The organism is Paenibacillus maysiensis (genome assembly GCF_000520815.1).
Classification (GTDB): Bacteria; Bacillota; Bacilli; order Paenibacillales; family Paenibacillaceae; genus Paenibacillus; species Paenibacillus maysiensis.
Window position 1 is genome coordinate 1 of sequence record NZ_ASRY01000030.1, and the last position, 46420, is coordinate 46420.

A 46420-nucleotide genomic window follows, 5' to 3' on the forward strand; every position below is an offset into this window, starting at 1 on the left:
GCATCTACCGCAAGTCGCAAATTGGCAGCGGCCTTCACCCATTCATCCGGCGATGCTTGCACGGATTGTGTAGCTTGCTGTACCCCAAGAATACTGCCGGACAAAGCATGAATAGCCTCCACAGACAGCGCAGCCTGTACCTGACCCGTGCTGAACCATCGGCTTACCTCCGCAACATCGGCGTTCGCTTTTTCAATATTTCCATCCATTACATCCCGGTACAATACCGCAGCCGCACGATCCAGCTCCTCTATTTCCTTTGCATTACTGGTGGACTTGGGCTGATCCCGCGCTTCCGCAATGCCCGGAGGGAAACATACGGAAAGCAACAAAACCATAGCTAACACAACTCCCGAAACAACACGCAGGACACCACGAAACGCCTGACTCCAATCCATGGGACATCCCTCCTCACCTTACTGTATGCAAGGTTACAGGGACTAGAACTCGGCTTTAGCGTGCTGCTATCTGCTAGGGCAGGTTATGCCCGTGACAAAATAGGAAACATTAGTTTATGTTCTGTACATATACTTTCATTGTTAGATCTATAAAATAGTGTAGTATCTTCTTGATTCAGAAGAGAAATTTCGCAACCCTCCATTGGATCTGGCGTAAAGCCGAAAACAATTTTCTTCGTTTCTTTTTCCATGACTACAGATAAAATCAATTCTATAGAAATATCCCCCGTTCCAAAAATATCGTAACAATTCATGATATTTTCTTCGAAATCCATAATGACAATCGTGTCATACAGAGGGATATAGAACACCTTATCTTTAAAAAAAGAGGTGCAATAGAACAATATTAACCATTCACTGCTTTCCATAGAAAAATATGAATAAGGATTTAAAGAGGAACATTTTCTTTTCAATAGCTGTAAATCTGACGTCGCCTCCATGTTCAATTTTTTAACTGGAACGTCCATGCTTTTATCTGGTGCTTTCCGGATACATTGATATTCTTGTGCAGCAGCAAAACCAAATTTAGGATAAAACTCCTTCACATCATCATTAGCAAAAAGATACATTGCATCACAATTCCCATGCCAATCCTGTAGCACACGTTCTATCAAAAAGCGACTCAGCCCTTGATTCCTATAGTTAGGATCTGTCATTACGGTTCCGATTTGAATAAATTTCTTCTGTTCACCTGACAAACTAAAATCCATCAGACTCACAGATACATTAGCCACCACGCAATCCCCATCTAACAGTACATAAGGAATATATTTTTCATCCCAGAATCCTAATTGATCCCAAAATTGATCCCAAACTTCAAAATCCAGATCAAAACTTTGTTTTGCTAATTGGTTAAAGCTCTTTCTTATTTTAGGATCATCACGAATTCCCTTTCCAAATCTATATTCTTTTTTATTTATAACGATAACCATCAATAATTCTCCAATTCGTAAAAATTAAATCATAAAATTAATATTGGACCTATTCCAATGATTTGGCCTTATTAAATGAGGAAGTCATTCGATCACGCACGTACATGGCAAGCCATGAAGCTGCGATACTGAAAAGGGTCAGCATATAGGTAAAAGTACGCACTTGTGGTACAAAATCCGTTAGCGACCTCGGAAGATACGGATATATGCCAAATGTATAATCGACCGTATCATTTAACAGTGTCCACAAAGCTGCTACGCACAGAGCCGCCCATTTGCAGGTGAAAAAACGAACGAACAGCAAGGCTTCGACTGCCATTGCCGTGTGAGATGCTACCAGCATCCAATCCTGCCATATCATATGCCCTCCCTGCGCGACACCCCAAAAAATAATAGCTGAGGCCCAGATGCCGTATTTTACACTCGTAACCACAGCTAACGCCTCCGTCAGTTGGCGAATGACCTTCAAGCTCTTCAGGCGCGGAGGATAAAGCAGGAATAATACAGAAATCGTAAAAAACAGGCTGGCCGTCGGACTATCAGGCACAAATACAATCTGCCATATCGGGTGGTAGTTTAGCGTGTATTCCAATTGCCCTCCATACCATATGTACCCATACACGGTTCCAACCAGGTTACACCAGAACAGCAGCCACAAAAAAGGCCGGCTCGTCAAGAACGACCGGCTCCACAAATAAGACAACGACACGTCCTCATCCTCCGTTCATACGATAGATGCCCCGTAAAGGCTCCATCTACAAAGACTATATCATATAAAGGCGTATCAAAAAAACCTGGCCGCTGCTACGGTCAGGCTTGATGATTATGGTCTTGTACTGCCAATGGGTCTGTTACCCAGGATCAGATCTCCTGAAACGGCTCAATTGATCGCTTTCAGTTCATCCGTAAGATGACGAAAAGCTACTTCATCCCCGGAGGCCAGCGCCTCATCAATATCCTTGTAGAGCTTTTCACTCCGGTGTTTACGTAATGCCTCGTCCAAAACCATTTCAGCAGACAGGCCCAACATTACTTCATAAGTAACCTTCATTTTATCCATAGGATGCACCTCCAACATGAGTTTAAGAGATCCTATATTCTTTTCCTTTCGCCACATAGCTGAGTGCCGTCCGTGACATCCGCTGCAAATCTGCGTCTGTCAATTCTCGCACTACTTTGGCAGGTGTACCGAGAGAAAGAGTATAGGGTGGTATTTTGGTATTTTCCGTAACGACCGACCCTGCTCCTATTAAAGCATATTCACCAAGCTCAGCTCCGTTGAGTACAATGGCCCCCATACCGATTAAAGTGCCTTTGCCTACCATGCAGCCATGGATAATCGCAGCATGTCCCACCGAAATATCATCCGCCAGCACCAGGGGCTGGTCCGTGTTCACATGTCCCACGACTCCGTCCTGGATATTGCAGCGTTCACCGATGATGACAGGCGCCATATCCCCGCGCAGTACGGCATTGAACCAAACTGAGGAATCTTGGCCGATCGTTACCTTTCCGACAACTTTTGCTCCTTCTGCCACATAGACAGATGAATGGAGCTGTGGCATGTTCCCGTTATAGTGAATCAGCATCAACTTCACCCTCTCATTTTGGGTGAATTCTATCAACATGTATACTGCTTGTCAATGGAGCCGCATACCCGGGTCGTTCCTCCCAATGCGGTACTCCCCTGCCAGCTTCAGCCCCCAGGCGGTCATCTGTACAGATGGCCCCGTCGAATGCTCACCCAGACGAAGCATACCCAAGTGCAGCATCATTCGTATAATTCTCTGATCAAAAACCGAACGGGGCGTATCATAGTAGAACGGTCTGATCAGCGGGCCGATATGTACAAAAAGCGACTCCGAGGACGTCCAGGGCCTGGCACATTCTCCTATCCAGTAGACCAGAGAAAGTAGATTGGGAACGGCTCCCTTATACAATCTTAACCAAAACCTGAATAGCTGTATCATCTCATCCTCGATCGCGTACTCCCTGCGTGCCTCCCCCTTTGCCGTCAGCACAACTCGATCCCCCTTTTCCTCAATAAACCTGGAGTGACGTGCATAATCATACAGCAGTGCCATTCGGTCGGGATAAAACTTAAAGGAGGAACCATATCCGAAACGCCAGCCTCCTTTACCCAGAAGTGGCTCCGCAATGTGCAAATGCTCCATTAGTTGCTGCTGATTGCGACGATACCAAGCCCCCTCGGGGTTAAGCGGAACTTCATGCTGCTCCATATACTGAAGGAAAAGTCGTAAATCCTCCGCCAAAAGATGTCCTTCATCCCGGTACGACGTTGGCTCACTTACCCGGATCATTCCGTTTTGCAAGTCTTGCACCATGACACGACGGAAACGCTCCTTCATGTCCAACGGAATTTGATACAAATACCTCGTATTATGCGTCGAACCGTTGAACAGCCAGCCACTATTGCGTAAACGGGTCACGATGTCCCGCGGTCGCTCACCGGAATCCCCATCCTCCTCGGCAGATTGTTTGGCAACTGCAATCAATTCCTCCATACTGAAATAAGGCCGGTCATCGAATAGCAGTGTGTTCAAAAACCTTACCTCTGACAGCTTTAGCTCCCTGACTTGCATCTCAAAAAAACTGCTGCTGCCGAGCTTTGTCAAAATGCCCTGGATCAGCTCATGTTTGGAATTGGGCTTACAGTCACATTCGTAATACACCGCAATTCTGTTCAAATGCACAATATCCGCAAATGTCAGCATATCCGCCAGATTCATCGTTCCATCGCCTCGTCACTGGACTGTCATCCGGAATTGATTCTTACCTGTTGTACCCACAGCTTTGACGGAATGTTCAGACTCTAAACCTCTTTTTTACAAAGCTATAATTAAAAAATAAAAAGACCACGGCTTCTACGCTGAGTAGAAATTCGTGGTCTTTCGTCAACCTTTTGAGTTACAATCGCTTTTTTCCTGTAAATGTCTGGTGCAATTATACAACAGCGGCGTCCAATCCGTATCCTCACGCTGGAGAACACTCAGTGACAGATTACCAATTCGTTCCGTAAACTTTTCCTGATACAAAGCCTTATACAAATTAGCCAAAAAACCGCCATGAGAAACGACCAGCAGGTTCTTGTCCCGATTTTCCGACCAAATGGCCTCCATAAAAGCCAACCCTCGAAGTTGAAGAGCTTCATCGCTCTCCTGTCCCAGATCCAGCAGATGCCAGTCGCTCCCCCACTTCTTCTCACGCTCGACCTGCGTCATGCCCTCGACCTGACCATAAGCACGTTCTCTCAGCCGATCATCCGGCTCAAGTATAGGAAGGTGAAGAACAGAAGCAATAATCTCCCCCGTCTCCTTCGCTCTGGAAAGGCTGCTTGTAATAAGACCATCCCAATGATAGGGCTCATCCTTTAATCGTTCTGCCAGCAAGCGTGCCTGCCGGCGCCCTTCCTCATTCAACGGAATATCACTTTGGCCCTGGATTTTACCCACCGCATTCCAATCCGTTAATCCATGTCTGATCAAGCCAATAAGCATCGTGTTGTTTCCTCCGCTATTTAGTTATTCAGGCATTGTTATGAATCCGTAGTGGAGCCCAGCCGTGCTGCTAATTTCTAACCCGTCTCGCACGATGAATCCAGCCCAAAGAAAATAAGGCAAGCGCAAGTGCCAACACAGACAACAACATCCAATATTGCGGGTAAGTAGGAACAATGCTTGCAACCAGCGGGTCCATAATGCCACTATTCATATCTTTAATGTGGTATTGATATTGTGGAGATGTACTTGTAGTTTTCAGCAAGCCTGTCGGTAAAATACCTGTATCCATGACAAGTTCCGCTTGAGGAGGATTTTCTTGAGAGGAGCTTCCATTCCAGTTTAAAAACAAAAAGCTACACAAAAATACCGCCAAAAAGCCGGCGATCCATACGGACATATACTTACGGGCTGCCGGGTTCACACGCGCACGCCGATGCTCGCCGGGAACAAGCCACGGTGACTCTTCATAAATTCGATCCATGACCCTGCGATTCATAGCTTCCGCCTGCTCATCTGTTATCTCAAAGGAAATATCGCGAATAGCGGATCGACTTTCTTTTGACAAATTCCACTCATTTTCTTCCGAACCATGCTCCCATCCGGCAGACGAGCTTCTGGCCCGTCTGCGCTCCGAGTCTTGTTTCGATACATTTTTGCCTGTAGCGAACAAATCCTCAGCGTCCCTGGATTTCATTGGCTGCTCATCCCTTCGTTTTCCTCATAGAGAGGCTCAAAAAAATAAGGCTCCAACTGCGTCTTCACACTGGTTCTGGCCCGGAAAAGCAACGACTTCACCGCACTGACCGTCTGCCCCAAAATCGTAGCAATCTCCTGATAATCCAATTGCTCGTATTCGCGCAAAATCAGCGCAGACCGCTGCTTCTCTGGCAATCTGTTGATCGCTTCACGAACCATCTCTACCTTCTCGCCGCGAAGGACGGCCTGCTCTGGAATCACATCCAATGGAGCAACCGGCACATAACCGCTCTCTTCCAATGGAACCTGACCGCTACGATGCTTGCGAAGCTCGCTCAGCACCGTATTACGTGCAATCGTATATAACCATGTGGAGAACGATGCATCTACCTCGCGAAAAGAGTGCAGGCTCCGGTACGCTTTGTAAAACGTCTCCGAGCATAAGTCCTCAGCGATCATTTCCAGGTTCGAACTTTTCAGCATATGATAAACAAAAGCTAAAATTTTACGTTGGTGCCGCCTCATTAATTCTGAATAAACCTCAACATTACCTTGTTTGATTTCCTGAATCATCTGGGAATCTGTCATCATCCGAGTGAGACCCTCCTCGCCCATACATGTGCTGTTCTCCCATTCGATTCTGTCTATATATACCGAACAGGCCAAAAAAAGTTGCGCACTCTGCGCAAATGGATGAAACAGCATCATGGAACATTTGTTTTTTTCTTACCCTATGTAGTGCCAACAATAACGGTGCTATCCCCAACATTTCTCAACATCCAAAATGGACTTACCCATTGTACCACAAAATAGTCGTCAGTAAAAAAGTCCAAAATCCCCATGATTTCCATCATAGGCTACGTAACGCTAGCAGCTGTTTCCGATATACGGCATTTCCGACCAATTTTAAGTTTTTTCAAGATAAAGTGACATAACCTTGAGTCCGTCCCTTTTGAATACGCTGGTAAGAATAATTACCCACAAGAAAACGCTTTAAAAAAACATTGACAAAATGAAAACGTATACATATAATAAAAGTACAGTATGGTTTCTCTCCACTCCTATCCTACTCAGCTACTCCATAAGAGCAGCTACCACCCGGGGCTTTACCCGGGTGGTCTTTTTTTGAACCCATATACTAAGCTGAACTGGAAAGTTACGTAAGGTGCCAACTGCGCAGTCGGATGGTGCTTCCCATCGCTGTTGTCCAGCACCATCCCGCCTACTCCGTTTTTTATATAAAATTTTCGAATTTAGCTTATATAACAAAGAAAATGAACTTACCCATCTATATCACCTTAACTGGGCTCTCGGCCATAACACAACAAAAAAACGAGCGCAGAGAATCTCCGCTCGTTTTAAATCTTTTCCTACTACTTCACTCACAGAAAGTGTGATGCTTTTAAGGCGGTCTGTAGCGCAGAGGTTCATTTGAATCTGGAGAAGCGGAGCGTTCGCCTTTGCCGCCGGATTTTCCCATTAAAGCATCTGATCGAAAAAATCCGGCGGCAACAGCGATCGTAAGATCAAATGAATCGCGAAGCGGTGCTATCCGCCTTAACCAACAATCATACTTTCCTTTCTATACCACCACTTTATAGCTCATTGAATCGAGCAGTGCCTTGGCGCGCTCCCAGTCCCGTTCCTGGCGGAAGGAAAGTCGCATAATACCGGGAACATCCTCCCGGCTTTCGATGATTTGCATATTGCTCAGGTTAATGCTGTTGTCCCCCAGCTCTGTTGCAATTCGGCCGATAATCCCCGGGGTATCCGGTACATCAATATACAGATCAAACGTTGAGACGATGACACCCTTGCGGCGTTCCGGCAGCTCACTGCGGAAATGCCCCGCCATCAAAAACTCGTCAGCAATTCCCTCTCCGTCTTGTATTCTCAGTAAATGGGTAAAACGCTCAATCTGCCCGTTCCACTCTTCCAGCAGACCTAGTAAAACATCACGATTGCTCAGCAAAATATCCCGCCATACAATCGGATCACTGGAAGCAATTCGCGTAATATCGCGGAAGCCACCGGCAGCGAGCGTACGGTACAACGGATTTTCGTCATTGTGCTTGCGCACCTGATTCACCAGCGCCGCTGCAATAATATGCGGAAGATGGCTGATCGCCCCGACAATGTCATCGTGCATATCAGGCTGGACACGCACAACCTGAGCTCCTGTATATTTCAACAGACGCTCCAGCGAACTGTATGCTTCCTCAGGCACACCCTCTGCCGGGGAAAGTACATAGTAGGCATTCTCAAACAACAATGCGGAAGCAGCCTTCACACCGGAACGCTCCGAGCCGGCCATCGGATGGCCACCGATAAAATAAGCATGACGTAAAGAGATTTCTGACGCTTTTTTAGCAATCGACGATTTTGTGCTGCCTACATCAGTAATAATGCAACCCTCTTTAAGCGGCAGCCTGCTTAACAACTCCAAGTAATGCTCCAGTAAGCCGACAGGTACGCATAAAAAAATAAAATCGGCGTCCTCTGCCGCCTCTTCAACCGAAAGAGTCACGGTGTCCACGACACCACGGCTCAACATCGGCTCTATCAGTTTGGGAAGATGAGCATGACCGACAACGGTAATGCCCGGCTTCCCTTTAAAACAAAGCGCAAGGGACCCACCGATCAGTCCCACGCCGAAAATGGCAATCTTCATCAATTATCAAATCCCATCTGCGGAAATTATAGACGCGCTTTCGCCGTTTCCGCCCCCAGGACCTGTTCCAGCGCACGGATAAACCACTCATTTTGCGGCTGTGATCCAACCGACACCCTAATGTATGTCGGATATTTGTAATGACCAGCGCGAATAATTACGCCTTTTTGAAGCAACTCCTGAAATACCTCACCCGACGGGCGACGTACATTCAGCATAATAAAGTTTCCATGTGCTGGAAAAGATTCCAGTCCAAGGCGCTTCAGCTCATTTTGCAAATAGGCTCTGCCCTCTGCGTTGCGGTCACGGCATTCCTGCACAAAATCCTGATCCTCCAACGCCGCAATCGCTGCAGCCTGAGCTACCCGTGAAGTATTGAACGGCTCACGAACCTGATTAATCATGCGGATCGTTGCCGCAGTCCCCATTCCGTATCCGATGCGAAGCGATGCTAGGCCATAGATTTTGGAGAAGGTGCGTAATACAAGCAGATTTTCATAGGCCGGTAACAAACGAATACCGTCTGGATACGTGCTGTCTGTCACAAACTCGAAATACGCCTCATCCAGCACGACCAAAACATGCTTTGGCACTCGATCCAAAAATGCGATCAGCTCTGCTTCAGGTACAATTGTGCCTGTCGGGTTGTTTGGATTACAGATCCAGATTATTTTCGTACGGTCGTTAATCTGAGACAACATAGCCTCCAGATCATGCACCCCGTCACGCAAAGGCACCTCAACAGCAACCGCTCCCTCAATCTCCACATTGCTCTTGTACACAGAGAAGGTCTGATCGGCCATGATGCTTTCTTCCCCGGGAAGAAGAAAAGCACGCGTAATCAACGCAATAATCTCGTCAGAGCCACAGCCATAAATAAACTGATCCTCTTTCAAGCCCGTATGTTTAACCAGTGCCTGTGTTAAAGCTACCGCGCTGCCGTCAGGATATACACTAATGTTCGCAAATTCCTCCTGAATGGCTTTCAATACTTTGGGAGAGCTGCCGTACGGATTTTCATTCGAGGCGAGCTTAATCACTTCATCAAGTCCCAGCTCGCGCTTTACATCTTCAATCGGTTTACCAGGCTGATATACCGGCAAATGTACAATATGCGGTTTAGGTCGCATTCCCCTACCTCCTCTAATCCATTCAAAACTAAATTTGCTGCTTTCTATATTGATGCCAGTTACTGCTTTAATTGTGCCACAAAATTGCGAATTTGCAAAAGTCCTTCTTCTCTGCGCGCAGAATCGTCCAGCAGCGGGATTGCTTCCTCCACCTGACGCACAATGGCACTTCCCACGACAACTCCATCGCAAATGTCCGAAAAACGAATTACCTGCTCCCTAGTAGAGATACCGAACCCAACCGCTACCGGAATATCCGTATGTCGTTTAACCTGCGCGATAAAGCCCTCTATACCCTCAAAAAAGGAAGCTCTTTCCCCTGTTACCCCAAGAGAGGATACACAGTATACAAATCCGCGTGCTTGACGGACAATTCGTTCAATCCGCTGTTCAGAAGTTGGAGCCACCAACGGAATCAGATGCACACCAACCTCTGCCGCCCGTCCTCCCAGCTCTTCTGCTTCCTCAAGCGGAAGATCGGGAATAATCAGGCCACTAATACCATGCTTCTGCAAGCCTGCAAAGAAAGCATCCATGCCCATCTGCAACACAGGATTATAATACGTGAACAAAATAAAAGGCAGGCTTGATCCCGCCGCCCGGGCCAAAGAAGCCGTCTCCATACACGTGCGGATCGAGATTTGCCGTTTCAACGCACGCTCAGACGCACGCTGAATGACAGGTCCGTCAGCCAGTGGGTCCGAATATGGCACGCCCAGCTCCAATATATCGGCTCCGGCCGACTCCAGCTGTCGAATGATTTCTACCGTCGTGTCCACATCCGGATCGCCTACCGTCAGGAAAGGAATTAATGCCGTTTTGCCTTCATTTTTGAGGCGTCCAAACACCTGATCAATTAAATTCATGACGGATTTCCTCCCAAATGCTTAATAATGGAGTCCACATCTTTGTCACCGCGACCCGACAAACAGATAACAATAATATCATCCGCCGTCAAGGTAGGTGCCAGTTTAGCGACCTGCGCTACTGCATGTGCCGACTCCAATGCCGGAAGAATCCCTTCCGTGCGGCATAACAATTGGAGAGCATCCAGCGCTTCCTGATCGGTAATTGGAACATACTTGGCCCGCTTAATATCCTTCAAATACGAATGCTCCGGCCCAACCCCCGGATAGTCCAATCCCGCCGAGATGGAATGTGCAGGCTGTACCTGTCCGTATTCATCCTGAAGCAGATAGCTCATCGAGCCTTGGAAGACACCTTGCGTTCCCTTGCTCATCGTTGCTGCATGAAATTCCGTTTCCACGCCTTTTCCAGCCGCCTCCACGCCAAGCAAAGCAACCTCGTGATCCTCGATAAAAGGATAGAACATACCGATGGCATTACTTCCGCCACCGATCGGCGCTACCACGACATCTGGAAGTCTGCCTTCTTTTTCGAGAATTTGACGGCGGGTTTCGTCGCCAATGACACGCTGGAAGTTGCGCACCATCATTGGATACGGATGTGGTCCGACCGCCGAGCCCAAAATATAGAACGTATCATGGACATGGCTCACCCAATACCGCAAAGCTTCATTCCCGGCATCCTTGAGTGTACGTGTGCCCGATGTAACCGGAATGACCTCTGCACCCAATAGTTGCATACGGAATACATTTAGCTGCTGGCGTACGGTATCCTCTTCTCCCATGAACACCTTACACTCCAGTCCGAGCAATGCCGCGACAGTCGCCGTCGCAACACCATGCTGGCCTGCGCCTGTTTCAGCAATGACCTTCTGCTTGCCCATACGCTTCGCCAGCAGTCCCTGCGCCAGCGCATTATTAATTTTGTGGGCTCCGGTATGGTTCAGATCTTCGCGTTTCAAGTAAATTTTAGCCTTGCCCAAATGCTGACTCAGACGCTCCGCATAATAGAGCGGCGTTTCCCGGCCCGAATAATCCTTCAGCAGTCCATTCAGCTCAGCGTTAAAATCAGGATCATCCGCATACTTCCGGTAGGATTCCTCCAATTCAATCAGTGCGTTCATCAACGTTTCCGGTACAAAACGTCCGCCAAATGTTCCAAAACGTCCGTTGTTATCAGGTAATTGTGTCATGCCTGCTTCACCCTTTCTACGAATGCTGTGATTTTTGCAATGTCCTTGACTCCATCCGTCTCTACACCGCTGGACACATCCAGCCCTTCGGGATGATACTCGGTAACCAGCTTTTCCGCATTATCGGCAGTCAGCCCGCCGGCTACAAACATAGGAATTCCATGTTGTTGGGTCCAAGCCTGATAGGCAGGAATCCGATCCCACGCAAACGTTTTGCCGGAGCCGCCACCATACAAGGGATCATATGTATCCAGCAGTAAAGCGTCAATCGTCCCGACATAGGCATCCAATTCGTCCGTCGGGCGTTCTGTCTCGCCCTTCACCGTCTGCCCTTTACTATCCACAGACCATGCCTTGAATACCTGTACGCCAAAATGCTCCCTGATCTCCCGGCAGCGCTGCGGACTCTCCTGCCCGTGCAGTTGAATGACATCTAATGGTGCTTTCTCCATGACATCATTTAACAGTGCATCATCAGGGTTCACAAATACGCCCACGCTGCGCGGTCTGCTGCCTGGGGTCCATTCATCCAATACGCGAAGCAGCTCTCCAGCCTGTGCGCCGTCAATCCGGCGCTTGCTGTCGGCAAACACAAAACCTATATAATCGACCGGTAAGTTTACCATAGATTTTAGCACTTCAACGCTTTGAAGTCCACAAATTTTTACGCCCGTTTTGTTCATGCTTTAACCCCGTCCATCAAATCGGCTACAGCCTGTCCTACATCATCCTTGCGCATCAGATGCTCTCCAACCAGGATGCCGTGTGCGCCTACCGAATGTAAATACTTTACATTTTCGGGTCCGGCAATGCCGCTTTCGCTGATAAACGTAACTCCTTTAGGAATCAGTGCGATCAGCTCCTCTGTCGTCTGGAGGCGGGTCTCAAATGTCCGCAGATTTCGGTTGTTCACGCCAATCAAGGTTGCTGTCCCCAGATCCAGTACAGCTTTAAGCTCCTCACTGTCATGCACCTCTACCAATGCGTCCAGCCCCAGGTTCTTGGCAATCTGTAAAAATGACCCCAAAACACGTGGCTCCAGTATTGCCGCAATCAACAGCACCGCATCCGCTCCCAGCAGACGAGCTTCATAAATTTGCCGTTCATCAATGATAAAATCCTTGCGCAGCAACGGAATCTTTACCTGTTCACGAATTTGGTGCAAATATTCAGGGCTTCCCTGAAAATACGTCACATCTGTCAGGACAGAAATGCAATCAGCTCCAGCTTCCTCATATGCCCGTGCAATATCCAACGGATGAAAATCCGGGCGGATCAACCCTTTGGAGGGGGAAGCCTTCTTCACTTCGGCAATCAGTCCAAGTGGACGGTTGCGGCGCACAGCTATAGCATCCTCGAATCCTCTTGTCGCGGGTAAATCGGCAACCAATCGTTCGGCTTCACTGATTTGAAAATGCTCCTTAAGCTGCTCCACTTCTTGTCGCTTCGTCACTACAATTCGATCAAGATACATATTGATATTCCCCCGTTGCCTGTATTAATTGATCCAGCTTGGACAGGGCCAGCCCCGAGTCAATAGCTTCCGCCGCCCGTGCTACTCCGTCCGTCAAGGTAGCTGCTGCGCCCGATACATAGATGCACGCGCCGGCATTCGCTAACACGACATCCCGATAAGCTCCGCGTTCCCCGTTCAAAATCCGACCTATAATGTCGGCGTTAACCTGCGCGTCTCCACCCAGCACTTCATCGAGACGGTGCGTCCGCAAACCCAGATCCGATGGGTTAAGTTCAAACGTATGAACCTGACCGTCCTTCAGCTCAGATACCCGTGTCGGTGCCGAAATGCTGATTTCATCCAATCCGTCCAGACTGCTGACGACCATGGCCCGCTTGGAGCCGAGTCGATTCAGCACCTCAGCGATAACTTCCGTTTTTCCCGCGTCATAAATGCCCAACAACTGCCGATCCGCACCTGCCGGATTCGTCAAGGGCCCGAGCATGTTAAACACCGTTCGTACTCCAAGCTCCCGACGTGGAGCGGCAGCATACTTCATAGACGGATGGTACAGCTGCGCAAATAAAAAGCAGATGCCGATACGATCCAGACATGACCGCGCCTGATCACTCGTCAAATGGATATTAACCCCTAGGGCCTCCAGCACATCGGCGCTCCCGGCACGTCCGCTTGCAGAGCGATTGCCATGCTTCGCTACCCGTACAGATACCGAAGCCGCAATAATAGCGGATATCGTGGAAATATTAAACTTGTGAATACCCGAACCTCCGGTCCCACATGTGTCCAGCAAACGGGTATCACCTTCTCCGATTTGCACCGGGCTGGCATAGCTGCGCATAGCTTCGGCAAATCCGGTGATTTCATCTACCGTCTCCCCCTTGATGCGCAGAGCCGTCAGCAGCCCACCTATTTGCGCCTGCGTGGCACTCCCACTCATAATCTGTTCCATTACGCTGCGGGCCTCCGTACGTGAAAGATGCTGTCCCTCAATAACCCGGCTTAAACCCACTTGCATCATGTTATGTCCTTCCATCGCCGTCTCCTCCTCTAAATCAGATTTTTGTGTATTCCGTCTCCCGCAATGAAGTATTACCTGATCAATACTTGCTTAGGGAGTGTACAAATAATCCTGGTTGATGACGCTGTTGTAGGGCTGTGTCGTTGCCGGGAACATCGCCTCTGCCGTGCGGATTGCTTTCAGCAATGCCTTGGCCTTGTTCACCGTCTCCTGGTACTCGCTTTCCGGAACCGAGTCCCACACAATTCCTGCTCCTGCCTGGACATAGGCCCGGTTCTTTTTAAACACGATGGTGCGAATCGTAATGCAAGTATCCATATTGCCCGAGAAGCCCAAATATCCGATGGCTCCTGCATACGGACCACGCGCTTCCCGCTCCAGCTCGGCAATAATCTCCATTGCCCGCAGCTTCGGAGCCCCCGATACCGTCCCCGCTGGCAGGCAGGACAGGAACGCATCGAAGAAATCTTTATCTTCGCGCAGCTTACCCGATACATTGGATACAATGTGCATCACGTGGGAATAGCGTTCAATTTCCATAAACGTATCGCATTTGACCGTACCGAACTGAGATACACGTCCCAGATCATTTCTTCCCAAATCGACCAGCATCAGATGCTCGGCACGTTCTTTTTCATCCTTTAGCAGCTCTTCAGCGAGCGCTATATCTTCTGTCTCCGTCGCGCCACGCGGCCTCGTTCCGGCAATAGGACGGGTCTCCACCTGACCATTTTCCACCTTGACGAGCGCCTCCGGCGAAGTGCCCACGATGATCTCGTCATCCATTTTCAAATAATACATATACGGTGACGGGTTCATCGTGCGCAGCACGCGGTATACTTGTAAAGGAGAGGCATCTGTATCAATGTGAAAGCGCTGGGACAGCACGACCTGAAAAATATCACCGGAGCGAATATATTCCTTCGCCTGCTCCACGTTTGAAATAAACTGCTCCTTCGTCACATTCGATTGAATCTCACCCAGCTCCACATCATCAGGAATCGAGGCTGCTCCCAATGTCTCTGGCGGTGTCTGCTTACGCAGGTACTGCGCCGTTGCCTCCAGCTTGCGTTCCACCTCGGCATAAGCAGCGCGAATGTCCTCATCGCGGAAGCCTTCGCCTACATGAACATTGCCGACCAGCAAAATCTGCTGTTTTACATGATCAAAGACAATAACCTGATCGCAGAACATAAAACGAATATCATCCATATTCAAATCATCTACTGAATGCTCTGGCAGCTTTTCATAGTATTGCAGCAGATCATATCCAAAAAATCCGATGGCCCCGCCTGTAAATGGAGGCATTTCTTTCAGCTTCGGGCTACGATACTTGCGAAGCAACGCCTTGAGCGCTTCAAGCGGCTTGTCGTTTAATATTTGTCGCTTACCATGCTGTTCCAGAATCAAACGGCCTTTTTTGCCGGAAACCATCAGGAACGGGTCCGTACCGATGAATGAATGTCGCGCCCATTGCTCGCCTCCCTCTACACTCTCCAGCAGAAAGGCCCGGTCCCGCTCAGCATACCGACGGAAAATCCGAATCGGCGTCTCCATATCGGCCAGCACTTTTTTGTACACAGGAATCAGGTTAAATTCATTCGCCATCGTTATCACTTGCTCCACATGCGGCGTTAACATGAGATCACTTCCTTTCCAAATTGGCGCAGAACCCAAAGAAGAGAATATAAAAAAGCCTCCACCCGGAAGGTAGAGGCTGTCAGTTATTGAAATTATAAGAATGCTACCATATACAAAATGACTACAGCAAATATACAAAGTATACACTCATCCCTTTGTATAACCTGGGTTACCTCAAATAAGCACTTCCCCCAGAAACATTATCCGTGGACAAAAGCTTACCCGCTACCGCTGGTCTCTGTAATCTTTATATGGAATTGGCTCAACTGCACTCTTCTCATCTCAACTCTATCTCTGGCTAACTCTACTCAACTCTGCTACACACACTATATCTCATACGATGTTACTTTGGCAACCATCAACTTTAAAAATGGGCGATTACTTCTCTTGGGAAGCCAAATCCGGTCTTAGCGCCTGCGCTCCGTTCAAATATACATGTTTGATTTCCCGCTGTGTTTTAACGGTATTCACCTGTACCATCAAACGGATGCATTTTGGCAAGCTGCCCTCTACGGGAATTTCCAACGAACACATAAGCGGAACCATATCCCAGCCGTCTAGCTGGCGGATCGCCTTCGCCGGGAAAGTAGCATTCAGATCGTGGGTCACCGTAATCCATACGTTGCTAATATCCTCCGGCTGCACTTCATTGTGGGACACAATTTCCTCCAACAGTAGGAATGTGGCTTCCAAAATTTCATTTTCTTCATTGTTTGCTACGGTCGTCGCCCCACGAATTCCACGATTGTACATCGTTACGCCTCCTCTTTTAGCTGTTCAATTACTTGTCGGATGTAAGAGTCGGAAATATCCTTCACTACCTCCACGCGCCCGATGCTGCGTGGGACGACAAAAGTAATACTGCCTTCCTTAAACTTTTTGTCATGCATCATCGCATTCAGCAGACGATCCGTTTCGAGATGAGCGGGAAGAGAAGTCGGTAGACGAAGCGAAGCCAGCATATCCCTCGTTTCTGTTACCAAAGAAGGATCTGCCCCCAGCTTCACACCCAGAAGTGCAGAGCCGACCATACCAATAGAAATCGCTTCCCCATGTAAAAACTCACCATACCCCGCAATCGCCTCTATTGCATGACCAATGGTGTGACCGAGGTTTAGAATAGCACGTAAATCGTTTTCACGTTCATCGCGCGATACCACTTCGGCTTTCACGGAGCATCCCTTTTCCAGACCGTACTCCAGAGCTGCCGCATCCAAAGCCAGCAAGTCAGCCGCATGATCGCGGCACCAGTGGGCAAAATCAGCATCCCAGATCAAGCCATGCTTGATCATTTCAGCAAGCCCGGCGGATACCTCGCGCGGAGGTAATGTAGACAACGTATCCACGTCATACAATACCAATTCCGGCTGATGGAAGGCTCCAATCATATTTTTAGCCAAAGGATGATTGATGCCGACCTTGCCGCCCACGCTGCTGTCATGCGCAAGGATCGTAGTTGGAATCTGTACGAATTTGACACCTCTCATAAAAGAAGCCGCCACAAATCCGGCCAGATCACCCACTACGCCACCGCCAAGTGCGATAACGGCTGAATTGCGATCCAAACCGCCCTCGATAGCTGCTGTAATCACCTGCTCATACACAGCAAGCGATTTGGACTTTTCACCCGGCTTGACGACGATGGAAATCGTCTTGTACCCTGCTGCCTGAAGGTTGCTCTCGAATGTCGCCAAATAAAAAGCTGCTACATTTTCATCAGAGACAATCAACAATGGACTTTTTTGCGCAATTCCTCGTTCGCTCAACAACGCTCCTGCCCGATGTAACAGTCCACGTTCGATATGAATGGGATAGGAACGTTCTCCAAGTTGTACCGTCAGCGTACTCATCTTAGTACCGCTCCAGTTGTTCTTCGTAGGATGCAATATTCGCCCGGATCTCTTCAATGGAATCTCCACCGAACTTTTCAAGCAAAGCCTTCGCAATCTCCCAGGCTACAACATGCTCCATCACTACGCTTGCCGCGGGTACCGCACATGCATCCGAACGCTCAACCTGTGCGGTGAACGCTTCCTTCGTATCAATGTCGACGCTTTGCAAAGGCTTATACAGTGTCGGGATCGGCTTCATGACACCGCGAACCACAACGGGCATTCCATTGGTCATACCACCCTCAAAACCGCCCAAACGATTGGTACGGCGGTGATATCCACGCTCCTCATCGTACAGAATCTCATCATGCACCTGTGAGCCGCGCAGTTCCCCTGCTTCAAAGCCGATGCCGATTTCCACACCTTTAAAAGCATTAATGGACATGACACCTTGGGCAATACGTGCATCCAGCTTCCGATCATACTGTACATGACTGCCCAGACCGATCGGAACGCCTTCCACAATACATTCCACTACCCCACCGACCGAATCGCCTTCTTGCTTGATCAGGTCAATGTACGCTTCCATTTTCTTTTCGGTTTCTGGATCGGTTACTCTCACGGAAGAGGCTTCCGTCACGGCAATCAGCTCGTCAATCGGCAACTCACGGTAAGGAGCCTCGATTTCCCCAATGCGGATGACCTGACCTGCCACCTTGATTCCGAACTCTGCCAGCAATTGGCGGGCCAAGCCACCACATGCGACCCGAACCGCAGTTTCACGCGCACTGGAACGCTCCAGCACGTTGCGCAGATCTTTCAGGTTGTATTTCATTCCACCGTTCAGATCTGCATGACCCGGACGCGGACGGTGAACCCGGCGCTTTTCCTCGTCACTGCCTTCGATGGGCTCAATATTCATAATGTTCTGCCAATGCTTCCAATCGTTGTTTTCCACAATCAGGGCAATCGGCGCACCTGTGGTAAACCCGTGACGAACGCCTCCGGCAATGCTCGCCGTGTCCTTTTCAATCTGCATACGCCGACCCCGTCCATACCCTTTCTGACGACGGTGTAGCTGAAAATTCAATTCTTCAAAATCCAATTTTAAATTGCTAGGCATGCCCTCTACAATTGCAGTAAGCTGGGGACCATGCGTTTCCCCTGCGGTTAAGTAACGTAAACTCATGACGCGTTCCCCCTTTAAACTGTTAAACTGTGCATCGCTAAAATCTTTAACTGTGCTTCATTATAGTATACGCACCTTTCTTTGACAAGAAAAGCCACGAGAGTGCAGATAAACAAAAAAACACGCCCTTTGGTCAAAGCCAAAAAGGACGTGCGCTCCTGATAAGCCAATAGCCAACGTATCCATTGTTAGAACTCAACGAGCTACGAACAATGGGCTGTATGTACGGGCTTATGCTTTTTTACGATAAAAAAAGGTTTCCGTCGATTCCAGACCATATTGGTTGGGAGAAAAAATTTGCTCTGTACTGCCGACAAACAGCACACCGCCAGGACGAAGACTAGCTGCAAACTTCTGGTACAGCTTATGCTTGGCCTCTTCCGTAAAATAAATCATGACATTACGGCAGATAATGAGATCATAGCCGTCCTCAAACCGATCCAGCAGCAAATTTTGCTTTTGAAATTTAACGGCCTGCTTCAAACGGTCATCAATCCGAAACATTGCGCCATCTGGCTTAAAATATTTGCTAGCTACCTGCTCAGGCACATCCTTGAGCGAACGCTCCAAATATCTGCCTTCCTTGGCCTTAGCCAGTGCGCCGTCATCAATATCAGAAGCCGTAATGGAGCAATTCCCCAAAATCCCCTTGCCGTCGAGCACCATAGCCAAGCTGTACGGCTCCTCACCAGTCGAGCAGGCCGCACTCCACAGCTTGAGCTTCTGCTTGCCTGCAAGCAGCTGTGGCAAAATCGTATCCCGCAGCACTTCCCACCGATTGGGATTACGCCAAAACTCTGAAACATTGATCGTCATCCGATCCAGAAATTCATAGAACAGGGGCTTTTCTTTCATCATGGCATCATAAAAAGAAACAAAACTGGGAAACCCGTTTTTGTTGCGAAGCGTCGTTAACCGCCTTTTCATCTGTGCTTCCTTGTATTGTGCAAGATCAATACCTGTGCTGTCCTTGATTTTGCGGATAAACGCTGTGTAATCGGGGTCCGTCTGACCCAGTTCCATATCCGTCATGCTACCATCCTTCTTCATACGAGATTATCCTTACACCCAGGTCGCCACACTTTTTTCGTACCGAACCGATTCCTCCGGCGTGAAAAAATTTGCAATCTCGCGTTCCGCGCTCTCCGGTGAATCTGAACCGTGAATGAGGTTAAACGGTGTATGTGCAGCAAAGTCTCCCCGGATCGTGCCCGGAAGAGCCTCTGTCACTTGTGTTTTACCAATCAACAGGCGAGACAGGGTAACGATGTTATCCCCTTCCCAAACCATAGCAAATACAGGGCCAGAAGTGATAAAGCCTACAAGCTCTTCAAAAAAAGGCTTGCCCACATGCTCCGCATAATGCCGTTCCGCCTGTTCTCTAGATACTTGCACAAGTTTGCCAGCCGTCATTTTGAAGCCTTTGTCCTCCAAACGACTAATAATACGTCCAATTAGTCCACGTTGTACTCCATCCGGTTTAACCATCAAAAACGTACGATCCATCGGCTCACTCCCAATCCAATCTAATGTATTTATACAGTACTAAACTGTATTGTAACAGAAAGCTTGGAAACGGTTAAAGTATTTTGTCATAGCAAACCCAAAACACAACTTTAGTAGGAGCGGCGGGTCACAAAATAAGCAATATCGCGCAGCGTCTTTTTCGTTTTGACATCGGGTAGTAAGTCCAGCGCGTGTAGCGCTTTTTTAATATATCGGTCGGCGAGAATTTCCGCTTTAGCGATTCCTTCACTTTTTTTAATTATATCCACCGCTTTGCGTGCATCTCCCTGCCCGTCCCCGGCCTGAATACGACTGATTTCAGCCAATAGATCGTCGCGCAGCTCAGGCTGTCCAAGTGCATAAATGACCGGAAGCGTAATGTTTCCCTGTCTCATATCACTGCCCGGCGGTTTGCCAATCTTTTTTTCCGTGCCACACAGATCCAGCAAATCATCCTGAATTTGAAAAGCCATACCCACATTGTAGCCATAAGTATACAACAGGGAATTCACTCTTTCCCGCGCACCCGAAGCCATAGCTCCCAACTGGCAACTGACCGCAATCAACAATGCCGTTTTACGACGTATGCGAAGCAAATAATTACGTACACTCTGATCGACATTAAAAAAATCGCGGATTTGTTCCATTTCACCGATGGACATTTGCACCAGCGCCTTGGACAATACCCGGTGAATGTCCGGATTCGGCAGTCCTGCAACTATCGAAAGCGCACGTGCATATATGTAGTCTCCGGTGTACATGGCCACCCGATTGTCCCATTTGGACTTCACGGTTGGCTTGCCGCGCCTCATCTCCGCATCGTCAATCACATCGTCGTGAACGAGGGAAGCAGAATGAATCAGTTCCAGCGGTACTGCTATGCGTTTGAGCTTGTCCAGATCGTATTCCCCAAACTTGCCTCCCAGCAGTACAAAGACCGGCCGCAAACGCTTGCCTCCCGCCTTGAGCAAATGAAGCGACGTATCATTAATCAACGGCTCCGTGCTGTCGATGCTGCGGTATAGCTCTTCTTCTATGAAGTTCATATCCTTCTTTAATAAACCGAACAAATCCAATCGTTTCATTCTTTCACCCGTGTCAGCGTATTGTCACTCCAGAGAAGCGGCTTCACTCGTCGGTCAAGCAGCCCCAGTTCATGTGCATACTGAAAATAAAGCTCTAAGCCCTTTTGTTCCTTCTCTCCAAAATCATAACACAGATTAGTAAAGTAGCGCTCCCAATAATCCCGCAGGCCCCCAATTTCCTTGCAGGCTTCAGAAATAACAGACGTCAGATCAGACAGGCTGCGCTGCTTGCTTACACGAAAGGCATCTGCTACTCCAGCCACTGCATCAGGATTCTGTGTAGCAAAAGGACGGCGCACTGCCCATACGGCAAAGGTCATGCTGTACCCTGTCCAGCGTTTCCACTCTTCTCCGAGATCCGTAACGTACAGGCCATCACGCCGCCAGGATGCCTTGATCGCGTGATCTCCAATCAGCAGCCCTGCATCCGCCTGCCCCAGCATCAAATCCAGATCCGGCTCGCAGTCGAAATAGGAAGGTTGGCCTTCCCACGCCTTCTCCATTAAAATTTTTAACAAATTCACGGATGTAGCAGACGTATTCGTCAACGCAATCGTTCCGTTTTTGATTTCATCCAGCGGCTTGCGTGAAAACAGCAAAATGGATTTCACAGGACCGTCTGCACTGACAGACAGATCCGGCAACAGCAGCATATCCTCGGCACCGGATGCATAAGCAAAGGAGGACATCGCGCTGATATCCAAATCTCCTTTCAGCATACTTCGGTTCAATTCAGCCGGGACTTTAGAAACCAGTTCCGCCGGATAGAGAAGCTGTGAAGGATTAAAATAATGAAAAATGGGCCAAGCGTTTGTATATTTAATTTTTCCGATTGTGATTGTCTTGGTGTCCGGTGTCGGCATCGGAATCCCCCCATCTCGTAAACAGTTGATGTTCGATACGCAAGCTGTCCAAAACTTTGCCTACGAGGAACAGTACGATATCATCCAGCGTCTTAGGATGAAAGTAAAAAGCCGGCATAGCCGGAATCATTTTGACCCCGAGCCTTGCAAGCTTAAGCATATTTTCCAAATGAATGGCATGTAGCGGCGTCTCACGAGGCACCAGAATGAGCGGACGGCCTTCCTTCATCATCACGTCTGCTGCTCGCGCCATGAGATTATCGGACGAGCCGTGCGCCACTGCGGACAACGTTCCCATCGAGCATGGCATGATAACCATCGCGTCCACCAGATAGGAGCCGCTCGCAATCGAAGCACCAATATCCGTGAACGGATGGTATACAAGAGAACCGGGACGGCCCCCGAATTTGTCATTCAGAGCCCCCTCCCGGTCAGTTACGTTCCAGCCTAATTCCTCTTTCAGTACCCGCCAGCCGGCGTTGGAAACAATCAGGTGAACTGTGTACTGCAAATCCAGCAGTGTTTCTACCAGCCGTACTCCATAAATGCTTCCGCTCGCGCCTGTAATGCCAATAACGATTCGTTTGCCTTGATGGTTGCTCACCTGATTATGATTCATAAGTATTGACGCACCACCAAATCAATCAATGTAAAAGCAAATACGACAATGCTTAGTACACCGTTCATCGTAAAGAACGCCGTCTGCAAACGACTCAGGTCCTTCGGAGATACGATATAGTGCTCATAGAATAAGATAATGTACGAAATAATCATGCCCGCCAGATACCACCAGCTTAAATCTGTAATAAAGAACAGCACAATAAATCCGATCGCCGTAATGACATGGAATACCCGAGCGATATTAAGGGCACCCGACACACCAAAGCGGGCAGGAATGGAATAAACGCCCTCGTTCTGATCAAAATCAATATCCTGACAAGCATATATAATGTCAAAGCCAGCCGTCCAAAATGCAATCGTGAGATATAATACGATGGCGATTAAATCGATTTGTCCCGTCACAGCAACCCACGCGCCCAACGGAGCCAATCCGATTGTCAGACCGAGTACGATATGACAAAGCCAAGTAAAACGCTTGGTATAAGAATAAAAAATAAGCATAAAAAAGGCCAGCGGGAACAGCTTGAACGCCAGCGGACTTAACTTGAACGATGCCCAGAACAACAGTACCAAACTGACGATGATGAAAATCACAACTTCGCTCGACTTGAGCAGCCCCGCCGGGATGGCACGCCCTGCCGTACGCGGATTTTTCCCGTCAATTACACGGTCAATCATGCGATTGAAGCCAAAAGCAGCGCTACGTGCGCCGACCATAGCCAGCAAGATCCATCCGATCTGTGACCATGAAGGAAGCGTGCCTGTCACGATAACTGACCCTAATACAGCCCCCATAAATGCAAATGGGAGCGCAAATAACGTATGTTCAATTTTAATCATTTCCAAAAAAATAGCAATTTTCTTAAACATGCTGACTCTCCTTGATTCCAATATGCAATGCCGCAATGCCTCCAGTGAGAGAATGAGCCTGCACATCCTTTAGTCCGACTTCACGGAAGATGCCAGCCAGCTCATCCCTTCCCGGAAAAAGCGCCAACGAATCAGGGAGCCATTTGTATTGCTCATAACGTTTGGCGAACAATTTGCCGAGCATGGGCAAGATGTGTTTAAAGTATGAATAGTAAATCCCCTTGAACGGCTGCCATGTAGGCTTGGACAATTCCAGACATACGACCTGCCCGCCCGGTTTGACGACACGCTGCATTTCCTCTAAAACGCGGCGCAGATCAGGCACATTACGCAGACCAAAGCCAATCGTTGCGCAGTCAAAAAAATTGTCTTCAAAAGGGAGCTCCATCGCGTTACCCTGAACAAGCGTGATTTGCTTTTCACGGGCTTCCGATGCAATCTTGCGCTCGCCTACATTCAGCATATTCTGGCTAAAATCCAGCCCTACGATGTGACCACTTTCACTTGCACGCGCCATCGCGAGCGTCCAGTCACATGTACCACAGCATAGGTCGATTGCCGTATCCCCATGGTGCATATTCATTTTTTTCATCGTAAATTTACGCCAAGCCTTATGTCTGCGAAAGCTCAGTATATCGTTCATCAAGTCGTATTTACCTGCGATGCTTTCAAACACGCCGTGAACGAATTGCTCTTTCGGCTTGGTGTCGCTTGATCCCATAACGTTCACCTAACCTTCCCTCACAACCGGGTGTGGACTATTCAGCAGCTTCAGGAAAGGCTCCAGCATGCGTTCAAATTCCTCAATCCCCGTATTTTGATCATCTGACAGGATCTGCCGGATGTGTGTAGCAGCCGTTCGGAGCTTGTCCAGTACAGCGTCCTCGGCCTTGTACTTTAAAACAAGCTTGCGCCATGCATCCGCGTCTGGACTATTCTCTGAGAGCAGCTCTCGTTCGTGCTGGTCACCTTTACCGTAAACATGCCAGAACATATATCCGAAACGGGATTTGTCCGGTTCTGCACGCTTGTCCCATTCCTCTGCCAGCGTATCACAGAGGGCAAATTCGTTGAGAAGCTGCTCCCAAACTTCCCGATCCTGTTCTGCCACAAGTGAAGTAAAGGATAGAAAAAGCTCCTTTTTAAAACGAACCATATGAGTTAAATACTGTGCCGCATTCAGACGAAAATGCTTCATCTCCCAATACAGGCTCATTTTACCGGCATTCACTTCACACACCGCATCACTCAGCTTCGAAATGGCTGTAATGCGACCTGCCAATGCGAGCAACTGATAAAAGCGGCTGCTAAAATAGTCCCCGGCCAACACTTTAAGCTGTCTGGAACGCATTTCCTCCGGACTCCGTATGCCGGATAAAGTATCAATCATATCATGTGTATCCAGCCCCATCTGCACGAGTGAGGTGACCAGTGCGTATAGTTCATCCTCGCTTGTATGTAGCTCCTGCACATTCCGGTTCAAAAACATAAACAACAGGCGGGTACGGCTGTCAGGAAAAGCCGGCATTTCCGTATGTTGTTGAATCATGTCGTATTCCACATATTTCCTTGCTAATTGGGGTACGCGATACGGTTTCATCCTAAGCCTCCGAGCCATGACTTTCTGGTGTACTCAAATAATTGCAATGCCTTATATTATATCACAATTTAAAATGATTCGCGACTAAAGTAGTGTAGGTCCAATAACAGAAACACCTAATCTGTATATACACCGTTAAACCTGCTTTGCCACATTGGAGTTACCGTAATACGGAAGCGGACTTTCAGTTCCTCCGGCAAGTCCGCACCTTCCCGGCTTCTCAACTGATCCAGCGCTTCACTCGTCCACTCGTTCCGGCGTATGTCAGATGCCAGCAGCAGATGCCGTTCTCCTGACCATTCGTCCTGCGTTACTACCCGAAGTAGTAATTGCCTTACATTCGTCGTTCCATAAAAACTAAAGGCGGCAATCTCCGCCATATTTTGATAGATTTCAAGCGGGGCGGTTTCTTCCTTGGATAGCTTTACATCCAGAGTCAGGACTGAACGTTCCCAGCTTACGCTGGCAATCGGTGTCGTCAAAGGAAGCTCCTTCAGCGTGTCCACCAGATTGTCATCGGTCAGCAGCACCCGCTGCTGCGACGATATCGTGGCCTGTGTCTCACGAACAGCTGCGGTTCCAGAATCCAGCGCCTGTAAGGATGGAAGCAGTACAGCAGCAGCAGTGGTTATAAGAATTGAGCCACCTAGCACAATCCAAGGTTTCATCAGAGCCTCCCCTGACCCCTACCCTGTTATGGGTTTGCTAACGGTAAAGGTCCTCACTCTCATTGTACAACAAAAAAAAGCAGGCTATGCCTGCATTTTAATCCTCCGTATCCACGACTCCGTGTTTGGTCATCACAACGGCCTTGCCGCGAATTTTAATAGCAGAGGTATGATCGGTAAATTGGACGATCAGCACCTCACCCTTGTCCAATTTTTCTGAATGATGCAGGCGTGTATCCTGCCCTCTTGTCAGACCAAAAACCTGACATCCGTTGCTTTTCGCTTTAATCACAACGTACTCACTGCTACTCGTCACATTATCTTCCATATCCATTTCCCCCCTGAGAGCCGAAGCTATACTTTTTATGATGGAGATTCGAGCTTGTTTTGTCAACTACATGCTTCGGACACTAACTGCAACAATTACCGCGTCCCGAGCCATACTATCCGTGCAGCCCCCGATAACGAAAGGAGCGAATCTGATGAAAAACTATCGTCCCGCTAATCTGAGCCCTGCCCAAGTAGAGAGGCTTCAGCAGTTGGAGCACGAATTTGCCGAACTGACAGGTGAACCGCTGGTGCTGATCGCCTATGCCTCACGGAACGACAGAACCGCTTCCCCTTCTTCGTCCCGCATTGCATCTGCTACGGAATAACAGGACAAAAAGAAAAGGCCGTGAATCAAATTCACGGTCTTTTCAGCGCAATGGGAATATGTAAGAAATCTTATTTAATTCCGTCCTTGAGCGCTTTACCCGGTTTAAATGCCGGAATTTTGCTCGCAGGGATTTCGATTTCTTCTCCTGTTTGCGGGTTACGTCCTTTACGTGCAGAACGTTCACGAACCTCAAAGTTCCCGAAACCTACCAGTTGTACCTTGTCTCCGCTTTGCAGCGCTCCGGAGATCGCTTCGAATACAGCGTCAATGGCTTTAGTTACGTCCTTTTTGGACAATTCAGTGCTTTCGGAAACCTGATTGATCAAATCCGTTTTATTCATAATATTCACCTCCCAATTCAAGTGTAGTCCAGCATTAAGGTTATCGGTGTTGTAGAACCGATATGAAGTCGCCTGTATAAAATAACCCGGGCGGCATATGCCTTCCATAATGTTATCATCTGTTTCCGTTTCGCCGTTAAATATACATAGAATATACCTAACCTCCGCAATATAGAGACAATATCGCCGAAACTGGCGTTTTATGGCACCCTTCTTGCGTGGAACAAGGTTTATAGTAATACAGTCCACAGACAATTTCAAGTACGGCGACGGTTTAGCACATAAAAAGTGACGGCCAGCGCGAGCACCAGCACAACTCCTTTAACGATTTTATGGGTAAAATACGGCACATTCATCATAGTCAGGCCGTTCACCAATACCCCGATCAGAACCGCCCCGATAAACGTACCCATGACATTCGGTTTACCCGCTCCAAAGACCGAAAAACCGACAAAAACCGCCGCTACCGCCTCCATAAGCAAAGGAGAGCCAGCACCAATTTGACCAGAACCTACACGAGAAGCATACAAAATCCCGGCAATGGCTGCAAAAACACCGGAAGCAACATAAGCAAGCATTTGAACCTTATTTACGCGTATACCCGATAATCTTGCTGCTTCCTTATTCCCTCCAGTCACATACATTTGACGCCCATGCTTCGTGTAGGTTAAGAAAATATGCACTGCCGCTACCGCTAACAGCAGAAAAATAACCGAAATCGGGATACCCAGCCACTTCCCTTGTCCCAGAATAAGAAAAGCAGGAGATATTTCCCCTGGTGCCTTGCTACCATCAGGAAACTGCATATGATTATAAATGGTATAACCCTGAGCATAAGTTTCATGAGTGCCATCTATAATGTACATAATCGCAAGGGTGGCCAGCATATCCGGAATATGAAGCTTGATGATTAGCCACGAATTCAGAAGCCCGACAGCCGCTCCGATCAACAAAGATACGATAATAACCACCGCAACAGGCTGCTCATACCAGACCATCAGCGAAGCCGAAACGACGGTCGTTAGAGACACCGTAGCACCGACCGAAAGATCAAAACCGTCTACGATGAGAGACAATGTCACACCAATTGCGACAAAAGTCACAATCGCAATAGAGCCAAGAATGTCCATCAAATTATCATACGTCCAGAAATAGGGCAATGTGGCTGAAAAAAACGCCAACACACCCATAATTACGACTACAGCCCCATAACGAAAGGAGACGTTTAACCATTTTTCTTTCATGAATGCACCTCTTCACCGCCGCTGGCATACAACAGAAGCTGTTCCTGCTCCACTTCGCCCCGCGCAAATTCCTTTATTATTTTCCCGTCATACATCACTGCAATTCGATCACCAATGCCGATACCCTCAGCAAATTCACAGGTTAAATAGATGACCGCTTTTCCCTGAGCAGCCAATTCACCAATGATACGGAAAATATCACTTTTCGCTCCGATATCCACACCCTTGGTCGGCTCGTCAAAAACAAACACTTCTGCCCCGGAATGCAGCCATTTACCTATCGCAACCTTTTGCTGATTCCCGCCACTCAAATATTTAACGTTCTGGCGCAGAGATGGCGTCTTAATGCCAAGGGAAGCAACGACTTCGCTACCGTTCGTACGTTCTTTGCGACGACTAATAAAACCAAGTACACTCAACTTGCCCAATAGCGGAAGACTAAGGTTTCGTTCTACCGTCTCTTCGATGAATACACCTTGCTTGCGCCGTTCCTCAGGTATGGACACAATCCCCTGAACGATCGCGTCCGCAGGCTCTCTCAGACGAATGGAACGACCTTTGAAGACCAGTTTCCCCTTATCGGGCTTATCCGCGCCTGTAAGAAGCCGGGAGAGCTCCGTTTTACCCGCACCGACCAAACCTACGATAGACAAGATTTCCCCGCGTCTGACCTCCAAATCGATACCGTGAACTCGTAATCCCTTGTGAAGCCCTATGGCTTCCAGCACCGTTTCACCGATAGAAGCATCCGTTTTCGGAAATTCCTCCTCAAATGTTTTACCAAGCATATGCGTAACGATGTCATCTACATTCAAATCGGAGGATGGGCCGGTGAACACTCGCTCTCCATCACGCATCACCGTAACACGGTCGCTGTGTTCAATGACCTCTGGCAATCGGTGGGTGATAAGAATACATGCAATGCCCTCTGCCTTGAGCGTATGAATCGTACGGAATAAACGCCGCGTTTCTTCTTCACTGAGTGGCGCTGTAGGCTCATCGAAGATGATCATATTCGCTTGCTGTGTCAAAATACGCGCAATAAGCACAAGCTGCTTTTCTGCCAACGTCAACTCAGATACGTATTGCCTTACGTCAATATCGGCCTCCAGCCGTTCCAACGCCTCGCGCGCACGTTTGCGCATGGAACCCGGCGCAGTCCACCAGCGTCCTTCAGGTGCAGACAAATCATCCAGAACAATGTTCTCCGCGACGCTCAGCTGCGGCACAAGCGCTGAATCAATTTCCTGATAGACACAGTGAATTCCCGCTCTCTTCGCCTCCCACGGCGAACCAATGCTCAGTTCCTTGCCTCCTGCAACAATGCTCCCCTGATCGGAACGATACGCGCCGGATAAAATTTTCATCAGTGTACTTTTACCTGCTCCGTTTGCGCCCAGCAGAGCGTGAATTTCGCCGCCATGCACCGTGAAATCCACGGATCGTAGCGCATCCACACCAGCAAACTGTTTGCTGATTTTCTTCATTTCCAGTGTATACACTTGTGAACTCATGGTACCTCCCTCACGCCTGCTTATGATAAAAGCGCGCCGAAGCGCGCCTTGTGCTTTATCCTAAAGTTTATTTGGCCGTTTCATATTCTTTCATCCAATCCTTGTAGCCTTGCTCGCTTTGGCCCCATCCCTTTACATATTGAGACAGCTCGGATGTGGAAATTTGCTTATCCGGCAATGCTTCGCGCTGCACATATACCGCCTTCAATACCACTTGCTCCTCCGGGTTGTCCCCGTGCAGCTTCTGATATGCATAGCGCACTTGTACACGTCCGATATCTGTCGGATCTACAGCCGCCGAAGCTACCCAAGGATTTTTCGGGTCCTGAATCATTTGCAGATCCTCGTCACTCATATCAATGCCGTAGACTTTAATTTCCGTGCGTCCAGCTTGCTGGATGGCGCGTGCTGCCCCTTTAGCAAATTCATCCCAAGCAGTCCAGACCGCTGTAATTTCACCCTTAGGATATTGTTTCAACACAGCCTCCATTTTGGCTTGGGTGTCCAAAGCTGGATTCTGAGCTGAGCCAAAAGTTGCAATTTCTTTAATGTCCGGGTTGGCTTTCAAAAACTTATCGTAAGCAACTTGACGGCGCTCCATCGGTGCAAATCCGGCAACCCACACTTTTACAATGTTACCTTTGCCACCGATATCCTTTTTCATTTGCTCCAGCGTCAGCTCGGCCATGCTTTGGTCGTCCTGTGAAAACACGACAGCCCCTGGAACGTTGACCGCAGCATCGAAGACGATAACCGGGATATTGCGGGAAACCGCTTTTTTCAACCCTGTTTCCAGTAACGCATCACCATGATCCGTCAATATGACATCAAACTGCTGGTTAATCGCGCTATCAAGCAGGGAGGCCATTTTTGCCTTGTCGTTGTCTGCTACAAACTTGGTCAGCGTGCCTCCAAATTTCTTAACTTCCTCTTCCACGCCCTGAACATACTGCTGAGAGAACGTGCCTGTGTTAAACTCCATAATTAATGCAACCCGTTTGCCTTTTAAATTTAAGCTGTCTGTTTTGGCATCTGTTGTGTTCAATCCTGTACTGCTTGTCCCTTGAGCACCGCTCTCTGTTTTCGGCGCACCACATGCAGTGACCAGCAAAACCAGCACCAGCAGCATCATAGCTCCTAGTCCTAGCTTCTTGTTTTTTTGGGTATTCATGTTTCGTTTCCCCCTCGTTCATTCAACAAAATGATTCAAATTTGATACTTAATATATCGCGTTAAACCAAGTATGTAAATAGGTTTTATGAATATAAAAATATTTTCCGATCTCATATGACAAAATGCAACAATTGCATATCAAAATAACGCAAAGAGCGGATAGCTCTCTGCGTTATTGTTTCTTACACGATTTTCATTAACTTTTGCTTAAAGGATGATGGCAATCAGACCACCTGAGCCTTCGTTAATAATGCGGCCCAGCGTTTCCTGAAGTTTGTAGCGTGCGTTGTCCGGCATCATTGCAATCTTGCCCTGAATGCCTTCACGCACAATGGAATGCAGCGAGCGTCCGAAAATATCCGACTCCCAAATTTTGATCGGGTCATTTTCAAAATCCTGCATCAGATAGCGCATAAGCTCCTCGCTTTGCTTCTCTGTTCCGATAATCGGAGCAAATTCCGATTCCACATCGACACGGATCATGTGTATGGAAGGTGCTGTTGCCTTGAGCCGCACACCAAACCTTGTACCCTGACGAATCAACTGTGGATCGTCTAGTGCCATCTCGGACAACGACGGCGCGGCAATGCCATATCCCGTTGTCTTGACCATTTCCAGCGCCTCGGCGAAGCGGTCGTACTCCCGTTTGGCATGGGCAAAATCCTGCATCATTTGCAGCAAATGATCCTTGCCGCGAATCTCTACCCCTACGACTTCGACCAAAATCTGGTCATACAGCTCATCGGGAGCATACAGATCAATTTCAGCTACACCCTGCCCCATATTCATCCCGCTCAATCCGGCCCTGTCGATGAATTCATATTCCATAAACTGGCCAACCACTCGATCTACATCACGCAGGCGTCGAATATCTTTAACCGTATCGCGAACGGAATTTTCATAATTGCTACGCAGCCAGTGCTCTTCGTTCAGAACCATGACCCAGCTCGGTAGGTTCACATTCACCTCATGCACCGGAAATTCATACAATACTTCACGAAGTACGCCTGTAACATCATCTTCTGTCATAGTCGCCGCGCTGAGTGTCATGACTGGTATATCGTACTTGGCAGCCAGCTCACTGCGAAGCTGGAGTGTTTCATCACTGCGCGGATGCGTGGAATTGATGACCAGCACAAACGGCTTGCCTACTTCTTTCAACTCCTCAATGACTCGCTCTTCCGACTCTACATAAGAGCTACGCGGGATTTCCGCAATCGTGCCATCTGTCGTGACGACAACACCGAGCGTCGAATGCTCCTGAATGACCTTGCGAGTGCCAATCTCCGCCGCTTCCTGAAACGGAATCGGTTCTTCAAACCATGGCGTGGAGATCATCCGCGGGCCATTTTCATCCTCGTACCCCTTCGCACCCTCTACTGCGTATCCTACACAGTCGACCAGACGGACATTCACATCCAGTCCTTCCGTTACTTTGATCTGGACAGCATTATTCGGTACGAATTTAGGCTCCGTCGTCATGATCGTTTTCCCTGCCGCACTTTGTGGCAGCTCATCTACGGCGCGGGCACGGTCCGCCTCACTTGTAATGTTCGGCAGAACAATTGTCTCCATAAACCGCTTGATAAACGTTGATTTACCTGTTCGGACTGCGCCGACGACCCCAAGATAAATATCTCCTCCGGTGCGTTCGGCAATGTCTTTAAAAATGTCCACTTTCTCCAATGAAATCCCCTCCTCAAAAGTCTCCGAAGGAAAAATGCTTAAAGAGCATCCGCTTCGTGTTCAACCAACTGCTTGATCCCAGATGCGGCAGAACAGCCTTTAAAATGCCCGGAAGTCGTCCGCCGCCGAGATTCAGGAGACTGATGGAATCGGCGAAACGGCGTAAACTCGTACATGCATTTGGACTGATACCATCATATGTATCCCCTCCGTAAAATATGTTCAGGTTTTTGAAAAAAATAGAGTTCGTCACAGCGATTACTGCAAAACGATATTTTACGTTTGGGTCCACTCACCTAATATATGCGTAGCGGGGTTTCCCCATGACTTCGACGCTAGATTTATAATAAAAAAAGGATGTTTCTCTGACTCTCTATGCAACTCATACCCATTTTGAGAACACTTTTTTGAGGGTTCACTTGGGGATATAAGCTTCATAGTCGTCGGATAACATCCTTTGTTTCTTATTCTTTGAGTTTAGGCTTTTGAGTTTAAGCTTTACCACAGTTCGTCTTCCTGCGCCTGACGCTCAAGCTGTCGCCGAACAGCCGCCTTGAGCTTATCCTCCGGTATCGTCACCTCAACATCACTCTGGGCGCGAGCCTGACAGGACAAGCGGATGCCTTCATCCAGCAGAGGTCCCAGCTTGCGACGCTCTGCATCACTTGGCTGGCCTGCGTGTACAGCCCATTCCTGTGAAATATTCACCTTGCACATGAGACAGGCCGCTTTTCCATCACAACGGGTTGGAATATACACGTTCGCTTTACGTGCGGCCTGGAGCAATGTCGTGCCTTGACCGACCTGTACGCGCCTGCCGGACGGCTTAAACGTAATCTGCACATCCATGAACGGTCCTCCATTCTTGTAGCAACCACAACCCTGCCAATTACAGCCTTTCAGCTTCTGTAATGCAACTCGGGCCAAGGCAAAAGCTCTTGCAGCTTAGCCAGTTGGTCATCTGTCCAAATGTTGCTGATCAGCAGTTGATTCAGCACCACTATATGTCGCTGCGGATCCCGCTTCATGGCGTCCGCTATCGCCTCATATCGGTCGGATCGATTTCGTAATAGATTAAATAACAACTCATGACTGAGTGGCATCAGGCGCAGTGAAGAGCGCCCCAGATCAAGCCGGATTCCAGCCGACCACAGCAATCGTTCGACCTCCAATCGATATAAAGCTCCATCACACAGCACCTCGAAACCACCCACAAGCTCAACTGGAAATCCCTCCAGTTCATAATGGCTCAGCAATGAAACGTACGAACCACTACGATCTACCTGTTGTCGGTCGATCATTACACCCGGTGCTTTCGCATGGAGCTGCTTCGCTGCGTGAATATCTGCGTAAATATCAATATCTCGGGGCAGTCGATCCAGCTCAACCTCCTGCACAAGCAGCGAACAGCTTCCTCCCAGCATCCACGGAACAGCAATAGACGCCCAGGTGTCCGCCAAGCTGCTCAGCGCAGCTGTCAGCTCGTGAGGCAGCTTGTTCAATCGCAGCGAAGATATAGCCTCCTTCACATTGTTTCCTCCCTTTCAGTCCATCATCCCGTTTCCTGTTGGGCACCATTATAACATGTTACGTATGGCAGTTCGACATTTTATGCATAAGAGAACAGCCGAGAATCTGCTGGAATAATAAAAAAACGTGAACCTGTCCGGTTCACGGAGAATACAACCAGCCGGTAAACGACTGTAATTTTTATTTTTTCATCATCATCTTCATCAACGCTTCCATATTGGAAGGATTCATTCCGCTCTTTTTGACGGCACCGACAATATCCCTTACTGTATCTTCCGATACCGGAATGTTGGCCATCGCAGATACCTGCTTTATCAGTTGACGCAACTGCGCTTCACTTTGAAGCGTGTCCGCCTTCACGGTGCCTGCCAGCTTTTTCACCGCATTTTCAGATATGTTTTTGCCACCTTTTTTGTTAATGGCCTTCAACGCATCTTTCGGAAAGTTTTTATTCACATTCTCCCCTCCTCCGCCATTACTCAACTCAGTGTATGAATGATGGAGGCCAAAGGTGATTAAGCTTACAAAAGACATGCCATACGCCTAACTGAAAAAAAGCTGTCTCCACCGTAGATAAAATCTACTTGCGAGACAGCCTTTTGTAAGTTTTATATGTGCAGCTAAGCCCTTACGAATGCCATTGTTCCCATGTTTGCAAGGGCATGACTTCCATTTCGGTTTTCGGGTCGCGACCCATGAGCGCCTCGACGGCCTTACGGACATCACGCCCTTCAAACAGTACCCCGTACAGCACTTCCGTAATAGGCATCTGAACGCCCAGCTTTTGCGAGATCGCATAGGCTGCCTTTGTCGTCCGAATGCCTTCTACCACCATGCCCATAGACTCTAGCACATCATCAAGCTTTCGCCCCTGCCCAAGCAGCGAGCCTGCACGCCAGTTACGGCTGTGACGGCTTGTTGCGGTAACAACCAAATCGCCGATGCCTGCAAGCCCGGCAAAGGTCAAAGGATTGGCTCCCATTTCTACTCCGGCACGGGTAATCTCTGCCAACCCACGGGTCAGCAAAGCCGCTTTTGCATTATCTCCGAAGCCTAGTCCGTCCGACATACCCGCGCCCAAAGCGATAATGTTCTTCAACGCCCCGGACAGCTCTACACCCAACAAATCCCGGTTCGTATATACGCGGAAATAGGAGTTCATGAACATCTCCTGTGCAGCCTGTGCAGCCTTCTCATTTGACGAGGCTACTACAACCGTCGTGGGGCATTTCCGCACCACTTCTTCCGCATGGCTCGGACCGGACAACACGGCAATATCACCCTCCGCGACCTCCAGCTCTTCTGAAATTACCGTGGACATACGTTTGAGTGTTTCCGTTTCAAAGCCTTTAATGGCATGGACAATCAGCATATCCTTGGTAAAGAATGCTTTCAGACTACGCGCTACCTGACGCGCAGCAGCGGAAGGAGCTACGATCACGACTGCTTTAGCACCAGACACCGCAACTTCCATATCGGTTGTAGCCATAATCCGTTCAGACAGGATGGAGCCGGGTAAATAATGGTCATTCGTATGCTTCTCATTAATTTCAGCAGCTTGCTGTTCGTTTCTCGTCCAGACAGAGACATCGTTGTTATTGGCCGCAAGGACGGAAGCCAGAGCTGTTCCCCAACTGCCCGCGACCAGCACAGCTATTTTCTCAGACAAGACGATCTCCTCCTTTGGAGCCAAGCTTGTTTTCTTTCCCCCGTACCAGCTTGGCAATGTTGGTGCGGTGTCTCCACACAGCAAACACACAAATGACCAGAGCCGTCCAGAAGAACGGCCATGCATAACCAAGTACCAGTAAAATCCAAGGTGTCAAAATGACAAAAATCAGCGAGCCAAGGGATACATAGCGCGTAATTACGATTGCAAGAATCGCAATAATTCCGGCATACAATGCGGGGGGTAAGGCAATCGAGACCAATACACCAATAGCGGTAGCAATACCTTTTCCTCCGCGAAAGTGGAAATATACCGGCCAGTTATGGCCTGCAATCGCCGCAATGCCACACAAACCCGGTAACCAGGATGAATTTCCGCCAAGCCAATGCCCTATCAGCACCGCAACAATCCCTTTAAGTACGTCCAGCAGCAGTACCAGAATGGCAGGGCCTTTTCCTAGCACGCGCAGCGTATTCGTCGCGCCGGCATTGCCACTTCCATGCTGACGAATATCGATTCCTTTTAATTTTCCATACAGCAGACTGAAGCTGACAGAGCCAAGCAAGTAACTGAGTACGATGGCAATGATCTGTAAAATCAACCTATTCGCTCCTAACTTTCGTCAGACTTGCGCCGTGTAAAGATACGAATTGGAGTTCCCTCAAAGTTGAAGGCGGCGCGAATTTTGTTCTCCAGATAACGCTCGTAAGAGAAGTGCATCATTTCCGGATCATTGACGAATACAACCATCGTAGGCGGCTTAACAGCGACCTGAGTCACGTAGTTAATACGCAGACGCCGTCCTTTGTCAGTTGGCGGAGGATTAATCGCAACCGCATCGGAAATAACATCGTTCAGCAAATGCGTCTGAATACGCAAGACATGCTGCTGCGCCACATGCTGGACAACAGGGAGCAGCTTTTGCAAGCGCTGCTTTGTTTTCGCAGACAAGAACACAATCGGAGCATAGGTCATGAACAGAAAGTGATCGCGAATTTTAGTTTCAAACTGGCGCATCGTTTTATCGTCCTTGTCCACGACATCCCATTTGTTCACAACAAACAGTGAGGCTTTACCCGCTTCATAAGCATAACCGGCAATGTGCTTATCCTGCTCAATAATGCCTTCCTCGCCGTTAATAACGACCAGCACGACATCTGCACGCTCAATAGCACGCATTGCACGCATCACACTATATTTTTCTGTTGTCTCATATACTTTACCACGTTTACGCATACCCGCCGTATCGATCAGTACATACTTCTGACCGTCTTTTTCAAAAGGCGTATCAATTGCATCACGCGTTGTACCTGCAATGTCACTAACAATAACCCGTTCCTCTCCCAGAATGGCATTAACGAGCGAGGATTTACCTACGTTCGGGCGGCCGATCAAGGCAACACGGATAACATCTTCATCATAAATGTCCTCTTCCAGCTCAGGCAAATTGGACGTGATCGCATCTAACAGGTCACCAATACCTATGCCATGGCTACCGGAAATGGCAATGGGGTCGCCGAATCCATAGGAATAAAACTCATAAATCAGATCCGCACGTTCCAGATTGTCCACCTTGTTTACAGCCACAATAACAGGCTTGCCCGAACGATACAGCATTTGGGCTACCTCTTCATCAGATTGCGTAATCCCTGCCTTCGCATCACTCATAAATACGATCACATCTGCTTCTTCTATAGCCAGTTCAGCTTGCATCCGGATGGATTTTAAGATTTCATCTTCTCCATCAATCTCAATGCCGCCAGTATCAATAATACTGAAGGATTTACCGTTCCACTCCGATATACCGTAAATACGGTCACGGGTGATTCCGGGCTTATCTTCCACTATGGATAAACGATCCCCGATAATCCGATTAAAAATGGTGGATTTACCCACATTCGGACGACCGACAATAGCCACAACGGGTCTTGCCATAAATTCACTCCTCCTGTCAATTCTTCCGCTATCATCATAGCAAAAAACATGCCTGTTAGCGATATTGTCACGTAACAACAATCGGCGAACCCTCTGGGTCCGCCGATGGTGTACGTTATGCTTATAAAGTGTATTGATTCAAACTCATTTAAATTTGTTCAGTTTATCGCCAAAACGTTCGCCAAGCGTAATGCTCAGACCAGAATTGTTCAAAGAAACGTTAGGATTGTTCAGTTCCTCACGAGGCGCGCGGGATGCACGTGGCGCTCTTTCTGCTCTTGGAGCAGCTTCTGGAGCTTCCTCAGTTTCTTTAATGCTCAGGCTTACACGTTTTTCAGTAGGACTCATTTCAAGAACTTTAACCTTAACTTCTTGTCCTTCTTCCAGAACTTCTTGTGGAGTTCCGATGTGTTTGTGGGAAATTTGGGAGATATGAACCAAACCTTCCACGCCAGGAGCGATTTCAACGAATGCACCGAAGTTAACCAGACGTTTAACAACGCCTGTTACAACGTCACCATTGTTAAATTGTCCAGCAGCAGATTCCCAAGGACCAGGCTGTGCAGCTTTCATGCTCAGGCTGATTTTTCCTTTTTCAGGGTCCACTTTCAGGACTTTCACTTTTACTTGTTCTCCTTCAGAAACCGCATCGGAAGGCTTGTCGACATGAGTCCAGGCAATTTCAGATACGTGAACCAAACCATCCACGCCGCCTACGTCAACGAAAGCACCGAATTGAGTGAGACGTTGAACCGTACCCACGATTTCTTGTCCTTCTTTCAGCTCAGCCATTACTTTAAGCTTGTTGGCTTCAAATTCTGCTTCCAGAACGTCTTTTTGAGAAAGGATCACTTTGTTGTTCTCACGATCCAGCTCTTTCACGACAACACGCAATGTGCGGCCTTTATAATCACTGAAATCTTCAACGAAATGGCGTTCTACCATGGATGCAGGGATAAATCCGCGCAGACCCACGTCTACAACGATGCCGCCTTTAACGACATCATTAACAACCACTTCAAATACTTCTTTGCTTTCAAACAGCTGCTCCAGCTTTTCCCAAGCATTTTCACTGTCGATTGCGCGTTTGGACAGGACAAGTTTTTCTTTGCCATCGTCGATGCTAATAATTCTAGCTTCAACCTCTTGGCCTACTTGTACTGCTTCTTCTGCGTTGTCCAAACCAGAAGACAACTCGCGAATTGGAATAATTCCATCGTATTTATATCCAATGCTTACTACCGCTTGGTTATCTTCCAATTTCACGATTGTACCTTTAACGGTATCACCTTTTTTCAGGGAAACGATTTGTTCGAGCTCGTCTTGATTTGCCGCTTCAGCAGCTTCTTGATTTTTAATTTCTTCCGACATGTCAATACCCTCCTCAATTCAAAAAAAACCATTTATTTAAACCTGCGCATGGCAGAGTTCAAAACATTGTTAAACTTCTGTTCTAGCTTTCCGAGGTTAGGCACAATTCATGCAAGCCTTTCAGTTATTCGTAGGCTCGCCGGTTTCTCGCATTGTACGAATACGAGACATAATCTCTTCTGTTGCCAGCTCAAGCGGATCTCCTTCGATAACGGTACCTTTTTGGTAAGCATCCAAATTAACAGGTTTGCCGTATATCACTTTCGTTTTACAGAAAAGCTTGTAATCACCAACAATGGCGACCGGAACGGCAGCCGCTCCACTACGCAGCGCAAAGCTGGCAGCACCCTTTTTACCGATTCCCCCGGCTCCTCTGGAACCTTCGGGAAAGATCCCCATAACCTTGCCATCACGCAAAATGGTCAAAGCCAGCTTAATGGATTCCTTGCTCACACCACCGCGTTTGACCGGAAAAGCTCCCAGCTTGTCGATCAACGAACCAAGTACAGGAGTATTAAATAGCTCGGCTTTCGCCATAAAGTGAACCTTTCGATCCAGCAAAATGCCAACTGTAGGAGGGTCCAGATTACTAATATGATTAGAACACAACAGTACTCCGCCCTCAGCAGGAACATTTTCCCTGCCTACCGCCTCAAGTCTGAACAGAAAGCGGTATATGAGACGCAAAATACGGACGCATACAGCATATATCATTGTCTGATCTCTCCATCCTTCGCCGTGGTGCAGTAAGATACAATAGTATCGACGACATCCTGAATGCCCATATGGGTCGTATCCAGCACGATAGCGTCGTCACTGCAACGAAGCGGGGATACCTCCCTCTCCTCATCAAGCTTGTCACGCGCCGCAATGTCACGTTCGAGCTGCTCCAGAGTGATATCATCAGCTCCGCTCAGTTCTTTAAACCGGCGAGAGGCACGTTCCTGAACACTTGCGGTCATAAACACCTTGACTTCAGCATCAGGAAGCACAGTAGTTCCAATATCGCGACCATCCATAACGACACCTTTACGTGCGGCCATTTCACGCTGGTTTTCAGTCAAACGCGAACGTAACCCCGCAATACTCGAATACTGTGACACCTTGCCTGTCACTTCCATCGAACGAATCACTGTCGTTACATCTTCCCCGTTACAATAGACCTTTTGGCCTGTAGGGTCCGGTACTAATTCAATCACCAACTCAGGCACATATTGAAGCACTTTTTGTACATTTTCCGCCGGAATTTCCCTGCGCATCATGTACCACGTTGCTGCCCGGTACATCGCTCCGGTATCTACATAAACATAAGAAAGTGCTTTCGCTACCAAGCGGGCCACCGTACTTTTCCCTGCACCAGCAGGTCCATCAATGGCTACATTTATTTTATTAATTGAAGATCCATGCTGCCTTGCCAACGGGTAATTCCTCCTAACCTAACCTCAAGAAAAAAGCAGGCATTGCCTGCGACGTGAAAATTATACCACACATTCAGAGTTGATGCAAAATGAACGGCAGGTTAACAAAAAAAGAAAACCTTCGGAGGATTGCTATCTCCCCCTGAATTCCAACTGACGCTCAAAGCAATATTTAATCAGTTTTTGACGCTCCTGGTCAGCAATTTTCTCATATTTCAGCATGATCAGCCTGCGACCATTTTCCATTTGCTGAATACGTACAATTTCGGATTGGAACGGGACATGCTCCTGAGTTCCATTTTTATAAGGGACCAGAATCCAGCAGGACAATGATTCACCTTCTTCCAGATGATGCGAGCCTTGAGTCTGAAAAGAAACGCCTCCACCGCCGACATCATGCGTCTCAGCTACAAACCTTGATTCGTTTGATCCATACTTCACCGCTATTTCCAGGTTGGCCTGAACCCGTAGAAAATTTCGACGCTGAATTTTACTGATGCTGTCTGGGGCAGGCTTGTGAATGCGGACCATCCGGAGCACATCCTCTTTAAAGCCGATAACGTGGGTATTGAAATAGTTTTTTATCCCGCCCTCGCTCATAAAAAATATCGACAGTTCTTCTCCCAAAAACAGTTTTTTCAGATGACCGCTCGTTTGAGACATGGGTACTTCTATCAGAAAGTTCTGGGACTCCTCTTCCGCAATACGCGATTTAAATTCAAAATGTTCGTCCGTATGATCGGTACCAGCCACTTGTATGTATAGCACATCATTAATTTTAGGAAACAAACCGCCCACCATCCTTGTCCATTTAAAAGCTGTAATAAGGTATATAATACCACGACTTTATACCCATTTTAACATTATATTTGTTGTACCTATGTCAAAAGCACAAAAAACCTCCTTCATAAAGGAGGTTTAGCGTGACTAATGGTTCATTTTTACGTATTTACCCTATTTACAATTAAACATGACTTGCTGAAGCCGGTTCGTCCGAATCTTTAACTAGCTCAATCGTTTCTTCCATCCCCGTATCAGCGTTAATGTAAATACGGTAAATGGAACCGTTGATTTTTCCACCAAATTCGTAGCACAGAACCTCTTTGGACAGTTCATTTTCAATCAGTGCTTTCCGGTGATAAGTTTCACGAAACTCAGGGTTCAGCTTCGCCCTTGCTGCCTTCACATCCAGTTTAGCCTTCGGAATACGGCGGAGGCGGCTGTGCTCGTACACGTAGTCACTCGATTGAAAACCGATCACTTGCCCGTTATCGAGACCGGATCTAACTGTAATTTTTTCTGGATAGATGATCACATCCCCTTTTTGAGTGGCGAATGTGATGTTGGCTAAATTTCCACTTTCATCATAAGAAACAGGCTTCATCCCCGGATATCCCTTACGTTGGAGATATTCACTCGCATAGCGGACCGCCTCATTGCGAGTTGATTTTTTCGGCCCAACCGTTCTCATATCATGGTAAGAAATAAGCTTGCCGCCTTTTTTGGTATAATCCATGGTGAGTACAGGCTTCTGTTTGTTATACAGGGTAGCTGTATAAGATGCCCATTCCGTTCCTTTACCATTTTCATGGATACGAATCTGGCTTTCCGGTTTCCCGGTAAATTCAGCCGCACTCCGCTTAATTTGCTCCGCGTTCACAGCAGGAAGACTCAGCTTCTTCACAGAACGCTTGTCATAGATGCTAGCTACGGATGGTCCCCAATCCAGCTCCTTGTAGCTCTCCACCTTTTTGTCCACAGTTTGGAAGCCATCAATAATGGTGTTATCCTTTGGACCCGTTTGTGAGCCTGGCGCCATGTCTACATCCGTCCAGCGCAAGTTTTTGCTAATAACTTTTTGCCGAACTTCGTGCATATTTTTCGAAATTTCTTTGGAATTAGTGTATAACTTTTTCAGATTCGATAATTCTTTCTCGTTCAAAGGCTCGTGGTCCAGATCACGTACGGCAGTCTGATACGAAAATGCAGATACATGCGACAGCAAATCCTTAGCATGATTAAATGGCATTACATTGAGAGGCAACTGATTAACATCATTTTGTGCCTCACTTGTAATCCTCCACACGTTCATCAAACATTTGCGATGCATCGCGTGTGAAGTATTATGGACAGCAACTGCGTTACCAAGTTGGGAGTGCAACTGGTCCATACGAAACGACAAATCATGAAACGCACGCTGATATTGATTTTCCGCTTTAATCGACATGCTTTTTGCCTGAAGAGATACCTCTTTTCTCATCTGGTTTTCCCGATAACCCCACACAAATGCTCCTATCATAATCAGGGCAACAATCGGAAACATTACGGCACTAAGTCGTCTATACATATTGGGAGTCTCCTTTCTTCAAGTACACTACCGATAGTGTGACAAGAAGAATGCTCTCTTATGCATGGTTTTCCATAACTTCGATAATAAACTCACAGTTATCGCAGATACAGCGCTTAAAGCCGGTCTGAACACGCCCTTGCTCCATCTGTCCTCTCAGCACGAAACGTTCACCACACCTTTTACAATGTATTCTCACTTTAATACGCAAAAAAAGACACCTCTTTCTCTAACAGGTTTGTCAGATCAGTGTGCCCCAATTTGTTACATATTAACCTTTTCTTCCCGTTTGAACAGTCGAAATGGAGACCGATTGTTAGCCCGACTGATTTTCGCCATCCCTCCATACCAGAGAAATGCCATCAGAGGAATGATAAACCAGATCCAGTCATGCGAAATTGTCGTCAGAATCAGGTCATATATTCCATGCCAGAACCACGGAAGCACCAAGGACAGAAGCAACATATATTTGCTTTTCCAGTCCTGTGAAAACTTGGCCTTCCCCATGTAATAGCCCATCATGACTCCAAACATTGCATGACCGGATACCGGAAGCAATGATCTCATCAGCATCATACTAACAGAAGCGTGGCCCGCCCATGCGTACAGCAGATTTTCAACGGTTGCAAATCCAAGGGAGATTGCAGCGGCATACAAAATACCGTCATAAGGTTCATCGAACTCGGTGTGATTATATATAATGTGATACAGCAAAAACCATTTGAAAAACTCTTCCACTCCGGCCGAAATGCCGAACACCTGAATTAACGTGTGATCCCCCAGCCAAAGCAGCAGCCCACGTTGGAAAATCATTACAGGCAGTACCGCCAAAAAGCCGAGCAAAAACACTTTGATAACCATGTGAAGCGGCTCAGATTCATATCTGTCCTTCAAGTAAAAATACATTAATAAGGCGAGACCCGGCGCAGTTGCTGCCGCTAAAACAGAAAACAGAAGCACCGATCATCCCTCCATAAAAATGAGTCGGCCCTGCATTCAGCGCAGAGCCGACAAAGTCACTTCGATATTACTTTTCTTTAAGCCCCATTAAGAGCGGCTGTCAAAATGAGTGCAGATGACGTCAATCGCCTGTTCAGGAATGACCAGCTTGCCATACTCCTCCAGCATTGCCGGTGTTACGGATGAGCCTTCCCCAAATTCAGCAAGAACCGCGATCAAGGCCGCAAGCTTGGGCTCTTCCACTTCTTCCGGTTCCAAATACAGAATCCATTTTCCTCTATAATGATACAGCTTACCTGCATCCGTAGTGTTGCTACGGAGCATGTGAGCCGCTTCTATGAGTACTTCGAAATCGCTAAACGCGTAGACGATGGAATCGCTGTGCTCCAGCGTAACTTCCATTTCGTAGACTTCCTCCGGAAGCTCATCATCGGGACCTGAACCATATTGCTGGTGATCGTATTTCCCCCGAGTGACGATAACTACCATGCCCTGAGCAGGAAGCGCAAATACTTCGACAGCTAACGGTCCCGTGGCGTCGAAGCCCAGTTCACTATATGCCTGATCCATCATTTCGGTGAACAGCTCATGGACTCTTGGAATCTCTTGCCACATGTCGTCTTTTTGAATACCGCGTTCGCTCAAATCGTCAAAGGTAAGGAAAATCCGTATCTTGTCCTGGCTTAATCTTTCTATTTTCATACTGGACCCTCCTCCTGGCAGCCGAGTGTTATTAACAGATTATGATGCATTTATGGTGCCTGTGATGAAAATGGTTCTATGTAATCATGTTATCATTTTATAATCGTAAATGCACGCAATAAAAATGATAAAAAAAAGAATCATTTGAACGGCTTTTACAAAAAAGCCGCAAAATGATTCGGAATAGAGGTTCCGGGTTACAAACCCGGTACGGCTGTATGAGTTTCTTTCAGGATTTGCTCGACCTCACGCTTAACATCGGGACTGGTGCTGATAAAATCTTTAATCAGCTTCATATTTTCTTCTTTATTTTGGGCAGTGTGGGTGCTATGAGCTGTCTTATCTGTTGTGGAACGGTGATCGTGATCCTTATGGGTGTCTTGCTTGTTAAGCGTAATATCACCCATTCCGGGGAACGCCGCGTCCATCATTTTGGTACGGGCTTTTTGAACCAGATTACCGCCTTTTTTTCCATCCATGTCCATAGATAAGCCTAACATGCTGCGGTTACGGGAGATCATAGTGCTCGCCACTGCGCCCAAAACGATTCCCAGGAAAAATGAAGATGTTTTCACAATTAGAACCTCCCTTTGTGGTAGAATCAAGCATAGTGTTCGTCAGCAGAGACAAACTCATACGGTATAAATACAGGAAGGTGAGATGAATTAATGGGTACAAAAACAGCAGCCATTTTGTTAACCGCATGTCTGCTGCTAAGTGCTTGTACTGCGGCCAAGCCGGAATCGGCAGCCACAAGCAATAACCAGACCTCGGCAACGTCTGATACCAGTGACAACACAGACAAAGGGCAGGGCGTAGCTTCTTCTCCAACCAACAGCAGTGAGCAAGCAGGCAGTAATCACGGTAACTACTCAACGGTCCAAACATCGCCGCAAACTGGCAAGACCGTCGCCGACAGCAACGAGGCCACAAATTCAACGGCTACGGCTAACGTTAACAAAACGTACCATTTGGACAATGCTTACAACGTGGCCCCTAACCAGCAAGGGGCTGAGAAAAAGGTTGTTTTGCTGACCTTTGACGACGGTCCCAAGGAAGCGATCATGATCAACAAAATCATTGACATACTGGACAAGCACAAGGCGAAGGCCATTTTCTTCGTAAACGGTTACCGCGTGAAGGAGCACCCTGAACTACTCAAACTCATTCATGACCGCGGGCAGCCCATTGGCAACCATAGCTGGGATCACATCGTGCTAAAGAACAAATCCGAGGCCGAAGTGAAGAAACAAATTGAATCGGTGCAAAAAATTGTTAAGAATACAACGGGTCAAACGCCGATGTTCTTCCGTCCTCCTCATGGCGCAGGTGGGCATGTCGGCCGCAAAGTTGCCAAAGAAAACGGACTTTTGTACATGACATGGTCCGTCGGTTCGCTTGATTGGACGATGAAAAAGAATCAGCCGAATAAAACCGATGCACTTCTCAAAAATGTGACAGAACAATTACATCCGGGCAGCAATATTTTGATGCATGAGCTACCTTGGACCGCAGAAGCGTTGGATAGTCTGTTGACTCGTCTGGAGCAAAAGGGTTACCAATTTGTCGATCCGCAAAGCATTGAGGTCCCTGCCAGCTAACAGCCCCTTGTGTTCGGTACTTCTATTTTCGATCCTGAACGATTGCTAAAAGAGCCTCCATTTCCCGCAAGTCACAAGCGGGTAAGGAGGCTCTTTTGGCGTAAGCACAAGCGATCACACAGGCTTATCATTACCAGAGCATTTCACTAATGGGCGGTGCCCCTTTGATGCCCCACCACAGCAATGCTGCTGTAATGAGCACAAAAAGTGTACTCAAAAAATTCAAAAAAAACTTGCTCACCCGGATACGGCGGGACGGAAACATTTCTGCCCGTGTCCGGTACTCGCTGACAGGAGCATCATCCTCCATGGTCACAGCAGCTTCCGGTGCAGCAGCAACTTGAACTAATTCCGGTGCGGGCCGTGAAGCACGGGAGCGGACCGGTTTTGGACTGTTTTCTTCCTTGCTCTTGCGTCCATTTCGGCGGCTGGCG

At 47.9% G+C, this 46420-nt stretch carries 52 protein-coding genes and 1 pseudogene; 2 read left to right on the forward strand and 51 right to left on the reverse strand.

The features are described 5' to 3' along the window. The 30 genes and pseudogenes from L696_RS0102350 to mtrB all read right to left on the reverse strand — a co-directional run. Positions 1–398, reverse strand: a pseudogene (locus L696_RS0102350) (sporulation protein YpjB); the annotation flags it as partial. 83 nt (positions 399–481) lie between these two features. Continuing rightward, positions 482–1390: a GNAT family N-acetyltransferase gene (locus L696_RS0102355; protein WP_025682220.1), complete on the reverse strand. Its 909-nt coding sequence runs from the start codon at positions 1388–1390 to the stop codon at positions 482–484. Between the two features lie 49 nt (positions 1391–1439). Next, complete coding sequence (locus L696_RS0102360) at positions 1440–2099, reverse strand: DUF1405 domain-containing protein (protein ID WP_025682221.1); 660 nt, start codon at positions 2097–2099, stop codon at positions 1440–1442. A gap of 171 nt (positions 2100–2270) precedes the next feature. After that, positions 2271–2450, reverse strand: a complete 180-nt coding sequence (locus L696_RS0102365; RefSeq protein ID WP_025682222.1) for an IDEAL domain-containing protein — start codon at positions 2448–2450, stop codon at positions 2271–2273. A 22-nt stretch (positions 2451–2472) separates the two neighbouring features. Next, on the reverse strand, positions 2473–2979 hold the full coding sequence (locus tag L696_RS0102370; RefSeq protein WP_025682223.1) for a gamma carbonic anhydrase family protein: 507 nt from the start codon (positions 2977–2979) through the stop codon (positions 2473–2475). Between the two features lie 51 nt (positions 2980–3030). Continuing rightward, positions 3031–4140, reverse strand: coding sequence for a hypothetical protein (locus L696_RS0102375; protein WP_025682224.1), 1110 nt, complete (start codon positions 4138–4140; stop codon positions 3031–3033). A 165-nt stretch (positions 4141–4305) separates the two neighbouring features. Further along, the gene (locus L696_RS0102380) at positions 4306–4908 is read right to left on the reverse strand and encodes a histidine phosphatase family protein (protein WP_025682225.1); all 603 of its coding nucleotides are present in this window, start codon (positions 4906–4908) and stop codon (positions 4306–4308) included. Between the two features lie 70 nt (positions 4909–4978). Further along, positions 4979–5605, reverse strand: a complete 627-nt coding sequence (locus L696_RS0102385) for a hypothetical protein (protein ID WP_025682226.1) — start codon at positions 5603–5605, stop codon at positions 4979–4981. After that, positions 5602–6198 carry an RNA polymerase sigma factor gene (locus tag L696_RS0102390; protein WP_014282079.1) on the reverse strand — a complete coding sequence of 199 codons (597 nt, stop codon included), beginning with the start codon at positions 6196–6198 and terminating at the stop codon, positions 5602–5604. The genes L696_RS0102385 and L696_RS0102390 overlap by 4 nt, the downstream gene beginning before the upstream one ends. 991 nt (positions 6199–7189) lie before the next feature. After that, a complete protein-coding gene (locus L696_RS0102395; protein WP_025682227.1) occupies positions 7190–8278 on the reverse strand; it encodes a prephenate dehydrogenase in 1089 nt (362 codons plus the stop codon). A 26-nt stretch (positions 8279–8304) separates the two neighbouring features. Continuing rightward, positions 8305–9408: a histidinol-phosphate transaminase gene (gene hisC / locus L696_RS0102400; protein WP_025682228.1), complete on the reverse strand. Its 1104-nt coding sequence runs from the start codon at positions 9406–9408 to the stop codon at positions 8305–8307. 59 nt (positions 9409–9467) lie between these two features. Further along, entirely contained in the window at positions 9468–10274 is an 807-nt protein-coding gene (gene trpA / locus L696_RS0102405) for a tryptophan synthase subunit alpha (RefSeq protein ID WP_025682229.1), read from the reverse strand. After that, positions 10271–11467, reverse strand: coding sequence for a tryptophan synthase subunit beta (trpB, locus tag L696_RS0102410; protein ID WP_025682230.1), 1197 nt, complete (start codon positions 11465–11467; stop codon positions 10271–10273). Before trpB ends, trpA begins: the two co-directional genes overlap by 4 nt. Next, the gene (locus L696_RS0102415) at positions 11464–12150 is read right to left on the reverse strand and encodes a phosphoribosylanthranilate isomerase (protein ID WP_025682231.1); all 687 of its coding nucleotides are present in this window, start codon (positions 12148–12150) and stop codon (positions 11464–11466) included. The genes trpB and L696_RS0102415 overlap by 4 nt, the downstream gene beginning before the upstream one ends. Further along, positions 12147–12941 carry an indole-3-glycerol phosphate synthase TrpC gene (gene trpC, locus L696_RS0102420; protein ID WP_025682232.1) on the reverse strand — a complete coding sequence of 265 codons (795 nt, stop codon included), beginning with the start codon at positions 12939–12941 and terminating at the stop codon, positions 12147–12149. Before trpC ends, L696_RS0102415 begins: the two co-directional genes overlap by 4 nt. Then, positions 12931–13977, reverse strand: coding sequence for an anthranilate phosphoribosyltransferase (trpD, locus tag L696_RS0102425; protein WP_025682233.1), 1047 nt, complete (start codon positions 13975–13977; stop codon positions 12931–12933). Before trpD ends, trpC begins: the two co-directional genes overlap by 11 nt. A gap of 75 nt (positions 13978–14052) precedes the next feature. Then, positions 14053–15603: an anthranilate synthase component I gene (gene trpE, locus L696_RS0102430; RefSeq protein WP_025682234.1), complete on the reverse strand. Its 1551-nt coding sequence runs from the start codon at positions 15601–15603 to the stop codon at positions 14053–14055. Positions 15604–15981: 378 nt separating this feature from the next. Beyond that, positions 15982–16356 carry a chorismate mutase gene (gene aroH, locus L696_RS0102435; protein ID WP_025682235.1) on the reverse strand — a complete coding sequence of 125 codons (375 nt, stop codon included), beginning with the start codon at positions 16354–16356 and terminating at the stop codon, positions 15982–15984. Positions 16357–16358: 2 nt separating this feature from the next. Beyond that, on the reverse strand, positions 16359–17453 hold the full coding sequence (gene aroB / locus L696_RS0102440) for a 3-dehydroquinate synthase (RefSeq protein WP_025682236.1): 1095 nt from the start codon (positions 17451–17453) through the stop codon (positions 16359–16361). A 1-nt stretch (position 17454) separates the two neighbouring features. Continuing rightward, positions 17455–18624, reverse strand: a complete 1170-nt coding sequence (gene aroC / locus L696_RS0102445) for a chorismate synthase (RefSeq protein ID WP_025682237.1) — start codon at positions 18622–18624, stop codon at positions 17455–17457. A gap of 231 nt (positions 18625–18855) precedes the next feature. Next, complete coding sequence (locus L696_RS0102450) at positions 18856–19656, reverse strand: CheR family methyltransferase (protein ID WP_025682238.1); 801 nt, start codon at positions 19654–19656, stop codon at positions 18856–18858. Between the two features lie 30 nt (positions 19657–19686). Then, positions 19687–20130 carry a nucleoside-diphosphate kinase gene (gene ndk / locus L696_RS0102455; protein WP_025682239.1) on the reverse strand — a complete coding sequence of 148 codons (444 nt, stop codon included), beginning with the start codon at positions 20128–20130 and terminating at the stop codon, positions 19687–19689. Positions 20131–20240: 110 nt separating this feature from the next. After that, positions 20241–21215, reverse strand: a complete 975-nt coding sequence (locus L696_RS0102460; protein ID WP_025682240.1) for a polyprenyl synthetase family protein — start codon at positions 21213–21215, stop codon at positions 20241–20243. After that, positions 21212–22078 (reverse strand): menaquinone biosynthetic enzyme MqnA/MqnD family protein, encoded by an 867-nt coding sequence (locus L696_RS0102465; protein ID WP_025682241.1) that lies wholly within the window; start codon positions 22076–22078, stop codon positions 21212–21214. The genes L696_RS0102460 and L696_RS0102465 overlap by 4 nt, the downstream gene beginning before the upstream one ends. After that, positions 22035–22697, reverse strand: a complete 663-nt coding sequence (locus L696_RS0102470; RefSeq protein WP_025682242.1) for a UbiX family flavin prenyltransferase — start codon at positions 22695–22697, stop codon at positions 22035–22037. Before L696_RS0102470 ends, L696_RS0102465 begins: the two co-directional genes overlap by 44 nt. Further along, positions 22694–23569: a UbiA-like polyprenyltransferase gene (locus tag L696_RS0102475; protein ID WP_025682243.1), complete on the reverse strand. Its 876-nt coding sequence runs from the start codon at positions 23567–23569 to the stop codon at positions 22694–22696. The genes L696_RS0102470 and L696_RS0102475 overlap by 4 nt, the downstream gene beginning before the upstream one ends. Further along, on the reverse strand, positions 23562–24290 hold the full coding sequence (locus L696_RS0102480) for a demethylmenaquinone methyltransferase (protein WP_025682244.1): 729 nt from the start codon (positions 24288–24290) through the stop codon (positions 23562–23564). The genes L696_RS0102475 and L696_RS0102480 overlap by 8 nt, the downstream gene beginning before the upstream one ends. Positions 24291–24299: 9 nt before the next feature. Then, positions 24300–25169, reverse strand: a complete 870-nt coding sequence (locus L696_RS0102485) for a heptaprenyl diphosphate synthase component 1 (RefSeq protein ID WP_025682245.1) — start codon at positions 25167–25169, stop codon at positions 24300–24302. A 116-nt stretch (positions 25170–25285) separates the two neighbouring features. Further along, the gene (locus tag L696_RS0102490; RefSeq protein ID WP_025682246.1) at positions 25286–25837 is read right to left on the reverse strand and encodes a hypothetical protein; all 552 of its coding nucleotides are present in this window, start codon (positions 25835–25837) and stop codon (positions 25286–25288) included. Between the two features lie 97 nt (positions 25838–25934). Then, positions 25935–26165, reverse strand: coding sequence for a trp RNA-binding attenuation protein MtrB (gene mtrB, locus L696_RS0102495; protein ID WP_025682247.1), 231 nt, complete (start codon positions 26163–26165; stop codon positions 25935–25937). Between the two features lie 154 nt (positions 26166–26319). Between mtrB and L696_RS31115 the strand changes: the two genes are divergently transcribed. Continuing rightward, positions 26320–26493, forward strand: a complete 174-nt coding sequence (locus tag L696_RS31115; protein ID WP_162833902.1) for a hypothetical protein — start codon at positions 26320–26322, stop codon at positions 26491–26493. Positions 26494–26563: 70 nt separating this feature from the next. Here the strand turns inward: L696_RS31115 and L696_RS0102505 are convergent, their stop codons facing one another. The 20 genes from L696_RS0102505 to L696_RS0102605 all read right to left on the reverse strand — a co-directional run bounded on the left by L696_RS0102505 (position 26564) and on the right by L696_RS0102605 (position 44960). Continuing rightward, on the reverse strand, positions 26564–26836 hold the full coding sequence (locus L696_RS0102505; protein WP_013310732.1) for an HU family DNA-binding protein: 273 nt from the start codon (positions 26834–26836) through the stop codon (positions 26564–26566). Between the two features lie 257 nt (positions 26837–27093). Then, positions 27094–28080, reverse strand: coding sequence for an ABC transporter permease (locus tag L696_RS0102510; protein ID WP_025682248.1), 987 nt, complete (start codon positions 28078–28080; stop codon positions 27094–27096). Next, complete coding sequence (locus tag L696_RS0102515; RefSeq protein WP_025682249.1) at positions 28077–29594, reverse strand: sugar ABC transporter ATP-binding protein; 1518 nt, start codon at positions 29592–29594, stop codon at positions 28077–28079. The genes L696_RS0102510 and L696_RS0102515 overlap by 4 nt, the downstream gene beginning before the upstream one ends. Before the next feature lie 67 nt (positions 29595–29661). Next, positions 29662–30765, reverse strand: a complete 1104-nt coding sequence (locus tag L696_RS0102520) for a sugar ABC transporter substrate-binding protein (protein WP_025682250.1) — start codon at positions 30763–30765, stop codon at positions 29662–29664. Positions 30766–30974: 209 nt separating this feature from the next. After that, a complete protein-coding gene (gene spoIVA, locus L696_RS0102525) occupies positions 30975–32453 on the reverse strand; it encodes a stage IV sporulation protein A (protein WP_023989182.1) in 1479 nt (492 codons plus the stop codon). A gap of 13 nt (positions 32454–32466) precedes the next feature. After that, positions 32467–32745 (reverse strand): hypothetical protein, encoded by a 279-nt coding sequence (locus tag L696_RS0102530; RefSeq protein WP_025682251.1) that lies wholly within the window; start codon positions 32743–32745, stop codon positions 32467–32469. Between the two features lie 206 nt (positions 32746–32951). After that, positions 32952–33302, reverse strand: a complete 351-nt coding sequence (locus tag L696_RS0102540) for a 2Fe-2S iron-sulfur cluster-binding protein (RefSeq protein ID WP_025682252.1) — start codon at positions 33300–33302, stop codon at positions 32952–32954. Positions 33303–33352: 50 nt separating this feature from the next. Continuing rightward, positions 33353–33982 carry a hypothetical protein gene (locus L696_RS0102545; protein ID WP_025682253.1) on the reverse strand — a complete coding sequence of 210 codons (630 nt, stop codon included), beginning with the start codon at positions 33980–33982 and terminating at the stop codon, positions 33353–33355. 181 nt (positions 33983–34163) lie between these two features. Continuing rightward, on the reverse strand, positions 34164–34439 hold the full coding sequence (locus tag L696_RS0102550) for a stage VI sporulation protein F (protein WP_013310741.1): 276 nt from the start codon (positions 34437–34439) through the stop codon (positions 34164–34166). A 172-nt stretch (positions 34440–34611) separates the two neighbouring features. Next, positions 34612–35652, reverse strand: coding sequence for an NAD(P)H-dependent glycerol-3-phosphate dehydrogenase (locus L696_RS0102555; RefSeq protein WP_025682254.1), 1041 nt, complete (start codon positions 35650–35652; stop codon positions 34612–34614). Then, a complete protein-coding gene (plsY, locus tag L696_RS0102560) occupies positions 35645–36253 on the reverse strand; it encodes a glycerol-3-phosphate 1-O-acyltransferase PlsY (RefSeq protein WP_025682255.1) in 609 nt (202 codons plus the stop codon). The genes L696_RS0102555 and plsY overlap by 8 nt, the downstream gene beginning before the upstream one ends. Positions 36254–36264: 11 nt before the next feature. Then, positions 36265–37587: a ribosome biogenesis GTPase Der gene (gene der, locus L696_RS0102565; protein ID WP_025682256.1), complete on the reverse strand. Its 1323-nt coding sequence runs from the start codon at positions 37585–37587 to the stop codon at positions 36265–36267. A gap of 144 nt (positions 37588–37731) precedes the next feature. Then, a complete protein-coding gene (gene rpsA, locus L696_RS0102570; protein WP_025682257.1) occupies positions 37732–38958 on the reverse strand; it encodes a 30S ribosomal protein S1 in 1227 nt (408 codons plus the stop codon). A gap of 120 nt (positions 38959–39078) precedes the next feature. Further along, on the reverse strand, positions 39079–39672 hold the full coding sequence (locus tag L696_RS0102575) for a lysophospholipid acyltransferase family protein (RefSeq protein ID WP_025682258.1): 594 nt from the start codon (positions 39670–39672) through the stop codon (positions 39079–39081). After that, complete coding sequence (gene cmk, locus L696_RS0102580) at positions 39669–40376, reverse strand: (d)CMP kinase (RefSeq protein ID WP_025682259.1); 708 nt, start codon at positions 40374–40376, stop codon at positions 39669–39671. Before cmk ends, L696_RS0102575 begins: the two co-directional genes overlap by 4 nt. 132 nt (positions 40377–40508) lie before the next feature. Next, entirely contained in the window at positions 40509–41165 is a 657-nt protein-coding gene (locus L696_RS0102585) for a flagellar brake protein (RefSeq protein ID WP_025682260.1), read from the reverse strand. A 175-nt stretch (positions 41166–41340) separates the two neighbouring features. Next, the gene (gene ypeB, locus L696_RS0102590; protein WP_025682261.1) at positions 41341–42723 is read right to left on the reverse strand and encodes a germination protein YpeB; all 1383 of its coding nucleotides are present in this window, start codon (positions 42721–42723) and stop codon (positions 41341–41343) included. Between the two features lie 264 nt (positions 42724–42987). Beyond that, entirely contained in the window at positions 42988–43683 is a 696-nt protein-coding gene (gene prsW / locus L696_RS0102595; RefSeq protein WP_025682262.1) for a glutamic-type intramembrane protease PrsW, read from the reverse strand. A gap of 87 nt (positions 43684–43770) precedes the next feature. Next, positions 43771–44385 (reverse strand): genetic competence negative regulator, encoded by a 615-nt coding sequence (locus tag L696_RS0102600; RefSeq protein WP_025682263.1) that lies wholly within the window; start codon positions 44383–44385, stop codon positions 43771–43773. Between the two features lie 197 nt (positions 44386–44582). Next, entirely contained in the window at positions 44583–44960 is a 378-nt protein-coding gene (locus tag L696_RS0102605) for a hypothetical protein (RefSeq protein ID WP_025682264.1), read from the reverse strand. Positions 44961–45053: 93 nt separating this feature from the next. Between L696_RS0102605 and L696_RS0102610 the strand changes: the two genes are divergently transcribed. Beyond that, the gene (locus L696_RS0102610) at positions 45054–45986 is read left to right on the forward strand and encodes a polysaccharide deacetylase family protein (protein ID WP_025682265.1); all 933 of its coding nucleotides are present in this window, start codon (positions 45054–45056) and stop codon (positions 45984–45986) included. Between the two features lie 130 nt (positions 45987–46116). Here L696_RS0102610 and L696_RS0102615 read toward each other — a convergent pair. After that, the coding region (locus tag L696_RS0102615; RefSeq protein ID WP_025682266.1) for a hypothetical protein at positions 46117–46420 on the reverse strand (304 nt) is incomplete at its 5' end.

What these genes read in the sequence shown, in the direction of transcription:
- L696_RS0102355 (WP_025682220.1), bottom strand. Translation starts at nt 1,390, where the DNA reads ATGGTTATCGTTATAAATAAAAAAGAATATAGATTTGGAAAGGGAATT.
- L696_RS0102365 (WP_025682222.1), bottom strand. Translation starts at nt 2,450, where the DNA reads ATGGATAAAATGAAGGTTACTTATGAAGTAATGTTGGGCCTGTCTGCT.
- L696_RS0102370 (WP_025682223.1), bottom strand. Translation starts at nt 2,979, where the DNA reads ATGCTGATTCACTATAACGGGAACATGCCACAGCTCCATTCATCTGTC.
- L696_RS0102375 (WP_025682224.1), bottom strand. Translation starts at nt 4,140, where the DNA reads ATGAATCTGGCGGATATGCTGACATTTGCGGATATTGTGCATTTGAAC.
- L696_RS0102380 (WP_025682225.1), bottom strand. Translation starts at nt 4,908, where the DNA reads ATGCTTATTGGCTTGATCAGACATGGATTAACGGATTGGAATGCGGTG.
- L696_RS0102385 (WP_025682226.1), bottom strand. Translation starts at nt 5,605, where the DNA reads ATGAAATCCAGGGACGCTGAGGATTTGTTCGCTACAGGCAAAAATGTA.
- L696_RS0102390 (WP_014282079.1), bottom strand. Translation starts at nt 6,198, where the DNA reads ATGATGACAGATTCCCAGATGATTCAGGAAATCAAACAAGGTAATGTT.
- L696_RS0102395 (WP_025682227.1), bottom strand. Translation starts at nt 8,278, where the DNA reads ATGAAGATTGCCATTTTCGGCGTGGGACTGATCGGTGGGTCCCTTGCG.
- hisC (WP_025682228.1), bottom strand. Translation starts at nt 9,408, where the DNA reads ATGCGACCTAAACCGCATATTGTACATTTGCCGGTATATCAGCCTGGT.
- trpA (WP_025682229.1), bottom strand. Translation starts at nt 10,274, where the DNA reads ATGAATTTAATTGATCAGGTGTTTGGACGCCTCAAAAATGAAGGCAAA.
- trpB (WP_025682230.1), bottom strand. Translation starts at nt 11,467, where the DNA reads ATGACACAATTACCTGATAACAACGGACGTTTTGGAACATTTGGCGGA.
- L696_RS0102415 (WP_025682231.1), bottom strand. Translation starts at nt 12,150, where the DNA reads ATGAACAAAACGGGCGTAAAAATTTGTGGACTTCAAAGCGTTGAAGTG.
- trpC (WP_025682232.1), bottom strand. Translation starts at nt 12,941, where the DNA reads ATGTATCTTGATCGAATTGTAGTGACGAAGCGACAAGAAGTGGAGCAG.
- trpD (WP_025682233.1), bottom strand. Translation starts at nt 13,977, where the DNA reads ATGGAAGGACATAACATGATGCAAGTGGGTTTAAGCCGGGTTATTGAG.
- trpE (WP_025682234.1), bottom strand. Translation starts at nt 15,603, where the DNA reads ATGTTAACGCCGCATGTGGAGCAAGTGATAACGATGGCGAATGAATTT.
- aroH (WP_025682235.1), bottom strand. Translation starts at nt 16,356, where the DNA reads ATGTACAATCGTGGAATTCGTGGGGCGACGACCGTAGCAAACAATGAA.
- aroB (WP_025682236.1), bottom strand. Translation starts at nt 17,453, where the DNA reads ATGAGTACGCTGACGGTACAACTTGGAGAACGTTCCTATCCCATTCAT.
- aroC (WP_025682237.1), bottom strand. Translation starts at nt 18,624, where the DNA reads ATGAGTTTACGTTACTTAACCGCAGGGGAAACGCATGGTCCCCAGCTT.
- L696_RS0102450 (WP_025682238.1), bottom strand. Translation starts at nt 19,656, where the DNA reads ATGACGGATATGGAACTGGGTCAGACGGACCCCGATTACACAGCGTTT.
- ndk (WP_025682239.1), bottom strand. Translation starts at nt 20,130, where the DNA reads ATGGATCGTACGTTTTTGATGGTTAAACCGGATGGAGTACAACGTGGA.
- L696_RS0102460 (WP_025682240.1), bottom strand. Translation starts at nt 21,215, where the DNA reads ATGAAACGATTGGATTTGTTCGGTTTATTAAAGAAGGATATGAACTTC.
- L696_RS0102465 (WP_025682241.1), bottom strand. Translation starts at nt 22,078, where the DNA reads ATGCCGACACCGGACACCAAGACAATCACAATCGGAAAAATTAAATAT.
- L696_RS0102470 (WP_025682242.1), bottom strand. Translation starts at nt 22,697, where the DNA reads ATGAATCATAATCAGGTGAGCAACCATCAAGGCAAACGAATCGTTATT.
- L696_RS0102475 (WP_025682243.1), bottom strand. Translation starts at nt 23,569, where the DNA reads ATGTTTAAGAAAATTGCTATTTTTTTGGAAATGATTAAAATTGAACAT.
- L696_RS0102480 (WP_025682244.1), bottom strand. Translation starts at nt 24,290, where the DNA reads ATGGGATCAAGCGACACCAAGCCGAAAGAGCAATTCGTTCACGGCGTG.
- L696_RS0102485 (WP_025682245.1), bottom strand. Translation starts at nt 25,169, where the DNA reads ATGAAACCGTATCGCGTACCCCAATTAGCAAGGAAATATGTGGAATAC.
- L696_RS0102490 (WP_025682246.1), bottom strand. Translation starts at nt 25,837, where the DNA reads ATGAAACCTTGGATTGTGCTAGGTGGCTCAATTCTTATAACCACTGCT.
- mtrB (WP_025682247.1), bottom strand. Translation starts at nt 26,165, where the DNA reads ATGGAAGATAATGTGACGAGTAGCAGTGAGTACGTTGTGATTAAAGCG.
- L696_RS31115 (WP_162833902.1), top strand. Translation starts at nt 26,320, where the DNA reads ATGAAAAACTATCGTCCCGCTAATCTGAGCCCTGCCCAAGTAGAGAGG.
- L696_RS0102505 (WP_013310732.1), bottom strand. Translation starts at nt 26,836, where the DNA reads ATGAATAAAACGGATTTGATCAATCAGGTTTCCGAAAGCACTGAATTG.
- L696_RS0102510 (WP_025682248.1), bottom strand. Translation starts at nt 28,080, where the DNA reads ATGAAAGAAAAATGGTTAAACGTCTCCTTTCGTTATGGGGCTGTAGTC.
- L696_RS0102515 (WP_025682249.1), bottom strand. Translation starts at nt 29,594, where the DNA reads ATGAGTTCACAAGTGTATACACTGGAAATGAAGAAAATCAGCAAACAG.
- L696_RS0102520 (WP_025682250.1), bottom strand. Translation starts at nt 30,765, where the DNA reads ATGAATACCCAAAAAAACAAGAAGCTAGGACTAGGAGCTATGATGCTG.
- L696_RS0102540 (WP_025682252.1), bottom strand. Translation starts at nt 33,302, where the DNA reads ATGGATGTGCAGATTACGTTTAAGCCGTCCGGCAGGCGCGTACAGGTC.
- der (WP_025682256.1), bottom strand. Translation starts at nt 37,587, where the DNA reads ATGGCAAGACCCGTTGTGGCTATTGTCGGTCGTCCGAATGTGGGTAAA.
- rpsA (WP_025682257.1), bottom strand. Translation starts at nt 38,958, where the DNA reads ATGTCGGAAGAAATTAAAAATCAAGAAGCTGCTGAAGCGGCAAATCAA.
- L696_RS0102575 (WP_025682258.1), bottom strand. Translation starts at nt 39,672, where the DNA reads ATGATATATGCTGTATGCGTCCGTATTTTGCGTCTCATATACCGCTTT.
- ypeB (WP_025682261.1), bottom strand. Translation starts at nt 42,723, where the DNA reads ATGTATAGACGACTTAGTGCCGTAATGTTTCCGATTGTTGCCCTGATT.
- L696_RS0102600 (WP_025682263.1), bottom strand. Translation starts at nt 44,385, where the DNA reads ATGAAAATAGAAAGATTAAGCCAGGACAAGATACGGATTTTCCTTACC.
- L696_RS0102610 (WP_025682265.1), top strand. Translation starts at nt 45,054, where the DNA reads ATGGGTACAAAAACAGCAGCCATTTTGTTAACCGCATGTCTGCTGCTA.